Source organism: Ruegeria sp. SAZD011 (assembly GCF_059612545.1).
This window is the reverse complement of record NZ_JBXWQU010000031.1, coordinates 165171-220538: the sequence shown is the minus strand read 5'-3', so window position 1 is coordinate 220538 and position 55368 is coordinate 165171. Positions and strand designations below refer to the sequence as shown.

At 64.9% G+C, this 55368-nt stretch carries 55 protein-coding genes and 1 pseudogene (2 of these 56 running past the window's edge); 29 read left to right on the top strand and 27 right to left on the bottom strand.

Annotated elements, in window-relative coordinates; genetic code table 11:
- Positions 1-464, bottom strand: the 5' portion of a protein-coding gene (locus AC2FLM_RS17105) for a MarR family winged helix-turn-helix transcriptional regulator (protein WP_234218850.1). 16 nt of this gene lie to the left of the window's left edge; the window shows 464 of its 480 coding nt (coding positions 1-464); the start codon lies at positions 462-464; the stop codon falls past the left edge of the window.
- 177 nt (positions 465-641) lie between these two features.
- Between AC2FLM_RS17105 and AC2FLM_RS17100 the strand changes: the two genes are divergently transcribed.
- Positions 642-1073, top strand: a complete 432-nt coding sequence (locus AC2FLM_RS17100; RefSeq protein ID WP_496859261.1) for an acyl-CoA thioesterase — start codon at positions 642-644, stop codon at positions 1071-1073.
- Positions 1074-1075: 2 nt separating this feature from the next.
- Here AC2FLM_RS17100 and AC2FLM_RS17095 read toward each other — a convergent pair whose 3' ends face one another.
- The 4 genes from AC2FLM_RS17095 to AC2FLM_RS17080 form a co-directional block, all read right to left on the bottom strand.
- Entirely contained in the window at positions 1076-2389 is a 1314-nt protein-coding gene (locus AC2FLM_RS17095; RefSeq protein ID WP_234144936.1) for a TRAP transporter large permease, read from the bottom strand.
- Positions 2386-2880 (bottom strand): TRAP transporter small permease, encoded by a 495-nt coding sequence (locus AC2FLM_RS17090; RefSeq protein ID WP_496859260.1) that lies wholly within the window; start codon positions 2878-2880, stop codon positions 2386-2388. The genes AC2FLM_RS17095 and AC2FLM_RS17090 overlap by 4 nt, the downstream gene beginning before the upstream one ends.
- A 56-nt stretch (positions 2881-2936) precedes the next feature.
- Positions 2937-3953, bottom strand: a complete 1017-nt coding sequence (locus AC2FLM_RS17085) for a TRAP transporter substrate-binding protein (protein WP_496859259.1) — start codon at positions 3951-3953, stop codon at positions 2937-2939.
- 113 nt (positions 3954-4066) lie between these two features.
- Positions 4067-4525 (bottom strand): MarR family winged helix-turn-helix transcriptional regulator, encoded by a 459-nt coding sequence (locus tag AC2FLM_RS17080; protein ID WP_234166846.1) that lies wholly within the window; start codon positions 4523-4525, stop codon positions 4067-4069.
- Positions 4526-4592: 67 nt separating this feature from the next.
- Between AC2FLM_RS17080 and AC2FLM_RS17075 the strand changes: the two genes are divergently transcribed.
- The 10 genes from AC2FLM_RS17075 (at position 4593) to AC2FLM_RS17030 (ending at position 15464) form a co-directional block, all read left to right on the top strand.
- Positions 4593-5519, top strand: a complete 927-nt coding sequence (locus tag AC2FLM_RS17075) for a PDR/VanB family oxidoreductase (RefSeq protein WP_496859258.1) — start codon at positions 4593-4595, stop codon at positions 5517-5519.
- Positions 5520-5530: 11 nt separating this feature from the next.
- A complete protein-coding gene (locus tag AC2FLM_RS17070; RefSeq protein WP_496859257.1) occupies positions 5531-6856 on the top strand; it encodes an aromatic ring-hydroxylating dioxygenase subunit alpha in 1326 nt (441 codons plus the stop codon).
- Between the two features lie 17 nt (positions 6857-6873).
- Entirely contained in the window at positions 6874-7350 is a 477-nt protein-coding gene (locus tag AC2FLM_RS17065) for an aromatic-ring-hydroxylating dioxygenase subunit beta (protein WP_496859256.1), read from the top strand.
- A complete protein-coding gene (locus AC2FLM_RS17060; protein ID WP_496859255.1) occupies positions 7347-8960 on the top strand; it encodes an AMP-binding protein in 1614 nt (537 codons plus the stop codon). The genes AC2FLM_RS17065 and AC2FLM_RS17060 overlap by 4 nt, the downstream gene beginning before the upstream one ends.
- The gene (locus AC2FLM_RS17055) at positions 8960-10135 is read left to right on the top strand and encodes a thiolase family protein (protein ID WP_496859254.1); all 1176 of its coding nucleotides are present in this window, start codon (positions 8960-8962) and stop codon (positions 10133-10135) included. The genes AC2FLM_RS17060 and AC2FLM_RS17055 overlap by 1 nt, the downstream gene beginning before the upstream one ends.
- Positions 10132-11388 (top strand): SDR family NAD(P)-dependent oxidoreductase, encoded by a 1257-nt coding sequence (locus AC2FLM_RS17050; protein ID WP_496859253.1) that lies wholly within the window; start codon positions 10132-10134, stop codon positions 11386-11388. Before AC2FLM_RS17055 ends, AC2FLM_RS17050 begins: the two co-directional genes overlap by 4 nt.
- Positions 11385-12161 (top strand): cyclase family protein, encoded by a 777-nt coding sequence (locus tag AC2FLM_RS17045; RefSeq protein WP_496859252.1) that lies wholly within the window; start codon positions 11385-11387, stop codon positions 12159-12161. The genes AC2FLM_RS17050 and AC2FLM_RS17045 overlap by 4 nt, the downstream gene beginning before the upstream one ends.
- Positions 12158-12880: an SDR family NAD(P)-dependent oxidoreductase gene (locus AC2FLM_RS17040; RefSeq protein ID WP_496859251.1), complete on the top strand. Its 723-nt coding sequence runs from the start codon at positions 12158-12160 to the stop codon at positions 12878-12880. Before AC2FLM_RS17045 ends, AC2FLM_RS17040 begins: the two co-directional genes overlap by 4 nt.
- Before the next feature lie 57 nt (positions 12881-12937).
- Entirely contained in the window at positions 12938-13870 is a 933-nt protein-coding gene (locus AC2FLM_RS17035) for a glycosyltransferase family 2 protein (RefSeq protein ID WP_496859250.1), read from the top strand.
- A 190-nt stretch (positions 13871-14060) separates the two neighbouring features.
- Entirely contained in the window at positions 14061-15464 is a 1404-nt protein-coding gene (locus tag AC2FLM_RS17030; protein WP_496859249.1) for a DEAD/DEAH box helicase, read from the top strand.
- 225 nt (positions 15465-15689) lie between these two features.
- On the opposite strand, the gene AC2FLM_RS17025 is transcribed toward AC2FLM_RS17030, so the two are convergent.
- From AC2FLM_RS17025 to AC2FLM_RS17015, 3 genes are read right to left on the bottom strand one after another with little or no spacing between them, the layout of a single operon-like run.
- Positions 15690-16592 carry an EamA family transporter gene (locus AC2FLM_RS17025; protein ID WP_234218875.1) on the bottom strand — a complete coding sequence of 301 codons (903 nt, stop codon included), beginning with the start codon at positions 16590-16592 and terminating at the stop codon, positions 15690-15692.
- A 20-nt stretch (positions 16593-16612) separates the two neighbouring features.
- On the bottom strand, positions 16613-17515 hold the full coding sequence (locus tag AC2FLM_RS17020) for a fatty acid desaturase (protein WP_496859248.1): 903 nt from the start codon (positions 17513-17515) through the stop codon (positions 16613-16615).
- Entirely contained in the window at positions 17508-17711 is a 204-nt protein-coding gene (locus tag AC2FLM_RS17015) for a DUF2061 domain-containing protein (protein WP_234137913.1), read from the bottom strand. Before AC2FLM_RS17015 ends, AC2FLM_RS17020 begins: the two co-directional genes overlap by 8 nt.
- A gap of 104 nt (positions 17712-17815) precedes the next feature.
- Between AC2FLM_RS17015 and AC2FLM_RS17010 the strand changes: the two genes are divergently transcribed.
- The 3 genes from AC2FLM_RS17010 to AC2FLM_RS17000 all read left to right on the top strand — a co-directional run bounded on the left by AC2FLM_RS17010 (position 17816) and on the right by AC2FLM_RS17000 (position 19586).
- Positions 17816-18679 (top strand): helix-turn-helix domain-containing protein, encoded by an 864-nt coding sequence (locus AC2FLM_RS17010; protein ID WP_234144923.1) that lies wholly within the window; start codon positions 17816-17818, stop codon positions 18677-18679.
- Positions 18680-18764: 85 nt separating this feature from the next.
- Positions 18765-18947: a hypothetical protein gene (locus tag AC2FLM_RS17005; RefSeq protein ID WP_234144922.1), complete on the top strand. Its 183-nt coding sequence runs from the start codon at positions 18765-18767 to the stop codon at positions 18945-18947.
- A 72-nt stretch (positions 18948-19019) separates the two neighbouring features.
- A complete protein-coding gene (locus AC2FLM_RS17000; RefSeq protein ID WP_234184002.1) occupies positions 19020-19586 on the top strand; it encodes a hemerythrin domain-containing protein in 567 nt (188 codons plus the stop codon).
- Positions 19587-19735: 149 nt separating this feature from the next.
- Here the strand turns inward: AC2FLM_RS17000 and AC2FLM_RS16995 are convergent, their stop codons facing one another.
- Genes AC2FLM_RS16995 through bcoG form a run of 4 tightly spaced genes read right to left on the bottom strand, consistent with a single transcriptional unit; the run spans position 19736 to position 23451 of the window.
- Positions 19736-20497 (bottom strand): SDR family oxidoreductase, encoded by a 762-nt coding sequence (locus AC2FLM_RS16995; RefSeq protein ID WP_496859247.1) that lies wholly within the window; start codon positions 20495-20497, stop codon positions 19736-19738.
- Positions 20494-21957, bottom strand: a complete 1464-nt coding sequence (locus tag AC2FLM_RS16990) for a carnitine 3-dehydrogenase (protein WP_496859246.1) — start codon at positions 21955-21957, stop codon at positions 20494-20496. Before AC2FLM_RS16990 ends, AC2FLM_RS16995 begins: the two co-directional genes overlap by 4 nt.
- Positions 21958-21991: 34 nt before the next feature.
- Complete coding sequence (locus AC2FLM_RS16985; protein ID WP_496859245.1) at positions 21992-22537, bottom strand: lipocalin family protein; 546 nt, start codon at positions 22535-22537, stop codon at positions 21992-21994.
- Positions 22534-23451: a 3-dehydrocarnitine:acetyl-CoA trimethylamine transferase BcoG gene (gene bcoG, locus AC2FLM_RS16980; protein WP_234137907.1), complete on the bottom strand. Its 918-nt coding sequence runs from the start codon at positions 23449-23451 to the stop codon at positions 22534-22536. The genes AC2FLM_RS16985 and bcoG overlap by 4 nt, the downstream gene beginning before the upstream one ends.
- A gap of 133 nt (positions 23452-23584) precedes the next feature.
- Here bcoG and AC2FLM_RS16975 point away from each other — a divergent pair, with 133 nt between their 5' ends.
- Complete coding sequence (locus tag AC2FLM_RS16975; RefSeq protein WP_496859244.1) at positions 23585-24571, top strand: GlxA family transcriptional regulator; 987 nt, start codon at positions 23585-23587, stop codon at positions 24569-24571.
- A gap of 82 nt (positions 24572-24653) precedes the next feature.
- Here the strand turns inward: AC2FLM_RS16975 and AC2FLM_RS16970 are convergent, their stop codons facing one another.
- Positions 24654-25700 (bottom strand): aldo/keto reductase, encoded by a 1047-nt coding sequence (locus AC2FLM_RS16970; protein ID WP_496859243.1) that lies wholly within the window; start codon positions 25698-25700, stop codon positions 24654-24656.
- A gap of 114 nt (positions 25701-25814) precedes the next feature.
- Here AC2FLM_RS16970 and AC2FLM_RS16965 point away from each other — a divergent pair, with 114 nt between their 5' ends.
- Positions 25815-26213, top strand: coding sequence for a rhodanese-like domain-containing protein (locus AC2FLM_RS16965; RefSeq protein WP_496859242.1), 399 nt, complete (start codon positions 25815-25817; stop codon positions 26211-26213).
- Between the two features lie 204 nt (positions 26214-26417).
- Positions 26418-27710, top strand: a complete 1293-nt coding sequence (locus AC2FLM_RS16960; protein ID WP_496859241.1) for an O-acetylhomoserine aminocarboxypropyltransferase/cysteine synthase family protein — start codon at positions 26418-26420, stop codon at positions 27708-27710.
- Between the two features lie 34 nt (positions 27711-27744).
- Here AC2FLM_RS16960 and AC2FLM_RS16955 read toward each other — a convergent pair whose 3' ends face one another.
- Both AC2FLM_RS16955 and AC2FLM_RS16950 read right to left on the bottom strand, forming a co-directional pair.
- Complete coding sequence (locus AC2FLM_RS16955; protein ID WP_496859240.1) at positions 27745-28962, bottom strand: MFS transporter; 1218 nt, start codon at positions 28960-28962, stop codon at positions 27745-27747.
- Between the two features lie 95 nt (positions 28963-29057).
- Entirely contained in the window at positions 29058-29756 is a 699-nt protein-coding gene (locus AC2FLM_RS16950; protein ID WP_496859239.1) for an SIMPL domain-containing protein, read from the bottom strand.
- 167 nt (positions 29757-29923) lie between these two features.
- On the opposite strand from AC2FLM_RS16950, the gene AC2FLM_RS16945 reads away from it, so the two are divergent.
- Positions 29924-32209, top strand: coding sequence for a hypothetical protein (locus AC2FLM_RS16945; RefSeq protein ID WP_496859238.1), 2286 nt, complete (start codon positions 29924-29926; stop codon positions 32207-32209).
- A gap of 121 nt (positions 32210-32330) precedes the next feature.
- On the opposite strand, the gene hppD is transcribed toward AC2FLM_RS16945, so the two are convergent.
- Positions 32331-33431: a 4-hydroxyphenylpyruvate dioxygenase gene (gene hppD, locus AC2FLM_RS16940; RefSeq protein WP_496859237.1), complete on the bottom strand. Its 1101-nt coding sequence runs from the start codon at positions 33429-33431 to the stop codon at positions 32331-32333.
- 144 nt (positions 33432-33575) lie between these two features.
- Between hppD and AC2FLM_RS16935 the strand changes: the two genes are divergently transcribed.
- Both AC2FLM_RS16935 and AC2FLM_RS16930 read left to right on the top strand, forming a co-directional pair.
- Positions 33576-34031, top strand: coding sequence for an Lrp/AsnC family transcriptional regulator (locus AC2FLM_RS16935; RefSeq protein WP_164129369.1), 456 nt, complete (start codon positions 33576-33578; stop codon positions 34029-34031).
- A gap of 19 nt (positions 34032-34050) precedes the next feature.
- Entirely contained in the window at positions 34051-35931 is a 1881-nt protein-coding gene (locus tag AC2FLM_RS16930; protein ID WP_496859236.1) for a monovalent cation:proton antiporter-2 (CPA2) family protein, read from the top strand.
- A 27-nt stretch (positions 35932-35958) separates the two neighbouring features.
- Here AC2FLM_RS16930 and cobT read toward each other — a convergent pair whose 3' ends face one another.
- The gene (cobT, locus tag AC2FLM_RS16925) at positions 35959-36969 is read right to left on the bottom strand and encodes a nicotinate-nucleotide--dimethylbenzimidazole phosphoribosyltransferase (RefSeq protein WP_496859235.1); all 1011 of its coding nucleotides are present in this window, start codon (positions 36967-36969) and stop codon (positions 35959-35961) included.
- Positions 36970-37047: 78 nt separating this feature from the next.
- Between cobT and cobS the strand changes: the two genes are divergently transcribed.
- The gene (gene cobS / locus AC2FLM_RS16920) at positions 37048-37812 is read left to right on the top strand and encodes an adenosylcobinamide-GDP ribazoletransferase (RefSeq protein ID WP_496859234.1); all 765 of its coding nucleotides are present in this window, start codon (positions 37048-37050) and stop codon (positions 37810-37812) included.
- Positions 37813-37823: 11 nt separating this feature from the next.
- On the opposite strand, the gene AC2FLM_RS16915 is transcribed toward cobS, so the two are convergent.
- The 6 genes and pseudogenes from AC2FLM_RS16915 to AC2FLM_RS16890 all read right to left on the bottom strand — a co-directional run bounded on the left by AC2FLM_RS16915 (position 37824) and on the right by AC2FLM_RS16890 (position 43735).
- Positions 37824-38597, bottom strand: coding sequence for an ion channel (locus AC2FLM_RS16915; RefSeq protein ID WP_234169756.1), 774 nt, complete (start codon positions 38595-38597; stop codon positions 37824-37826).
- Between the two features lie 115 nt (positions 38598-38712).
- Positions 38713-39222: a CarD family transcriptional regulator gene (locus AC2FLM_RS16910; protein WP_234144906.1), complete on the bottom strand. Its 510-nt coding sequence runs from the start codon at positions 39220-39222 to the stop codon at positions 38713-38715.
- Positions 39223-39514: 292 nt separating this feature from the next.
- Positions 39515-39853: a ferredoxin FdxA gene (gene fdxA / locus AC2FLM_RS16905; RefSeq protein WP_496859233.1), complete on the bottom strand. Its 339-nt coding sequence runs from the start codon at positions 39851-39853 to the stop codon at positions 39515-39517.
- Positions 39854-40000: 147 nt separating this feature from the next.
- Positions 40001-40291, bottom strand: a pseudogene (locus tag AC2FLM_RS16900) (RNA-binding S4 domain-containing protein); the annotation flags it as partial.
- 6 nt (positions 40292-40297) lie between these two features.
- Entirely contained in the window at positions 40298-43132 is a 2835-nt protein-coding gene (locus AC2FLM_RS16895) for a helicase-related protein (RefSeq protein ID WP_496859232.1), read from the bottom strand.
- Between the two features lie 33 nt (positions 43133-43165).
- A complete protein-coding gene (locus tag AC2FLM_RS16890; protein WP_496859231.1) occupies positions 43166-43735 on the bottom strand; it encodes a tetratricopeptide repeat protein in 570 nt (189 codons plus the stop codon).
- Positions 43736-43814: 79 nt separating this feature from the next.
- On the opposite strand from AC2FLM_RS16890, the gene AC2FLM_RS16885 reads away from it, so the two are divergent.
- The 4 genes from AC2FLM_RS16885 to AC2FLM_RS16870 all read left to right on the top strand — a co-directional run bounded on the left by AC2FLM_RS16885 (position 43815) and on the right by AC2FLM_RS16870 (position 47793).
- Positions 43815-44105, top strand: a complete 291-nt coding sequence (locus AC2FLM_RS16885; RefSeq protein ID WP_496859230.1) for an SCP2 sterol-binding domain-containing protein — start codon at positions 43815-43817, stop codon at positions 44103-44105.
- Positions 44105-45067 (top strand): alpha/beta hydrolase, encoded by a 963-nt coding sequence (locus AC2FLM_RS16880; RefSeq protein ID WP_496859229.1) that lies wholly within the window; start codon positions 44105-44107, stop codon positions 45065-45067. The genes AC2FLM_RS16885 and AC2FLM_RS16880 overlap by 1 nt, the downstream gene beginning before the upstream one ends.
- Before the next feature lie 135 nt (positions 45068-45202).
- A complete protein-coding gene (locus tag AC2FLM_RS16875; protein ID WP_496859228.1) occupies positions 45203-47023 on the top strand; it encodes a M3 family oligoendopeptidase in 1821 nt (606 codons plus the stop codon).
- Positions 47020-47793, top strand: a complete 774-nt coding sequence (locus tag AC2FLM_RS16870; protein WP_496859227.1) for an HNH endonuclease — start codon at positions 47020-47022, stop codon at positions 47791-47793. The genes AC2FLM_RS16875 and AC2FLM_RS16870 overlap by 4 nt, the downstream gene beginning before the upstream one ends.
- 79 nt (positions 47794-47872) lie before the next feature.
- On the opposite strand, the gene AC2FLM_RS16865 is transcribed toward AC2FLM_RS16870, so the two are convergent.
- The gene (locus AC2FLM_RS16865) at positions 47873-48790 is read right to left on the bottom strand and encodes a LytTR family DNA-binding domain-containing protein (RefSeq protein ID WP_496859226.1); all 918 of its coding nucleotides are present in this window, start codon (positions 48788-48790) and stop codon (positions 47873-47875) included.
- A gap of 435 nt (positions 48791-49225) precedes the next feature.
- Between AC2FLM_RS16865 and AC2FLM_RS16860 the strand changes: the two genes are divergently transcribed.
- From AC2FLM_RS16860 to AC2FLM_RS16850, 3 genes are read left to right on the top strand one after another with little or no spacing between them, the layout of a single operon-like run.
- Complete coding sequence (locus AC2FLM_RS16860; RefSeq protein ID WP_496859225.1) at positions 49226-52054, top strand: Hint domain-containing protein; 2829 nt, start codon at positions 49226-49228, stop codon at positions 52052-52054.
- Complete coding sequence (locus tag AC2FLM_RS16855) at positions 52048-52614, top strand: hypothetical protein (RefSeq protein ID WP_496859224.1); 567 nt, start codon at positions 52048-52050, stop codon at positions 52612-52614. Before AC2FLM_RS16860 ends, AC2FLM_RS16855 begins: the two co-directional genes overlap by 7 nt.
- Complete coding sequence (locus AC2FLM_RS16850; RefSeq protein ID WP_496859223.1) at positions 52608-52991, top strand: hypothetical protein; 384 nt, start codon at positions 52608-52610, stop codon at positions 52989-52991. Before AC2FLM_RS16855 ends, AC2FLM_RS16850 begins: the two co-directional genes overlap by 7 nt.
- A 41-nt stretch (positions 52992-53032) precedes the next feature.
- Here the strand turns inward: AC2FLM_RS16850 and AC2FLM_RS16845 are convergent, their stop codons facing one another.
- Together AC2FLM_RS16845 and AC2FLM_RS16840 are read right to left on the bottom strand one after the other, a co-directional pair.
- Positions 53033-53422, bottom strand: coding sequence for a VOC family protein (locus tag AC2FLM_RS16845; protein ID WP_496859222.1), 390 nt, complete (start codon positions 53420-53422; stop codon positions 53033-53035).
- Positions 53423-53611: 189 nt separating this feature from the next.
- The gene (locus AC2FLM_RS16840) at positions 53612-53881 is read right to left on the bottom strand and encodes a DksA/TraR family C4-type zinc finger protein (RefSeq protein ID WP_234144895.1); all 270 of its coding nucleotides are present in this window, start codon (positions 53879-53881) and stop codon (positions 53612-53614) included.
- Positions 53882-54020: 139 nt separating this feature from the next.
- On the opposite strand from AC2FLM_RS16840, the gene AC2FLM_RS16835 reads away from it, so the two are divergent.
- Complete coding sequence (locus AC2FLM_RS16835; RefSeq protein ID WP_496859221.1) at positions 54021-55199, top strand: dipeptidase; 1179 nt, start codon at positions 54021-54023, stop codon at positions 55197-55199.
- Positions 55200-55331: 132 nt separating this feature from the next.
- On the opposite strand, the gene rpoH is transcribed toward AC2FLM_RS16835, so the two are convergent.
- Positions 55332-55368 carry the end of an RNA polymerase sigma factor RpoH gene (gene rpoH / locus AC2FLM_RS16830; RefSeq protein WP_234137885.1) on the bottom strand. Its footprint extends 860 nt past the window's final position, so 37 of the gene's 897 nt are visible here — the last part of the coding sequence; its start codon lies off the right edge, out of view — the gene reads right to left on this strand; its stop codon occupies positions 55332-55334.

Sequence of the window (55368 nt, the reverse complement as noted above, 5' to 3'; positions counted from 1 at the left end):
CGGATATTGGTGAGCATCTTGTTCAATGTCGCCAGCAAGGCATGGCGCTCCGCCGAGGAGATGCCCTTGAACATCCGGTCATGGCTGGCCCGCATATGCGGCCAGAGACGGTCATAGACAGCCCGCCCTTCAGGTGTCAGGTAGACGCGGCTGGACCTCTGATCGTCGCTATCCACCTCGCGACGCACCAGCCCATCGGCCTGCAAACCATCCAGCGCCCGTGACAAGGTTGATTGCTCGACCACAGCGTAGATGCCAAGCGTTCCGATGGGCAAACCATCCTTGGCCGACAGGATCGCCAGCGCCCGCATCTTGGCGGTGCTCAGCCCCAGCGCCGTCATCTCCTTACGAAGGTTGGCGTTATACCGCCCCATGATCCGGTTCATGAGGTATGGCGCATAGCCTTCAAGGCCGATTTCGGCCAAGTCCCTGAGATATTCGTTCTGATCGGTCGATTCGGCCATTCGGGTCTTTCGGTCGTTTCTACCGCCCAGAATTTCCGAAATTATATGCAAATGCAAGTAACTTGATCCCCATGGCGACGCAAGCCACCGGTTTTCCAGCTTCGGGCTTGTCAAATCCGCCCGACCCGGCAATCACGGGCGGGAACAACAGGACCAAAGAGAGGGCGAACCCGAGACATGGACAAGATCTTCATCACAGAGCGCGAACTACGTTTCGGCGACTGCGACATTTCAGGGACCGCCTATTTCCCCTCCTACCTCGACATTCTCAACAGCGTGAACGAGGAGTTCTGGGCCGTCATGGGCTTTCCGTGGCACCACATCATCTGGAACGAGCGGTGGGGCACGCCGACGGTTCACCTGAGCTGCGATTTCTCGAAACCTTCGTTCTTTGGCGAGACGCTGCGGTTCGAACTTGGGGTGGTCAAGGTGGGTCGTTCGTCTGTCACCGTCCGCCACCGGATCAGTTGCGGTGAGGAAATCCGCTGGTCCTCGACCCAGGTTCTGGCCGCCAGCGATCTGGACAAACACACCTCGATCCCATGGCCGGATGCGATGCGCGAGGCGCTGGAGGCGCGCATCGCTACTGCCGATGAACTCGGGTTCTGATCCTACATCTGCCCGGGCAGGTAGAGCGCCAGCGCCGGCACCGCCAGCAACAGCGCCAGGCGGATGATGTCGACCATCCAGAACGGGGTCACCCCGCGAAAGATGGTGCCGGTGGTCACGTCGCCGACCACGCCCTTGAGCACGAAGACATTCAGCCCCACGGGCGGGGTGATCAGGCTGATCTCGGTCACAACCACCACGACGATGCCGAACCAGATCGGGTCATAGCCCAGCCCGGTCACCAGCGGAAAGAAGATCGGCACGGTGAGCAGCAGCATCGACAGCGATTCAAACACGCAACCGAGCGCAATATAGATCGCCAGGATCACCGCCATCACCTGCCACGGGCGCAGCTCGTAAGTGGTGATGAGATCGCTCAGCGCTGTTGGAAGCCCGGCGATATTGACGAAGTTGGAGAATATCCAGGCGCCGATCAGCACCGCGAACAGGCTGGCCGCCGTGATCGAGGTTTCCAGCAGCACCTCAAGCGTATCCTTGAGCGTGAGCCGGCGCCGCGCCAGCGCGATCAGGAAGGCACCCATCGCCCCCATCCCTGCCGCCTCGGTCGGGGAAAAGTTGATGTTGAGCGGCGGCACGTCGAACAGGCCGTAAAGCCCGCCGATCACCAGGAAGAACAACAGCATGACCGCCCAGACCTCGCGCAGGGCGGCCAACCGCCCGCGCAGCGGCACCCGCTCGCCCGCGGGGCCCGCCGCCGGATTGCGCCAGACCGTCCAGCGCACCGCGCAGAGGTACAGCAGGATGCCCAGCATCCCCGGCACGATACCGGCGACAAACAGCTTGCCGATCGAGGTCTCGGTCAACAGCCCATAGATCACCAGAATGACCGAGGGCGGGATCAGGATGCCCAGCGTCCCCCCCGCCGCGATCGAGGCGGTGGACAGCGAGTCGGAATAGCCGAACCGCCGCATCTCGGGCATGGCCACCTTGGCCATGGTGGCGGCCGTGGCCAGCGACGAGCCGGAAATGGCGGCGAATCCGCCACAGGCCACGATGGTCGCCATCGCCAGACCGCCGCGCAGATGGCCCAGAAAGGCGTTCGAGGCGGCGTAAAGCTCGCGGCTGATGCCGCCCTTGTTCACGAACAGGCCCATCAGGATGAACAGCGGCACCACCGACAGGCCATAGTCCTGACTGGTGTCGATGATCAGCCGCGCCACCATCGAGATCGAGGCGCGAAAGCTGGTCTCGGTCATGAAGCCGACCATGCCGACAAAGCCCATGGCAAAGGCGATGGGAACACGCAGCAGGATCAGCCCCAGAACCGCGGCAAAACCAATCAGGGAGGCCGTCATGAGGCGCCTCCCGCCAGGCGTGGCGCGACCAGCAGCAGCACACCCCGCACCACCAGCACCACCGCCGTGATCAGGGTCAGCAAGGCAATGAACCAGCCCACATAATGCAGCGGCAAGCGCAGATATTCCATCACATCCCCATAGGATCGCGACCGTTCGGCCAGGTCATAGACCCGGCTGGCGGGCCAGAATAGGATGATGCCGCAGAACAGGCAGACCGCCGCGTCGCGCCAGCGCGACAGGCGCAGGCGGTGGAACGGGCCGTCCAGCAGATCGACACTGACATGGGCGTTCCGGCCCGACAGCACCGGCATCACCGAAAACACCATGACCGCCATCAACAACCGCGTCAGATCGGCGGCCACCTCGATGGGCGCGTTGAAGATCGAGCGCAGCAGCACATCGGCAAAGGTCATCACCATAAGCACGAACAGCGCCGCCGAGGCCAGCAGCCCCGGCAGCCAGACCGAAAGAGAAAGAACGCGTTTCATCATGATGTCATATTATCAGACCCGGCGCCGCACCCGCGCGGCGCCGGTCCTGCCGCTCAGTTGGCGGCCATTTCGGCCTTGACCATGTCATAGGCGGCCTGGGCATCGACGCCCGCGGCCTCAAGCTCGGCCAGCACCTTGGCGGTCACCTCGGCGGCGATGGCGGCGAATGCCGCCTGATCCTCGGCCGAGGCCTCGACGATCTTGGCGCCCTCGGTACCGCGCGTCGCCTCATAGGCGATCATGTCGGACTTGTCCCATGCGGCGCCCGCCATGCGGCTGGCCGGTTCGCCGAACACCTTTTCATCCAGCGCCGCCTGCACGTCGGCGGGCAGGCTGTCAAAGGTCTCCTGGCTCATGATGATGGCGAATGAGCCGCGATAAAGCCCGCCGGGCATGTCATAGAGGTTCTTGGCCACTTCGTTGAGCTTGAAGCCCACCCGTTCGCCCACGTTCATTGCCACCGCGTCGGCGGCACCCGATTCCAGCGTCTCATAGACCTTGGGCGCGGGCACGTTGATGCCAACAAGGCCCAGCGCGGCGCCCACATCCCCGGCGACACCGCCGCCGATCCGGGTTTTCAACCCGTTCAGGTCGGCCAGCGTGGCCACGTCCTTGCTGGTGTGGATCTGGCCCGGCCCATGGGTGTTGAGCGCCACCAGCTTGACGCCGCGATGCTCGCCCAGCTTGCCCAGATGCTGGGTATGCACGCGCCAATAGGCGACCGAGGCGGCCTCGGCATTGCCCTCGTATCCCGGCAGTTCGATCAGCTTGGTGCCGATGAACCGGCCCGGCTGGTAGCCATGAAAGATGATCGCCATGTCGGCGGCGCCGTCCTGGATCAGGTCCATCTGTGCCGGCGGCGGCGCCAGGCCAAAGACCAGCTCGCCGCTGACCTGCCCGTCGGTCGCGTCTTCCATCATCCCGATCAGCCCGGCGAAAATCTCGGTATTGATCCCGTGAGTGGGCGGCAGCCAGGTGGAAATGCGCAAGGTGGTATCGGCGGCCCAGGCGGCGGCGCCGGTGCTGGCGGCCAGGATCGCGGCGGCGGCCAGCCGTGCAAAATGCTTCATGTCTTCCTCCCTCGTGAATCGGTGCGCCAGAGCATCCGGGCACCCGTTCACCGGCCAGCATCACACCCAGCTTTGCCTCTTGTCAAGAAATATGAAATTGCATGTATCCCGGATCATGCCCCCTCGGCCGGGCGGTCCAGCACATCCAGCAAGGTGCGCAAAACCCCCTTGATCCGGGCGGCATCGGTATCGGCCAGCGCCGAGAGCAGCCGCGCCTCATGCGCGCGCGCCGAGGCGACCAGCGACTCGGCCAGCGCGCGGCCGTCATCGGTCAGCCGCACCCGCACGCGGCGCTTGTCCTTTGCATCGGCCACCCGTGTTACCAACCCGCGCGCGTCCATCTGATCAACGATCCGGGTCATCCTCGACTGTTCCATCAGCGACAGTTTGGCCAGCCGGGTGATCATCATCGCGTCATTGTCCACCAGACAGGCCAGCACCCGCCATTCGGGCACCCGCAGCCCCTGCGCGCGGATATGGTCGTGAAACTGGGCGCTGGCCTCCTCGCTGGAGGCGGCCAGAAGGTACAGCAGATAGCCGGAAACAAAGGTGTCGTCGCGCGTTTCGGTCATGGGTCCTGAATTTGTCTTGACTCGATTTATATGATTTTTCATATTTCCGACAGGGAGGCGCCGAAACATGCTTTTGCTGAGAATTGCGCAGAAACAGGCCGTGACCAAGCGGATTTCGGCCTTTACCCTGGTCGCGGCCGAAGGTGACCCCCTGCCCGACCATAGTGCCGGCGCCCATATCGAGGTGCAGACAGCAGCCGGGCCGCGCGCCTATTCGCTGATCGACTGGCCCGAGCGGCAGCCCGGCGCCTGGCAGATCGCGGTTCAGCGCGAAGACGAGGGCGATGGTGGCAGCCGCGCCATGCATGCCCTTTCCGAGGGCGACACGATCACGGCGACCGCCCCCAAAAACGATTTCGAACTGCATCCCGGTGACAAGCCTGTCGCCCTGCTGGCAGGTGGGATCGGGGTGACGCCGCTGATCTCGATGGCCACGGAACTGGCAGCGTCGGGGCGCGTGTTCACCTTTCATCATGCGGGCCGCAGCGCGGGCGACATGGCCTATGTCGACCGCCTGGCCGCTGCTTTTGGCGACCGCTACCATCCCCATTACGACGATACCGCGCCCTTGGACCTGAACACGCTGATGGCGGGTCTGACCGATCACGCCCTCTATATCTGCGGACCGAAAGGCATGATCGACGCCGCACGCACCGCCGCCGAGGCGGCGGGTATCGCCGAGATCCATGTGGAGCTGTTCACCAATGCCGCGCTCAGCGCGGGCGACAGCGCCTTCGAGATCGAGATTGCCTCGTCAGGCCAGGTCATCACCGTGGCGCCCGACCAGACCATCATCGAGGCGCTCGAGGCCGCGGGCCTCGACCCGCTTTATGATTGCCAACGCGGCGATTGCGGCATCTGCCAGACCGACGTGATCGCGGGCACCCCCGATCACCGCGACGTGGTGCTCAGCCAGGCCGAACGCGACAGCGGCAAGGTCATGCAAATCTGTGTCAGCCGGGCGCTCAGCGCGCGCCTTGTGCTGGATCTGTAAGGGAGGAAGGCATGAACGCGGACGATATCAGGGCCATGATCCAGCCCGGCCAGGTCCATCGCGATGTCTATATCAGCGATGCGGTCTATCGGCTGGAAATGCGCCACCTTTTCACCAATGCCTGGGTCTTTGTCGGCCATGACAGCCAGACCCCGAACAAGGGCGATTACATCACCACCCAGGTGGGCGACCAGCCGGTGATCATGGTGCGCCACACCGATGGCGAGGTGAAGGTTCTCTATAACCGCTGCCCGCACAAGGGCACCAAGATCGCCATCGACCGGGCCGGCAATACCGGCAAGTTCTTTCGCTGCCCCTATCACGCCTGGAGCTTCAAGACCGATGGTTGCCTGCTCGCCATCCCGCTGAAGAAGGGATACGAGGGCACCGGCCTGGCCGAGTCGCAGAACGGCAAGGGGATGCAGGCGGTGGGTGCGGTGCACAACTATCGCGGCTTTGTCTTTGCCCGGCTGGCCGAAGAGGGGATCGGGTTCGACGAATTCTTTGGCGGCTCGCTCAGTTCCATCGACAACATGGTCGACCGCGCGCCTGAAGGCCGCGTGGAAATCTCCGGCCCGCCGCTGCGCTACATGCACAAGTGCAACTGGAAAATGCTGGTCGAAAACCAGACCGACACCTGCCATCCGATGGTCGCGCATGAAAGCTCGGCCGGGACAGCAGTCAAGATCTATGAGCAGATGGGCAACCCCGAACCGCGCCCGCCCGCGATGCAGATCATCGCGCCGTTCATGAGCCCTTATGAGTTCTTCGAGGACATGGGCATCCGCACCTGGCCCAATGGCCACGGCCATACCGGCGTCAACATGTCGATCCATTCGAACTATGACGCCATCCCCGGCTATTTCGAGGCCATGGTCGAGAGCTACGGCGAGGAGCGCGCCAAGGCGATCCTGGACGAGAACCGGCACAACACCGTCTATTTCCCCAATATCATGATCAAGGCGCCGCTGACGCAGCTGCGCAACTTCATTCCGCTGGGGGCGGACCGGACGCTGGTGGAAAGCTATGTCTACCGGCTGGTCGGCGCGCCCGAGCAGCTGACCGCCATGTCTGCCATGTATAACCGGATGATCAACGCCCCCACTTCGATCGTGGGCCATGACGATCTGGAGATGTACGAGCGCGCGCAGGAGGGGCTGCATGCCGAGGGCATGCAATGGGTCGATATCCGGCGGTTGCATACAGGGCCTGAGGATTTCGAGACCGAAGCGGTCGAAAACGGCACCACCGAACGGCAGATGCGCAACCAGTTCCACGCCTGGGCCAAGTTCATGACCATGTCCATGGAGGACGCCCCCGGCGTCGCCGCCGAATGAGCGAGGGGAGCGGAACCATGACCACCCGCGACGACGTGATCGACTTCATTTATGCCGAAACCCGGATGCTGGACGAGGGTCGTTATACCGAATGGCTCGACCTGTGGCTGCCCGATGCCATCTACTGGATGCCGCTCGACTACAAGCAGGCCGATCCGGTCAATGCGACCTCGTTCCTTTACGAGGACAATTTCATGCTGCGCCTCAGGGTCGAGCGGCTGAATGGCGAGCGGACATTCTCGCAGAAACCCAAATCGCGCTGCAACCACGTGATCCAACGGCCCTTTGTCGATGTGTTCGACCCCGAGGCGGGCAAGTTCCAGACCGTGACCAACATGCATTATGTCGAGACGCGGCTGGACGAACAGCAGCTTTTGGCGCTGACCGTGACCCATGACCTGGCACTGGTGGACGGCGCATTCCGCATCGCGGGCAAGAAGGTGGAGCTGCTCAATTGCGACGCCGCCTTTGGCAATATCCAGCTGCTGCCGTGAGTACCGAGACGGTTTATGCCGCCATCGCGGCCACGGCGGCACGCTGGCCGGACCGCCCGCTGCTTGACGTGCTGCCCGGCACGGCGGCGGCCTATGGCATCGCGGCTGGGCCAGTCAGCTATGGCACCTTCCTTGCACGCGTGGATGCGCGGGCCGAGGCGCTGGAACGGGCGGGCTATGGCGCGGGGATGCGGGTGGCGGCGCTGTTGGAAAACCGGCCCGTGTTCTTCGAGCTGTTCGCCGCTCTCAACCGCATCGGCGCGTCTATCGTGCCGATCAACCCCGACCTGCGGGCGGCGGAACTGGAATACCTGATCGGCCATGCGCAACCGGCGCTGATCGTCGCCCTGCCCGCCCGCGCGGACGAGCTGCGCGCGGCGGCCATGGCGGCAGGCGTCACAGCCCCGGTCATCGGGGCCGGGGACGCCCCGCCCCCACCCCGCGCAAATGCCGCCGTGACCGAGCCGCGTGAGGGCGAGGCGCGCGAGGCGGCACTGCTTTATACCTCGGGCACCACCGGCAACCCAAAGGGCTGCGTGCTGCCCAATGCCTATTTCCTGCTGGCGGGGCGGTGGTATGCCGATCTGGGCGGGGTCGCCTCGCTGACCGAAAAGGGTGAGCGGATGATCACGCCCCTGCCGATCTTTCACATGAACGCCATGGCCTATTCCTTCATGGCGATGGTCACCGTGGGCGGCTGCCTGATCGCGCTTGACCGGTTCCACCCGTCCAGCTGGTGGGCCGATGTGGCCAAGGCGCGCGCCACCTGCCTGCATTACCTGGGCGTCATGCCCTCGATCCTGATGTCCCTGCCCGAGGGACCACAGGACCGCGCCCATCAGGTGCGCTTCGGCTTTGGCGCGGGCATCGACCCGAAATTGCAGGCCGGGTTCGAGGCGCGGTTCGGCTTTCCGCTGATCGAGGCCTGGGCGATGACCGAAACCGGCGCCGGCGCGGTGATCGCCGCCCATACAGATGACCGGCTGATCGGCCAATCCTGTCTGGGCCGGGCCGAAGGCTGGGTTGCCGCCCGCGTGGTCACCGATACCGGGCAGGACGCCGCCCCGGACGAGCCGGGCGAACTCCTCGTCCGCAATGCCGGTCCCGATCCGCGCTACGGCTTTTTCTCGCATTACGACAAGAACCCCGAGGCCACCGCCGAGGCCTGGGAAGGCGGCTGGTTCCACACCGGCGATATCGTGCGCCGCGACGCGCAGGGCCGGTTCTTCTTCGTGGACCGCAAGAAGAACGTGATCCGCCGCTCGGGCGAAAATATCGCGGCGGTCGAGGTGGAAAGCGTGCTGATGCGCCACCCGTCCATCCGCGCGGCGGGCGTGGCCGCCGTGCCCGACCCGATGCGCGGGGACGAGGTGTTCGCCTGCCTGCGCGTCGATGCCCCCTCGCCCGATCTTGCCCATCAGATTGCCCAATGGGCGCTGACTCAGATGGCCTATTACAAGGTGCCCGGCTATATTGCCTTTGTGGACAACCTGCCGATGACCCCGACCCAGAAGATCCAGCGCAAGGCGCTGAAGGAGATGGCCGAGGCGCTGCTGGCGGATCCGGCCACGGTGACGCTGACCCATCTCAAGAAACGGCAGGTGGCGTGATGGCGCGGCCTGCCAGCTATGACGGCGTGGCGCTGGTGGCGCCCTTCTCGACGCCCTATCAGCGTTATTCCATCGACACCGCCCATCACTGGATCGCCACCGCCCTGCGCGGGTCATTGCGGGCGGCGGGGCTGAAGCCCGGCGATCTCGATGGGTTCCAGGTCGCGTCCTTCACGCTGTTCCCCGATACCGCAGTGGGGCTGACCCAGCATCTGGGCCTCTGCCCGCGCTGGCTGGACCATATCCCGATGGGCGGCGCCTCGGCGGGCGTGGCCCTGCGCCGGGCGGCGCGCGCTGTGCAGGCGGGTGACGCCGAAATCATCGCCTGCGTGGCGGGCGACACCAACCATATCGACAGTTTCCGGCAACTCCTGTCGAGCTTCTCGCGCTTTGCCATGGATGCCAGCTATCCCTATGGCTACGGCGGCCCGAATGCGAGCTTTGCCCTGCTCACCGACCGCTACATGACCGAATACGGTGCCACGCGCGAGGATTTCGGGCGGCTCTGCGTGGCCCAGCGTGCCAATGCGCTGAAAAACCCCAACGCGGTGATGAAGAAACCGCTGACGATGGAGCAATACCTGGGTGCCCGCCCCATCGCCGACCCGATCGCGCTGTTTGACTGCGTGATGCCCTGCGCGGGGGCCGAAGCGTTTCTGATCATGTCCGAGGATCGGGCGCGGGCGCTGAACCTGCCCTATGCCCGGCTGGCGGCCGCGATCGAGCGGCACAATGCCCATGCCGACGACCCGATCCAGCTGCGCGGCGGCTGGACGATGGATGTGGATGTGCTCTGGGATCAGGCCGGGATGGCACCGCAGGACATGGATCTGGTGCAGACCTATGACGACTATCCGGTGATTTCGATGATGCAGATCGAGGATCTGGGGTTTTGCGCCAAGGGCGAGGCCCCTGCGTTTCTGCGCGACAAGGATCTGACCGTTTCGGGCGACTTCCCGCATAACACCTCGGGCGGGCAGCTTTCTGGCGGTCAGGCCGGGGCAGCGGGTGGCTTCATCGGCATGGTCGAGGCGATCCGCCAGGTCACCGGACAGGCGGGCGGCACGCAGGTGCCGGGCGCGGAACGGGCGCTGGTGTCGGGCTTTGGGCTGATCAATTTCGACCGTGGCCTCTGTTCCAGCGCCGCTGTCCTCACGACCGGAGCGCGCGCATGACCCATCCCCTATCCCCACCGCCCAGGAAAGACCCGCAGAAACGCTCGGTCTCGCCGACGCGCCCGCCCGAGGTTCGCTCGCGCGCCGCCCTCCACCTGACCGCCGCCGCCGCCGAGGGGCGGTTTGCCCTGCAACGCTGCGCCGACTGCGGCAAGGTGCAATACCCGCCGCGCGATGCCTGTTCCGCCTGCCTGAGCACAGACCTGCCATGGCAGGACATGGCGCCAGGCGGTACGCTGATCGCCGAGACCACGGTGCAGACTTCGCCGCGCCTTTACTTCCGCGAGCGGATGCCATGGCGCGCAGGCACCGTGCAGCTCGATGCCGGGCCCACCGTGCTCGCCCATATCCATGGCGATGTGGCGCGCCACGCCCGCGTGCGCGTCACCGCCCGGCTCGACCAGTCGGGACAGGGCGTGCTGGTCGCCCTGCCCGAAACCGACACCCCGAACATGGAGGACGACCCGCTGATGCGTGCCCTCTCTGCCGACCCCAAACACCGCCGCGTGCTGATCACCGATGCCCGCAGTGCCCAAGCGCCAGCGCTGGTCCGCGCCCTGCAAAAGGCGGGCGCGGCGATCATCTTCGCCGGTGAGCCGGAAAGCTGGCGACCCTATCCGCAGCGTTCTGAACTTGAGGCGCTGGGGGTCCAGATCCTGCCGATGGACGTGACCGACACCGCATCGGTGCAGAAACTGGCGGGCGAGATCGGTGGCAAGACCGACATCCTGATCAACACCGCCCGGTTCCTGCGTCCCGGCGGCGTGCTGGATCGAGGCGATACCGGCTTTGCCCGCGACGAACTGGAGGTGAATTTCCTCGGCCTGATGCGGCTGGCCCAGGCCTTTGGTCCGGCCATGTGCGCGCGCGCCTCGGACGGCGTGAATGCCGCCGCCGCCTGGGTCAACCTGCTGAGTGTCGGCGCGCTGAGTAATGCCCGCCCCTTCGGCGCCTATTCCGCCAGCCAGGCGGGGGCCTATTCCCTCAGCCAGTCGCTGCGCGCCGAATTCCGGCCCTCGGGCCTGAGAGTGATGAACGTGTTCTTCGGCCCCACCGAAGAGGATGACTGGTACCAGCCGCTGCCGCCGCCGCGCGTCACCGCCTCCGCCTTGGCCCGCTCTGTCGTGGACGGGCTGCAACGGGGATTGGAAGACGTCTGGTGCGGCGACATCGCCCAGGACCTGCGCGACCGTTTTCGCCGCGACCCCAAGGTGCTGGAACGCGAAATGACGCTGGGAGGAGAAGGCGCATGAGCACTCTGGCCAATCTTGCCACCCGCATCGCCAGCGGAGAGATCCGGGTTGTCGACCTGACCCACACGCTCGACCCCGATTTCCCGGTCATCATCCTGCCGCCCGAATTCGGCCAATGCGCCCGCTTTCGGATGGAAGAGATCAGCGCCTATGACCATCGCGGCCCGGCGTGGAAATGGCACAATATCTCGATGTCCGAACACACCGGCACCCATTTCGACGCGCCCGCGCACTGGATCTCGGGCCGTGACCTGCCGCACGCGGCGGTGGACGAGATCGACCCGGCCGATTTCATCGGCCCGGTCTGCGTGATCGACTGTTCTCAAGGTGCCGCGCAGGACGAAGATTTCGAACTGACCGTTCCCCTGATCGAAGGCTGGGAGGCCGCCCATGGCCGCATCCCCGCCGGGGCCTGGGTGCTGATGCGCACCGACTGGTCGAAACGGCGCGGTGCCGCATACCTCAACATGCGCGAGGACGGACCGCATTCGCCCGGACCGACGCCAGAAGCGATCCGCTTCCTGATCGACCAGCGCGACATTCGCGGCTTTGGCGTCGAAACCGTGGGCACCGATGCCGGTCAGGGCAGCCATTATACCCCGCCCTATCCGGCGCATTACTATCTGCATGGCGCGGGGCGGTTCGGGCTGCAATGCCTGTCGGATCTTGATCAGTTACCGCCCACCGGCGCGGTGCTGATCGCAGCGCCCCTCAAGATCAAGAACGGCACCGGCAGCCCGCTCAGGGTACTGGCGCTGGTGGAGGAGACATGACCCATACCGCCGTCATCACCGGGGGCAACAAGGGCATCGGCGCCGATCTGGCGCAGGCGCTCCTGGCGCGCGACTACACGGTCGTGTCGATCTCGCGCCACGCGCCCGAGGTCAGCCACCCACGCCTCCACTCGGTCGAGGCCGATCTCCTGGACCCGCAGGCGGTGGCCGAAGCCGCCGCTGAAGTCGCGACCAACCACGAGGTTACCCACCTGATCCACAATGCGGGCCTGATCTGGCCCAACCTGATCGAAGAGGCCGAGCCCTCGGACATCACCGGGCTGGCGCAACTGCATCTGGGGTCCGCCCTGACCCTGCTCAAGGCGTTTCTGCCCGCGATGAAGACGCGCCAGTTCGGGCGGGTGATGTTCAACGGCTCACGCGCCGCCCTTGGCGCACCCACACGCACCGCCTATGGCGCCACCAAGGCCGGCATGATCGGCATGGCGCGCACCTGGGCGCTGGAGCTGGCCCCCCATGGCATCACCGTCAACGTGGTGGCGCCCGGCCCGATCCTGACTGACAATTTCTGGGGCATCGTGGAAAAGGACAGCCCCCAGCAAGAGGCGCTGGCCAAGCGTATCCCCATGGGCCGCCTGGGCCGCGTCGATGACGTCACCCGCGCCTTTCTGTTCTTTTGCGATCCCGAAAACAGCTTTGTCACCGGTCAGACGCTCTATGTCTGCGGCGGGGCCAGTATCGGCTCGCTGCAAATCTGAGGCTGCCCGCGCTTTCCCGCCTTGCCAAGGCTCACCCCACGGGTCACCAATAGCCCCATGAACACATTACCGACCTGGGGCGTAGTGGCCACCGTCAAGGCACCCGAGCAAGAGATCCTCCGCTTTGCCGCCTGGCATCTGGAACAGGGCGCGCATCGGCTGTTCCTCTATCTCGACGATCCCGACCCGGCGGTGTTCTCGCGGCTCAAGGCACACCCGCGCATCCGGGTCTTTGCCTGCGACGAGAGTTACTGGCAGCGGCGCAAACTGACCCGCCCTGTCAAGCACCAGGCCCGCCAGACGATGAATGCCCGCCATGCCTATAACCGTGCCGATGTGGACTGGCTGGCCCATATCGACGTGGATGAATTCATCTGGTCCGAAACGCCTATTGCGACGATCCTGTCGGGCCTACCCGCCGACACGCTCTGCGCCCGGATGCGCCCGATCGAGGCTCTTGCGGGCGAGGATGCGTTCTACAAGGCGTTCATCCCCGGCGGCCCGGCCCGAGACGGCATCGTGCGCCGCCTCTACCCGACTTTTGGCGCCTTTGTAAAAGGTGGTTTCATGAGCCATGTGGCCGGCAAGGTCTTTGCCCGCACCGGCATGGAAAAGGTCGATTTCCGCATTCACAACATCTTTCGCAACAAGGTAATGAACCCGCACCAGGTGGAGTTGGACACGGTCGACCTTTGCCACCGGCACGGCGCCGATTGGGATCACTGGATCGCCGCCTATCGCTATCGCATCGCCAAAGGGTCCTATCGCCCTGACCTGGCCCCCAATGTCCCGCGTGAGGCGGGCGGACTGAGCATGCACGAACTGCTGAGCGGTATCGAGGAAGAGGAAGGCGAAGCCGGTTTGCGCGCCTTCTTCGACGAGTTGAACGCAACCACCCCCGAAGGCCGGGCGCGGTTGCGGGCCGAGGGCATGCTCAAGCACCGTCCGCTCGACCTCGATGCGGCGCTGCTCAAACAGTTTCCCCTTTGACAGCAACCTGTTTCCGGAATGGAAACAAAGACGCTCGAAGCCGGTGCTGCATGCGCAACATTTGACGCTGGCCGGGCTTTTTGATATGCCCCGCCCAGCCGTTACGCGAAAGACGCGCAATCAGGTCGCACGGACCCGGCGATACGACAGACGTGCGGGCCCGAATAGTGTCCGCAAACATCGGACACCCATGACAAAATTTTCTGAACTGAACCTCAATCCCAAAGTACTCAAGGCCATCGACGAGGCCGGCTATGAAACGCCGACTCCGATCCAGGCAGGCGCTATCCCGCCCGCCCTCGAGGGTCGCGACGTGTTGGGCATCGCCCAGACCGGCACCGGCAAGACCGCCAGTTTCACGCTGCCGATGATCACGCTGCTGGCCCGTGGACGCGCCCGGGCGCGGATGCCGCGCAGCCTGGTCCTGTGTCCGACACGGGAACTGGCCGCGCAGGTGGCCGAGAATTTCGACACCTATACCAAGCACCTGAAACTGACCAAGGCGCTGCTCATTGGCGGTGTCAGCTTCAAGGAGCAGGATGCGCTGATCGACCGGGGCGTCGACGTGCTGATCGCCACGCCGGGCCGGTTGCTCGATCATTTCGAACGCGGCAAGCTCTTGCTCACCGGCGTGCAGATCATGGTGGTGGACGAGGCCGACCGGATGCTCGACATGGGATTCATCCCCGATATCGAGCGTATCTTCAGCCTGACCCCCTTTACCCGGCAGACGCTGTTCTTCTCGGCCACCATGGCGCCCGAGATCGAGCGGATCACCAATACCTTCCTCAGCGCGCCCGCACGGATCGAGGTCGCCCGCCAGGCCACGGCATCCGAAACCATCGAACAGGGCGTGGTGCTGTTCAAGGGCTCGCGCCGCGACCGCGAAGCGAGCGAAAAACGCGCCGTTCTGCGGGCGCTGATCGACGCCGAGGGCGAGAAATGCACCAACGCGATCATCTTCTGCAACCGCAAGACGGATGTGGATATCGTCGCGAAATCGCTGCAAAAATACGGCTATGATGCGGCGCCGATCCACGGCGACCTGGATCAGAGCCAGCGCACCCGGACGCTGGACGGGTTCCGCGAAGGCAAACTGCGCCTGCTGGTGGCCTCGGACGTGGCCGCACGCGGGCTGGATGTGCCCTCGGTGAGCCATGTGTTCAACTTCGACGTGCCGGGCCACCCCGAGGATTACGTGCACCGGATCGGCCGCACCGGCCGCGCGGGCCGCGACGGCAAGGCGATCACGCTCTGCATCCCGCGTGACGAAAAGGCGCTCGATGCCATCGAGAAGCTGATCCAGAAGGAGATCCCGCGTCTCGAAAACCCGGCCAAGACCGAGGAAAGGGCCGAGGCGAAACCCCGCCGCGAGGAAAAACCGGTCAAGGCCGACAAATCCCGCCGCAGCGAAGCCGAAAAACCGAGACGCAGCGAGACCGACAAGCCCGAAACCGACAAGCGCGAGCCGCGCAGCCGCAAGGGCGACGACCGCCGCGACCGCAAGGAAGACCGCGGCGCCAAAGTGGTTGGGATGGGAGATCACCTGCCCAGCTTCATCGCGCTCAGCTTCGAGGAGCGGCGCGCCAGCTGAGCGGGCGCAAGGGGGCGCTGCCCCCGTCCTGCGGACTCCCCCGGAGTATTTTTGGCGAAATGAAGAGGCTTGGACAGATCAGGCTTCTTTCTGGTCAGAAATACTCCGGAGCGCGAGGCAGCGCCTCGCAAAAGACCGCCGCGCGGCACGCGCGGCCCGGCCCAACGCCGGACGGGGCTCTCGCAGAGAGCACCAGGCCGGGGGCGGGAGCGCCCCGCTCTCGGGTCAGATCGCCAGCACCAATGCCAGGATCGACAGGCCGAGCAGCGCGATGCCCGCAATCTCGCGCCCAGTGATCCTTTCCCGGAAAAACAGGGTCGAGGCCATCAGGCTGAAGATCAGCTCCACCTGCCCCAGCGCCTTGACATAGGCCGCGTTCTGAAGCGTGAAGGCGAGAAACCAGCAGAACGACCCGCCCAGGCTGGTGAGCCCGACAAAGGCGCCGGTGTTCCGCGTGGCCCAGACGGCGGCCAGCTGCGCCCGGTCGCGCCACCAGAGCCAGAGCGCCATCGACACCAGCTGGAACGAGACCACCGCGGCCAGCGTCACCAGTGCCCGGAACCAGGGCGTGAGATCGCCCAGTTCCAGCGAGGCCGCCCGGTAGCTCACCGCCGAAAAGGCAAACAGAACGCCCGAGCCCAGCCCCAGTTGCGAGGCACGGTTGGTCAGATGCCGCCACCAGGCGCCAGATCCTCCGGGCGTTTTCGACAAGAGCAGCACCGCTGCCAGCCCCAGCAAGATGGCACCCAGCGCGCCGAAGGACACGCCCTCTCCCAGAATGACAAAGCCGACGATCGCGGTCTGGATCACCTCGGTCTTCTTGAAGGTGATGCCGACGGCAAAGTTGCGTTGCTTGAACAGTGCCACCACGCAGATGGTGGCAAGGATCTGGGCGGTGCCGCCGATGGCGACAAACAGCCAGAACCGTGGTCCCAGCTCCGGCAGATCAAAACCACCGGCGGTGGTGGCAATCAAGAGCCCCGCCAGTGCCAGCGGCGCGGAATAGAGGAAGCGGGCAAAGGTGGCGCCGGAGGCCGACAGTTTCACCGTCGCCAGCGATTTTTGCAGCATGAACCGCACGGTCTGAAACAGCGCGGCGGCGAGGGTGACAGGGATCCAGAGGCTCATGCGCCTCTTGTGGCCTCAAATCAGGGCTTTGGCCAGAGCGGATGCGGCACCGGATCCTTGGCGCGCCAGAAATAGCGGCGGAACACCTCGGCATAAGAGGCGTAGCTGTAGCCCTCGTTGCAACTGAGATACCGCTCCTTGCCCGCCCGATAGAGCGCGGGCAGCGCATACCAGGGGGCGCCCGGGTTCATGTGATGCACCACGTGGTAATTGTTGTTGAGGAAAAGGAACGCCAACAGCCCCCGATCCTCGATCACCACGGTGCGGGCGCGCGATTTCTCATGCGCGCGATGTTCCAGAAAGGTGCGGATCTTGAGCAGGCCCAGCCCGATATAGGCTGAGAGCGCAAAGGCCCAAATGGGCATCGGTGACAGGGTTACCACCCAGAGCACCACCGCCATGCCGGGCAGGTGCAGCGCCCAGGCCAAGAGGATCGCGCGGTCGCCGCGCAGCGCGCCGCGCGCCTCGTCACGCAGGAAACAGGCGGTTCCGATCAGCGGCCCCAGCACCATGCGCCCCGCCAGCGTGTTGTTCAGCGCATAGAGGCGCCGCTGCCAGCCCGGCAGGCGCGACCAGATGGCGGGGTCGAGATAGTTGCTCTCGGGGTCGTCATAGGGGTCGGTCAGGTTCGCATCCAGGTGATGGGCCAGGTGCAGGTCGCGGAACCGGTTGTAGGGGATGCACAGCGTCAGCGGCAGCGCCATCAGCGCCTCGTTCAGCCAGCGATAGCGGAACGGGTGACCATGCAGCGCCTCATGCGTCAGCGAGGAATGCAGCGCCGCAACCAGCCCCATCGCCGGAATGGCGAGCCAGAGCGACAGCCCGGCCAGCCCGAAGATCACCAAGAGCCAGGCGGCATAGCAGGCGAGGATCAGCGCGAAAGTGCCCCATTCGGCGCGCTCGGGCAGGCGCGGCTCAGACATGGCGGCCCCAGCGGATGCCGGCCCAGACACGTTCGTAGACCAGGTAGAGGGTGAAACCCAGTGCCGTGTTCACCAGTGCCAGCGTACCGCCCAACGCCACCGATCCGGTCGCCACCAGCCCCACCAGCGTCATGGTGACCAGCCCCAGCAGGTTCCAGACCACTGCCTTGACCACCGATCTCTGCCGCGTGTCCATATGTCCTCCATTGTCATGTTCACGAATTTGTTATCCGGCGGCGCGCAGCGTGAGAATTCTGAATATGATTAACAAAATTCATCGAATGTGATATTTATAAACACATGTTGGATAGAATGGACAAACGAGATCGCGCCGCCCAGTTCCGCCAGCGCCTGATCCGCGCGATGGAACTGCGCCAGATCACGCAAAGCGCATTGGCTCGCGATGTGGGGGTGGACCGGTCCACGATTTCGCAACTGCTGACCGATAGCGGTGCGCGGCTGCCCAATGGGCATGTGGTGGGCGCCTGTGCCTCGGCGCTTGGGGTATCTACGGATTGGCTGCTGGGCTTGTCGGACCGACCGGAAAGCGCGGCGGAACTGCTGGCCAGTTCGCTGACAATGACCGAGGCGCCGCGCGCGCTGGTCGACGAGCGCATCTATGAATGGCACCGCGAGGCGGCAGGCTACAAGATCCGTTATGTGCCCGCCGCCCTGCCCGACATGCTCAAGACCCGCGCGGTGCTGGAATGGGAATATGCGCCGCATCTGGGCCGGACGGCCGATCAGGCCATCGGCGCGTCCGAGGACCGGCTGGCCTGGATGCGCAGCGCCCAGTCGGATTACGAGATCGCCATGCCCCTGTTCGAGCTGGAGAGCTTTGCCCAGGGCGCGGGCTATTACCGAGGCCTCGACCCGGCGGTGCGGCGAGAACAGATCGACCATCTGCTGGCGCTTTGCGAACAGCTCTATCCCCGGCTGCGCATCTATCTCTACGACGCCAAGCGGCTTTATTCGGCGCCGATGACCATATTCGGCCCTCTGCTCTGCGTGTTCTACGCGGGCAGCCACTACATGGCCTTTCGCGACCGCGACCGGATCGAGGTCTTTACCCGCCAGTTCGACACGCTGGTGCGCGAGGCGGATCTGACCGCGCGCGACCTGCCAGCCCATCTGCGTCGGCTCAGGGCGGCGATTCCGGGCTGAACCGCAGGCGTGTCCTGCGCAGGACCGGGTTTTGTGCTATACTGATCGTCCGAGGTAATCGTAACCGCTTATGGAGGAGCCCCGAATGGACACCATCCAGACCGCAGAATATGCCCGTGCGCTCTATGCCGCGCATGGTGACAAGGCCGAGGCCGAAGCAGCACAGAAAGAGCAGCACTGCAAGGCCCTGGGCAATCAGGACGAGGCGCAGAGCTGGCAGGCGGTACGCCGTGCGATCCGCCAGATGCGCGGCGCCAACCAGAGCTAGACCTGATTATTTCTCGGTCGCGAATCCGTCGAAAGGCTACCGGCTTTCGGCAGATGGTCTATATCGGCCGACATGAACAGTTTTCATTTCGATAACAGGACAGGCCTCCCCGAGGCGCTGCGGGTGCTGCTTGAGGCGCATCCGCGCGAGAGTTGGCAGGCCGATCCCAACTTTCACGGTCTGGTCAGTTTCTGGCTGGAGCGCCATATGATGTTCCGCCAGATCATGGCGCATATGCAGGCCGAGACGCGCGCCTTCCTGGATGCCGAGCGGGACGCGGCACGGTTCGCGCAGGGCATCGCGCGCTATGGCGGCATGTTCGTGAACCAGTTGCATGGGCATCACCAGATCGAGGACCAGCACTATTTTCCCCTGCTCAGGACCAAGGACCGCCGTATCGAGACGGGGTTCGACCTGTTGGACGCGGACCACCATGCGCTGGACGGGCTGCTGAACCGGTTCGTGGAACAGGCCAATGGGGCGATCCAGGCGGCCAATGGCCCAGACGCCCGCACCAGCGCCGGGGCGCTGCTGACTGGGTTGGGTGATCTGGAGCGGATGATCGGCCGCCATCTTGAGGATGAAGAGGACCTGATCGTACCGATCATCCTGAAACACGGCGCCGACACTCTGGGGTAGCCATGGAAACCGTGGTTGGGGACCAACATGTGGTCCTTGTACCCGATGGCCTCTCCGCAAGGCGCGACGGTCGCACGATTTCAAAGAAATCGTGTCCACAAGGTTTGTGCCAAACCTTGTCCCCGCGCGGTTGCGCCGGTGCGCCCCGGTCAGACCTTGGGGTCGGGGTTCACCGTATGGCCATCGACCGCAATCACCTGCCCCGACACCAGCCGCGCCGCGTCAGACCCCAGAAACACCGCCATGTTGGCGATGTCCGCCGCTTCGACGAAGCGGCCCATCGAGGTGCCCGAGGCGTAACCCGCATAGACCTGATCGCGGGTCATGCCCTTGGCGGCCGCCTCGCGCGCCAGCACGCCCTCCATCCGCGGTCCTTCGACCGAACCGGGACAGATCACGTTGCAGCGGACCCCGTGCGGGCCCAGTTCCATTGCCAGCGTCTTGGCCAGGCCGATCACCCCCCATTTCGCCGCCGCATAGGGCCCGCGATAGGGAAAACCGTATTGCCCGGCGGTGGAAGAGGTGATGACGATGCTGCCCGCGCCCTGCCGTTTCAGCAACGGGGCGGCGTATTTGGCACATAGAAATGCACCGTCGAGATTGACGGCGATACAGGCGCGCCAGCCGTCGAGCGGCATATCCTCGACAAGCGCGGTAGGCCCGGCGATCCCCGCATTGGAACAGAGCGTATCAAGCCCGCCCCAGTCGGCCTCGATGTCGGCAAAGAGCGCCGCGACCGAGGCCTCATCCGCCACATCGACCACACTCTGCCGCCAGTGGGCGGGACAGGCGGCCAGCGCCGCCTGGTCCACATCCGCGATCCAGACCTGCGCCCCCGCCGCGTCAAAGGCCTCGGCCATGGCGCGGCCGATGCCGCCGGCACCAGCGGTGATCAGAACGCGCGCGCTCATGCCGGTTTCCGGATCGCGCTGCCCGCGCCTTCGGGGTACGGCAGGCCCGCCTGCGCCTCTGCGATGCGGGCCATGGCGGCCTCGATCGCGGGCGAAGGCGCGCAGGGTTTGCGGGTTTCCAGGCTCACATGCAGCAGGAAGCTCTCACCGGTGGCCAAGAGCTTGTCGCCCTCGTACATGCGATGGAACAGGTGCAGCTTCTTGCCCTGCCCCAGCAACATCTGGGTTTCGACCCGGATCCGCGCGCCTGCGTGAGTCTCGTCCAGATGGCGGATATGGGTTTCTGCGGTGAAATAGCTGCCGCCATTGGCGATGTAGTCGGCGTCGCAGCCGAGGATCTCCATGAACCGGTCGGTGGAATTGGCAAAGGCCTCCAGGTATTTCGACTCGGTCATGTGGCCGTTGTAATCGGTCCAGTCGAGCGGCACCGCGCGCGACAAGGTCAGGATCGGCTGGCTCAGGTCGGCGGTCTCCAGATCGGGCAGCGCCTTGGGCTTCAACGCCGCGTCATGCGTGTTCAGCACCGCACCCGCACCCCAGTTCTGCGCCTTGAGCGCCCGCATCATGCCGACAAGGTTGTTGTCGCGGATGCGTTCCAGTTCGCGGATCGTATGGTGCCCCGATTGCGCATCCGACTGGCCCGCGATCAGGTCGACCAGCTCATCGGTGAATTCGGGCACATCCATCAGCTTGGTCCAGGGCCAGCTGAGGCAGGGGCCGAACTGCGCCATGAAATGCTTCATCCCCGCCTCGCCGCCCGCCACGCGATAGGTCTCGAACAGGCCCATCTGCGCCCAGCGGATGCCGAACCCCATGCGGATCGCCTCATCGATCTCTTCGGTGGTGGCGATGCCGTCCTTGACCAGCCACAGCGCCTCGCGCCAGACGGCCTCCAGAAAGCGGTCGGCGATATGGGCGTCGATCTCCTTGCGCACATGCAGCGGGAACTGACCCAGTCCGCGCATGATCTCCTTGGCGCGCTCGATCATCTCGGGGCTGTTTTCCGGCGTCGTCACCAATTCGATCAGCGGCAGCAGGTAGACCGGGTTGAACGGGTGCGTCACCACGATCTGACCGGGGCGCAGCGCGCCCTCCTGCAATTCGCTAGGCTTGAAGCCAGAGGTCGAGGAGCCAAGGATCGCATCCGGATCGCAGGCCTCCTGGATCGAACGATAGACCTTGAGCTTGAGGTCCAGCCGCTCGGGCACGCTCTCCTGGATCCACGCGGCCCCTGCCACCGCCTCAGCCAGATCGGTGTGAAAGCTGAGCTTGCCCTCGGGCGGCAGCGGCATGTCGCTGAGACCGGGCAGCGAACGGCGGGCATTGGCCAGCACCTCGCCGATCTTGCGTTCGGCTTGCGGGTCGGGGTCGAACACCCGAACATCCCAGCCGTTGAGCAGAAAGCGCGCGGCCCAGCCGCCGCCGATCACGCCGCCACCGATGATTGCAGCCGTTGTCATGACGGCCTCTCCTTCTTTGTCCATGTTCCGTGTTTCAACGCGGGTCTTGCGCCACGTCGATCAGTTTGCTCGTGTCATAGCCACTGGCGGTCAGCGCCGCCTCGGCCCGGGCGCGCATGTCGGCGCCGATCCGGGGCTCGCGCGCCAGGATCCAACCCGTCTTGCCGCGCGGGGTGCCGATGGCGGCAACGGTGTAGCCCTCGTCGATATAGAGAACCCAGTAGTCGCCGCGCGCAAAGGGCAGCCAGGGCACGAAGGTGACCGACAGCTTGCCCGGCCCCTCGACCCGCGCCACACCTTCAGCCGTGGTCACCGGCCCGTCGAGCGCGCCCTTGCGGCAGGTGTTGATCACAGTCACCTTCCCGTCGTCGCGCAGGGCATAATCGGCGGTGACACCGACGCAGCCCTCTTCGAACCGGTTGGGAAAGCGCGCGATCTCGTACCAGCGGCCAAGATAGCGGTCGATGTCCAGCGCCGGCACCGCGTTGATCTCGACCGAGCGGTCGCGATAGGTCTCGGCCCCTGCCACAGACGCGGCAAGGGCGAAGACAGCCGCAAACGCCGCCGCCAGCCGGGTCACTTCGCCACCGGTGCGCGTTTCACCAGGCCCAGCTTTTCGCGCACCTCCTGCGGCCCGATCACCCGCGCGCCCATGTTCGACACGATGCCCGCGGCCCGTTCAACCAGTTGCCAGTTCTCGGCCAGCACGCCCTTGTCGAGCCAGAGGTTATCCTCGAGCCCGACGCGCACGTTGCCCCCCGCCAGCACCGACGCCGCGGCATAGGCCATCTGGTTGCGCCCCAAAGAGAAGGCGCTGAAGGTCCAGTCGTCGGGCACGTTGTTGACCATCGCCATGAAGGTATTGAGGTCATCGGGCGCGCCCCATGGCACACCCATGCAGAGCTGCACCAGAGCCGGCCCGTCCAGCACGCCATCCTTGACCAGTTGCTTGGCATACCACAGGTGGCCGGTGTCAAACGCCTCGATCTCGGGCTTGACGCCCAGTTCGGTCATCATCCGGCCCATGGCGGTCAGCATACCGGGCGTGTTGGTCATCACGTAATCGGCCTCGGCAAAGTTCATGGTGCCGCAGTCGAGCGTGCAGATCTCGGGCAGGCATTCGGCCACATGCGCCACGCGCTCGGTGGCGCCGACCATGTCGGTGCCCTTTTCACGCAGCGGCAGCGGGTTTTCGACATCGCCGAATATCATGTCACCACCCATGCCGGCGGTCAGGTTCAGCACCACATCGACCTCGGCATCGCGGATACGGTCGGTCACCTCGCGATACAGGTCCAGCCGGCGCGAAGGCGCCCCCGTCTCGGGGTCGCGCACATGGCAATGCACCACCGCCGCCCCCGCCTTGGCCGCCGCAATCGCGCTCTCGGCGATCTGCTTGGGGCTGCGCGGCACATGCGGGCTGCGATCCTGGGTGCCGCCCGAGCCGGTGACGGCGCAGGTGATGAAGACCTCGCGGTTCATTTCCAGAGGCATGTCGGTTTTCCCTTGTTTTTACCGGTTTCTCCCCGGGGTTGTCCCCAGATTTGTCCCCGGATTCCGATTTGCGTTGTGTGCGACTCTGGCGCAGCCTTGCGGCGACCACTTGCCAGAATGCGAATCGAACTTGATGAAATCCGCAAAAAACATTCTCCAGCCGGAACACCGCGCGCTGAAATGCGCGCTTCTGGTGCTGGACGATTGCAACACGCTCAGTTTTGCCGCCGCGGTGGATCCGATGCGCGCCGCCAACCGGCTGGCCGACCGCCATGCCTTCGACTGGGACTATGTCACCGCAACCGACGCGCCCGCACGGCTGACCTGCGGGTTGATGGTGCCCGGCCTGCCGCTGGCGCGGCTCGAAACCTGCGATCTGCTGATCGTGGTGGCAGGGTTCCAGTTGGCACGCCACGCCACGCCCAGCCTGCTCGCCGGGCTGCGCCGGATCGCGGCGAGCGGCGCCACGCTGGCCGGGATCGACGGCGGCCCGTGGCTCTTGGCCGAGGCCGGCCTGCTCGACGGTCACGCCGCCACCACTCATTGGGAGGATCTGGACAATTTCGCCAGCCGGTTCCCGGCGATCGACGTGCGCCACGACCGCTTTGCCGTCTCGGGCACACGGCTCACCTCGGGCGGGGCGATGCCCGCGATCGAGATGATGCTGCATATCATCGCCGCGCGCCACGGCGCGGGCTTTGCCGCGCGGGTGGCCGGGCTGTTCCTTTACGAGGGCGCGCCTCAGCCCGGCACCCCGCAGCGCCGCACCGGCGCCCCGCACCGCCACAACAAGCTGACCGCGCGGGCCAATGCGCTGATGGAGGCGGCACTGGACGAGCCGCTGTCGCTGACCGAAATCGCCGAGACCCTGGGCACCAGCCCGCGCACGCTGCAACAACAGTTCCGCCTGAGGCTGGGGACCACGCCACAGGATCACTACCTGCAACTGCGCCTGGCCGAGGCACGACGGCTGGTGACCGACACCGACATGCCGCTGATGGAAGTGGCACAGGCCACCGGCTTTACCTCGCAATCGAGCTTTGCCCGCGCCTTTCGCACCCAACACGGCCAATCCGCGCGCGATCTGCGACAGGCCCGCGCCCAGCCCGCCGCACCCTGATCTTCATTCCGCAACAAATACTCCGGGGGAGCCTACAAAATTCGACGAATTTTGTAGGCCGGGGGCAGCGCCCCCGCCCCGCTCAATAGGGCATCGGATGCGCCTTGTGGGCGCGCGCGATCTCGTCCAGAATCTCATCCGACAGGGTCAGATCGGCACCGGCCAGCACATGATCGAGTTGCGCCAGGGTGGTGGCCCCAAAGATCGCTGACATCATGAAGGGCCGGGTCCGACACCAGGCCAGCGCCATATGCACCGGGTCGATCCCGTGCCGGCGGGCAATGTCCAGATAGGCGTCGACCGCATCGAACACCCGCTCGGATTTGCGTCCGCCCATCTCAGGCACCAGCGACATGCGCGAGCCCTCGGGCACCGCACCGCGCTGATACTTGCCGGTCAGGAACCCCGCCGCAAGCGGTGAAAAGGCCATCAGCCCCACATCCTCGTTCACGCTCAGCTCGGCCATGTCGGTATCGTAGAGGCGGCAAAGCAGCGAGTATTCGTTCTGTACCGATGCGACCCGCGGCCCGTGCCCGGCCTCGGCCAGCCGCAGCCATTGCGCGGTCCCCCAGGCGCTTTCGTTCGACAGACCAAAGGCGCGGATGGTGCCGCGATCGACCTCGCGTTGCAGCGCCTCAAGGCAATCGGTCATGTTCTCCAGCACCGAACCCGCATCCTGCCCCGACGGGTCATAGCGCCAGTTCTGCCGAAACATGTAGCTGCCGCGATTGGGCCAGTGGAATTGATAAAGGTCGATATGATCGGTCCCCAGCCGTTTCAGCGAGCCCTCGACCGCCGCGGCAATGGTCTGACCCGAGATCGGCGCACCATCGCGGAAATGTGCCATACCCGCGCCGGAATGCTTGGTCGCAAGTACAAAGTCGCCGCGCCGGGCCGGGTTGGCCCGGTTCCAACTGCCGATGATCTCTTCGCTGCGGCCGACGGTTTCCTTGCGGACCGGGTTCACCGGATACATCTCGGCGGTATCGACAAAGGTGATCCCGGCGGCCAGGGCGCGCTCGATCTGGGCATGGCTGTCGGCCTCGCTTGTCTGGCTGCCAAAGGTCATGGTGCCCAGGCACAGCGTACTTACCTCGATGCCGGTGCGGCCCAGCGGTCTCGTTTTCATGTCTCGGCTCCCTCTTGTCCGCGCCAGACCCTAGCGGAGGGACACACGGCGGCAACCCCTCTTGAGCTTTGTCACCATTTGCGCCAGCCTGAGCGACAATCGGAGGGGCAGATAATGGCACAGAAGATCACAAAGGGAATCAAGACCTTGCTGGCAGAGGCCAACGCGCGGGTCGCAACCCTGCCGGTGGCCGAGGCCAAGGCGCTCTATGACGATCCGGATCATGTGTTCGTCGATCTGCGCGATATTCGCGAAGTGCAGCGCAGCGGCATGATCCCGGGTGCCTTTTCCTGCCCGCGTGGTATGCTGGAATTCTGGATCGACCCGGACAGCCCCTATCACAAACCCGTCTTCAACCAGGACAAGACTTACGTGTTCTACTGCGCGAGCGCCTGGCGTTCGGCGCTGGCGGCCCAGGCCGCGCAGGGGATGGGCCTTGCCCCGGTCATGCATCTCGAAGGCGGTTTCACCGAATGGGTGAAACAGGACGGCCCCGTCGCCGAAAAGACCTGAGCGCACGGCAACGATCCAAAGTGTCGAAAGACACTTTGACCAAGCGCCTGTTCCAGGCGCTTGCACAGGATTTTCCAAAATCCTGTGGACAAGGATTTCAGGAAATCCTTGGTCCCGCTCCCGCCGCATGCGGGCCAATGTTGTCTGGCGCGCGCGCATCGCTTAGAGATCGCTGCAAGACTTTTCCAAAGGGAGACCCCACCCATGTCCGATACCCCCAGCTACGGCTTCGACACCTTGCAGATCCACGCCGGCAGCAGGCCCGACCCGGCCACCGGCGCGCGGCAGACGCCGATCTATCAGACCACGGCCTATGTGTTCCGCGATGCCGATCACGCCGCAGCCCTCTTCAACCTGCAAGAGGTGGGTTACATCTATTCCCGCCTGACCAACCCCACCGTGGCCGTATTGCAGGAACGTATCGCCACGCTCGAGGGTGGTGTCGGTGCGGTCTGCTGTTCCTCGGGCCACGCGGCGCAGATCATGGCGCTGTTCCCGCTGATGCAGCCGGGCTGCAACGTGGTGGCCTCGACCCGGCTTTATGGCGGCACCGTGACCCAGTTCAGCCAGACCATCAAACGGTTCGGCTGGTCGGCCAAGTTCGTCGATTTCGACGATCTCGACGCGCTGCGCGAGGCCATCGATGACAATACCCGCGCGGTATTCGGCGAATCTATCGCCAATCCGGGCGGCTATGTGACCGATATCCGCGCGGTGGCCGATGTAGCCGATGCCGCCGGCGTGCCGCTGATCATCGACAATACCAGCGCCACCCCCTATCTGTGCCGCCCGTTCGAACATGGCGCCTCGCTGGTGGTGCATTCCACCACCAAATACCTGACCGGCAACGGCACCGTCACCGGCGGCTGCGTTGTCGATTCCGGCCGTTTCGACTGGTCGGCCAGTGACAAGTTCCCCTCGCTCAGCGCGCCGGAACCGGCCTATCACGGGCTCAAGTTCCACGAGACTTTTGGCCCGCTCGCCTATACCTTCCACGGCATTGCCATCGGGCTGCGCGACCTCGGGATGACGATGAACCCGCAGGCCGCCCATTACACGCTGATGGGGATCGAGACGCTGAGCCTGCGCATGCAACGCCATGTCGAGAACGCAAAGAAGGTCGCCGCCTGGCTCGAGGCCGATCCGCGCGTCGATTATGTCACCTATGCCGGCCTGCCCTCCTCGCCCTATGCCGAACGGGCAGAGCGCTGCTATCCCAAGGGCGCTGGCGGGCTCTTCACCTTTGCGGTCAAGGGCGGCTACGAGGCCTGCGTCAAGCTGGTCAATGCGCTCGAGATCTTCAGCCATGTGGCCAACCTGGGCGACGCGCGCTCGCTGATCATCCATTCGGCCTCGACCACACACCGCCAGCTGACACCCGAGCAGCAGGAAGCGGCGGGCGCCGGGCCGAACGTGGTGCGCGTCTCGATCGGGATCGAGGATGCCGACGATCTGATCGCCGATCTGGATCAGGCGCTGGCCAAGGCCACCGACTGACCGGAAGCGGGGCGGCCCTCAGCGGCCGCCCTTTTCATTCCAGCCGCAGCCGCGCCAGAGCATAGGCCAGCAGCGCCAGGCAGCACAGGCCCGCCAACAGGAAGGGCGCGCGCAGCGCAAGTTCGCGGCTCATCTGCTGTTCGGCCAGCGCCACCACCGCGCCGCCTGCCAGCGCCCCCAGCGGCATCGAGCCCCAGCCGAAGAAACGATAGATGCTATTCACGCGGCCCAGCATGGCGGGCGGGATGCGCCGTTGCCGCCAGGATACGGTGATCACGTTCCACAGCATCGCCGCCGCCATGATCGCCGTCAGCGCCAGACCCATCATCCAGCCGCTGTTCGACAGGCCGATGCTGGCATAGCCCACGCCCCAGACAGCGATCGACAGGAACAGGCAGGCTTGCGTGCCGATCAGTCGCATGGCGCGCGGCGCCAGCAGGCTACCGCAGATCGCGCCCACCGCGCCCGCCGACAGCACCAGCCCGTACTGCGAGGGCCCGAGGCCCAGCACCTCTTGCGCGAAGAGGACCTGCACTGTGATCGTGGCCATGGCGATGAAATTGGCCAGTCCCAGCACCACCGCCAGCCGCAACAGAAGCGCGTCGCCGCGCATGAAGGCGATACCCTCGGCCAATGCCTGACGGAACCGCGCCCGGCTGGGCACCTGCGGTGGCAGCGAGATCAGCCAGACCAGACCGGCGGCCAGCACCAGAACCGCCACATCCAGGCCAAAGGGCACCGCGATCCCGGCCGAGATCAGCACGCCGGCCAGCGGCGGGCCGATGAACTGGCCCGTCAACTGCTCGGTGCTCCAGAGCTGGCCATTTGCGGCCTCCAGATCCTGCGCATCAACCAGCGCTGGCAGGATGGTCTGGGCGGCATTGTCGCGCAGCACCTCGGCCGAACCCAGCAGAAAGGCCAGCCCCGCCAGCGCCCAGATCGCGCCCGGCGCCGGTTCCCCCAAGGCCAAAAGCAGGATGGACAGCACGATGCCCGCCCGCATCAGATCGGCCCGCGCGATCAGCTTGCGCCGGTCGCTGCGGTCGATGATCACGCCCGCAGGCAGGGCAAAGAGCAGCCAGGGCAGCCGCGCCGCCGCCGCCACGGCGGCAATCGCCACCGCATCCCGCGTCATCAGCGCCGCCAGCCAGGGCAGCGCAAGCACCAGCACCCCGTCACCCAGATTGGTCAGGGCGCCCGCGGTGAAGAGCAGTCGAAAGTTGCGATTTCGGATTACCAGCGGCGCGGCCATCACAGTCTCCGAGTCAGGTTCGGGACAGAGTGGCGCGACCCTGCGCCATGGTCAATGCAGGGTCGATGCGGGCGGCAGGCCGCCCGCAAAGCGGCTCATTGCCGGATCTCGAACACCATGGTGACGCTGCCGCTCAGCCCGATTTCACCACCGGCAACCGGCACATCCATGGACTCGGCCATGGCCGCCATACGCATCATCGGGCGCGGCTGCGGGTCATGGGACTGTTCCGAGATCGACACCACCCGGCCCAGTTCGACCCCCGCCGCCTCGGCCAGTTGCCGGGCGCGGTCCTGCGCATCCGCCACCGCCTTGGCGCGCGCCTGGTCGCGCAGCGGCTTGGGGTCCTTGACGCCGAATTCCAGCCCGTTGAACGTGTTGGCCCCGTCGCTGACCACCGCGTCCAGGATACCGCCCAGCGCCGCCAGGTCACGCACCCGCACCGTCACCCGGTTCGAGGCCTGAAAGCCGGTGATCTTCGGCGGCTCGCTGCTCGAGGCGCGGTTGGACCAGACCGGCGACAGCGACAGGTCGCTGGTCTGCATGTCGCGCGCCTCGATACCCATCTCGGCCAGCCGGTCAAAGACCTGCTGCACCGCTTCCGACGTGGCCAGCAGCGCCGCGCGCGCCTCTTTGGCCTCGTGGGTGACGCCCAGGGTGATCACCGCCATGTCGGGCACCGTTTCCACGGTGCCGATCCCCGTCACGGTGATATGGCCGGGTTGCTCATCCGCGCGGGCCAGCCCGACGGCCGCGAAAAGCAAGGCCGCCACCAGAAAAATCAATGTTCTCATTTATGTTCTCCTGCTATCCTCGCCATCAAAGATGGGGTGGCGGCATGTCGCGCGACAAGGGGAAAACCGGAGTAATTCTTTCCCTCGGCAAATCTCTGCTTTAATGTCGCGCCGTGGCGCTCGCCAGTGGGGGCCCCAAGCCATTCAGGAACGGTTAGACAGGTCACATGAAACCCGCCTTTGCGCTGTCGCTTTCCTTCGAGGGGATCACGCTCTTGCATCGCGCCGCCGGTGGCTGGCGAAAGGTGGGCGCGGTCGCGCTGGACGCACCCGATCTGGCGGCGGCGCTGCGCGGCTTGCGCAAGGATGCGTTGCGGCTGGAACCGGATCTGCAGTGCAAGCTGATCCTGCCCAACGAGCAGATCCGCTATCTGTCCGTCGAGACCGGCCCGTTCAAGGGCGAAACCCGCCATGCCCTGATCGAACAGGAGGTCGCCGCCGCCACCCCCTATGAGCTGGACGAACTGACCTATGACACCTCGCCCGACGGCGAGGTGACCCATGTGGCCGCCGTTGCCCGCGAGACGCTGGACGAGGCCGAGGCCTTTGCCACCGAACACGGGTTCAACCCGGTCAGCTTTGTCGCGGTTCCGGGCGACAATTCCTTTTTGGGCGAACCTTTCTTCGGCCCCGCCAGCACCACCCGCGACTTGGTTGGTGACGAGGCGGTAGAGCCTGACGGCATCGCGGTTGTGGTGATCGGCCCGGCAGTGTTTCCCGATACCGAGCCTCCTGCCCCGCCCACCGTCGAAGCACCCGCCGCTCCGGCGATCAGCTTTTCCAGCCGACGCGCCAAACCGGACACCGAACCGGCCGAGACCGAGACCGCAACCACACCGCCCGTCGTTGCCACGCCAACGCACCCCCCTGATCAAGAGGCTCCGCCGCCCTTCGAAACCGATGTGCCCCCCGTGCCGCCGGCCGAAAGCGCGCCGATGCCGCCCGATGCCGAAACCGCGGTCGAGACCGGTTTCACCTCGCACCGTGCCCCTCCGTCGGATGCACCACGCCCGGTGACCGAAGAGATGCCGGTCACCGCCTTTGCCGCTGCCGAGCGCCCCGACCAAGTGCCCCGGACAGAGGCCGAGCGGCTGACCATCTTCGGCGCGCGCAGCGGCGGTATCGGTGGCAAGCCGCGCTATCTTGGCGTGATCCTGACGGTGGGCCTGCTGCTGTTTCTCGCAGCCGTCGCCGCCTTTGCATCACTGTTTACCGAAGGTGGCCTGACCGGGCTGTTCCGCGATCCCGATCCGTTGGCCACCCCACCCGCCGCCGCGATCGAAGCGCCAACGGCCGGGACAGCATCCGACGCCACGCCGGAACAGGCCGTCCCGCAGGCACCGGCCTCGATCGACGAGGACCCCGAGGATCTGGTCGCTCCGCAGGACGCGCCCGAACTGCCCGGCCTGAGCGGCACTGACAGTGCCGTACTCGAGGCGCTGCGCGTCGAGCCGCAACAGGTCGAGGATCTGGATTACGAACCCGAACCCAGCGGCACCGAAGCCGTGGAGCTTGCTCTGTCCGAGGCGCCGGAACCGCCCGAGGTTCCCGGGCTGATCGGATTGAACGATCTCTTTGTCGCCTCCATCGACCGCACCGACCTGTTTCAGGATGCGGTTGCCTTGCCGCCTGTCGCAGGGTTCGACACCGATGCCGCGCCCGATGGCAGCGCCCCCTCGGCCACCCCCGGCCAAAGCTTCGATCTGGACCCGCGCGGTCTGGTAGAGGCGACGCCCGATGGCACGGTCAACCCCGATGGGGTCCTGGTCTATGCGGGCCGGCCGTCCAAGGTGCCACCGGCCCCGCCGGTCCGGTTCGAAGCCCCACCCGAGGTAGACGTGGCCCAGCAGCGACTGGCCAGCGTGCGCCCCAAACTCCGCCCCGGCGATCTGGTGGAACAGTCCGAGCGGTCGCAATTCGGGGGCCGCTCGCTGAGCGAACTGGCCGGCCTGCGGCCCAAGGCACGTCCCGCATCGCTGCAAGAGCAACTGGCCGCCCTGCAGGACGAAGCCGCCGAGGATGGCGCCCAGGCCGTCAGCCCGCTGGCAGTGGCCACGGCCCGCAAACCTCGCCTGCGTCCCGAGAAACTGGCCGCCGCCGCCGCCGCATCCAGCAGCAATCTCGGCTCGACCGCCGGGTTGAACCGCAGCGCCGACGCCGATGACAGCGGCAGTTTCGCCGCCGCCACCGTGAAACCCAAGGCGCCCTCGCCCACGTCGGTCGCACGTCAGGCCACGCTCGACAACGCGATCAACCTGCGCAACCTGAACCTGATCGGCGTCTACGGCACGCCCGCCAATCGCCGCGCGCTGGTCCGCCTGCCCTCGGGCCGCTACAAGAAGGTCAAGGTCGGCGACAGTATCGACGGTGGCCGCATCACCGCCATCGGCGACAGCGAATTGCGCTATCAGAAGGGCTCGCGCAACCTGACCCTGCGCATCCCCAGCGGCTGAGACCAGGAAAGGCGAAGCCTTCCGGCCCCGCCCTTCATTTCGCTCAAAATACTCCGGGGGGAGAGGACAAAATTCGTCGAATTTTGTCATCGGGGGGCAGAGCCCCCCTTTCCCCGCTACCTTATTCGGCGGCTTCGATCTCGCCGCTTTCGATCTGTTCGCGCTCGATGCTTTCGAACAGTGCCTTGAAGTTGCCCTCACCGAAGCCATCGTCACCCTTGCGCTGGATGAATTCGAAAAAGATCGGCCCGATCACGGTCTTCGAGAAGATTTGCAGCAGGATCTTGGTTTCACCGCCATCCACCACGCCTTCGCCGTCGATCAGGATGCCGTGTTCCATCATCCGGTCCTTGGGCTCGTCATGGCCCGTAACCCGGTCATAGGACATGTCGTAATAGGCCTCGTTCGGGCCGGGCATGAATTTCAGCCCCTTGGCCGCGATGGCATCCACCGAGTCGTAGATGTCGTCGGTGCCCACAGCGATGTGCTGGATGCCTTCGCCATTGTATTTCTTCAGGTAGCTCACGATCTGGCCGGTCTCGCCGCGGTCTTCATTGATCGGGATACGGATGCGGCCACAGGGCGAGGTCAGCGCCCGGCTGTAAAGCCCGGTGAACTTGCCCTGGATGTCAAAGAAGCGGATTTCGCGGAAGTTGAACAGGTCGCCGTAGAACTTGAACCACTTGTCCATGTTGCCCTTGAAGACATTGTGGGTCAGGTGATCGAGATAGAAGAACCCGTCGCCGCGCGGCTTCGACTGCTTCAGCCACTCGAACTCGGTATTATAGGGCGAGGTGTCGTAATACTGATCGATGAAATAGAGCAGCGAGCCGCCGATGCCCTTGATCGCGGGCACGTTCATGGTCTTGTCGTCGCCCTCATAGGGTTCGGCGCCCATCTTGACCGCATGATCGAAGGCCGCCTGCGCATCCACCACGCGCCAGCCCATCGAGGGGGCGCAGGGACCATGCAATTCGATGAATTTTTCAGCAAACGTGCCCTTTTCGGCGTTCAGGATATAGGTGACATCCCCCTGCTGCCACAGCTCGATACCGGGCTTGTCCTTGTGGCGGGCGACCATGTTGAACCCCATCTGCGCGAACAGGTCGCGCAGCACCTGCGGCTCGGGATGGGCGAATTCGACAAATTCGAACCCGTCGGTACCGGCGGGGTTTTCGGGGGTGATTTCGGATTTCGGGGCGTTATGCGGGAAAGGACCCATGGTGCGTCTCCTGATGCGGCGAAACATTTGCTGAGTCGAGAATACGACTTCAGCCACGCTGATTCTGCGCATTGTTTTTGGCCTTCCATCGTTTACGCGCGCGAAATTCGCACTAAAATCAAAGAAAACGAGGAAAACGCGCACATGTTGGATTCGATGGATCTGCGCCTGCTCGATGCCCTGCAAAAGGACGCGCATCTGACAGCCCAGCAGCTGGGCGAGATGCTGCACCTGTCCAGCAGCCAGGCGGGCCGCCGGCGCCAGCGGCTGGAGGCCGAGGGCTACATCACCGGCTATGCCGCAAAGCTCGACCCGCTGAAACTGGGCCTGCATGTCCAGGGCTTCATCCAGGTGCATCTTGGCACGCATGGGCCGGAACAATCGGCCAAATTCGCCCGGATGGTGAATTCCCGCCCGGAGATCACAAGCGCATGGACGATGACCGGCGAAGCGGATTATCTGCTGCATGTCTATTGCGCCGATTTGCCTGCTCTGAATCGGCTGCTGCACGAGGTGATCCTGCCGCATCCGGCGGTGGCCCGGGTGCAGAGCCAGATCGTGATGGACCAGTTGAAGCGCGACGCACCACTGCCGACCTGAGGCGGCACAAGGGAGAGAGATGGAAAGCTTTCTGTATCAGGCGACGATCTACCTGGCGGCGGCCGTCATCGCCGTGCCGTTGGCGGCCCGTCTGGGCCTTGGCTCGGTTCTGGGCTATCTGGCGGCGGGGCTGATCATCGGGCCGGTTCTGGGGCTGGTCGGCGCCGAAACCGCCGATCTGCAACATGTGGCCGAATTCGGCGTTGTCATGATGCTGTTCCTGATCGGGCTGGAGCTGGAGCCGCGCGCGCTCTGGGACATGCGAGACAAGCTGCTGGGGCTCGGCGGGCTTCAGGTCGGGGTCTCGACGCTGGCGATCATGGTGATCGCGATGGTGGCGGGCCAACCCTGGAGCGTGGCGCTGGCCGTGGGCCTGACCTTGTCGCTCAGCTCGACTGCCATCGTGTTGCAGACGCTGTCGGAAAAGGGGCTGATGCAGACCAATGGCGGGCGGGCGACCTTCTCGGTCCTGTTGACGCAGGATATCGCGGTTATCCCGATCCTCGCCTTTCTACCGCTGCTGGCCAGCGCGCCGGTGGCGCATTTCGCAGGCGACGGGTCGATCAACCGCGCGCATCAAACGGGCTCGGGGCACGAGGCCAGCCTGTCGCTGGTCGAGGGGCTGCCCGGCTGGGCGGTGACACTGGTCACCATCGGCGCCGTCGTCTTCGTGGTGCTGGCGGGCATCTACCTGACCCGGCCCCTGTTCCGCTTCATCCATGCCAGCCGCCTGCGCGAGATGTATACCGCGCTGGCGCTGATGATCGTGGTGGGTATTTCGTTCCTGATGACGCTGGTGGGCCTGTCGCCCGCGCTTGGTGCCTTTCTGGCCGGCGTGGTGCTGGCCAACTCGGAATTCCGGCACGAGATGGAAAGCGATCTGGAACCGTTCAAGGGCCTGCTGCTGGGCCTGTTCTTCATCACCGTGGGCGCCGGGATCGATGTCGGCTTCTTCCTGGCCGATCCGCTCGATCTGATCGGGCTGGCGCTGCTGGTGATCCTGTTCAAGGGGGTCATCCTCTATATCGTTGGGCGCGCGTTCAAGCTCAAGGGCCGCGACCGCTGGCTGTTCACGCTGGGGCTGGCGCAGGCGGGCGAGTTCGGCTTTGTCCTGCTGGCCTTTTCCACCCAGCAGAACGTGATCCCGGCGCATCTGTCACAGAAACTGCTGATGATCATCGCACTGACCATGATGATCACGCCGCTTCTGTTCATCCTTTACGACCTGTTGTCACGCAACATGCGCGAGCATGCCCCGACCCATGCGCCCGACACAATCGACGAACAGGGGCCGGTGATCATCGCGGGCATTGGTCGGTTTGGCCAGATCGTCAACCGGCTGGTCACCGCCAGCGGGTTCAAGACCATCGTGCTGGACCACGACATGGAGACGATCCAGCTGATGCGGCGCTTTGGCGTCAAGGGGTTTCTGGGCGACCCGACCCGGCCCGAGTTGCTCAAGGCGGCGGGACTGGCCAAGGCGCAGGTGCTGGTGGCGGCGCTGGATGATGACAATCAGGTCACCAAGCTTGTGGCTTATGCCCGGCGCCAGCGCCCCGACCTGCATATCATCGCCCGCGCGCGCGACCGCAACCATGTCTATGAGCTTTACCGCGCCGGGGCCGACGACATCGTGCGCGAGATGTTCGACAGTTCGGTCCGCGCCGGGCGCTATGTACTGGAGAATGTCGGCCTCAGCGAATACGAGGCAGCACAGGCAGCGCAGACCTTTTATCAGCACGACCGCAAGGCGGTGCGTGATCTGGCAGAGGTCTGGGACCCGAACATACCCACCGCCGAGAACACAGCCTATGTGGAGCGCTCGCAGGCGCTGCAAAAGGACCTTGAGACAGCGCTGATGGAGTTGAGCGAGGAACTGGCAGAGCGACGCTCTGCCTGATCCACGCAAGGGTCGGCAGAGCGGCGTTCAGCCGTCGGAAACGCCGGCCTCGGCAAAGGTGGCCATGCCGGAATGGCAGTCCACGGCGCTTTTCAGGATATTGATCGCCAGCGCCCCGCCCGAGCCCTCGCCCAGCCGCAGCCCCAGCGAAAGCAGCGCCTCTTTGCCCAGCTTCTCCAGAAGCGCCTTATGCGCGCCCTCGCCGCTCTGATGTCCCGCGACGGTGTGATCCAGCGCATGCGCCGCAACCGCCGCAAGCGTCGCTGCCGCCGCCGTGCAGATGAACCCGTCCAGGATCACCGGAATGCGCAGCTGACGCGCGGCGGCGATGGCGCCCGCCATGGCGGCGATCTCGCGCCCGCCCAGGCAACGCAACACCTCCAGCCCGTCGCGGCTGGCATGCAGGGCAACGCCCTCGGCCACGACGCGGGTCTTGTTGGCCAGCCCGACATCGTCAACCCCGGTACCGCGCCCGGTCCAGTCGCCCGCCGCGCCCCCGAACAGCGCATGCGCGATGGCCGCCGCCGGGGTGGTGTTGCCGATGCCCATCTCGCCCACCACCAGCAGATCCGCCGCCGGATCGACGGCGGCCCAGCCGCATTGCAGCGCGGCCAGCAGTTCCGCCTCGTCCATCGCCGGACCTTGGGTGAAATCCTGCGTCGGGCGGTCCAGCTCCAGCGCATGCACATCCATGCGCGCCCCGGCAGCGCGCGCGAGCTGGTTGATGGCCGCACCGCCATGTTCGAAATTCATCACCATCTGCACCGTGACCTCGGCCGGAAAGGCCGAAACGCCCTGTGCCGTCACCCCGTGATTGCCGGCAAAGACGATGACCTGCGGCGCCTCGATCCGGGGCCGGGCATCGCCGCGCCAGCCCGCATACCAGATCGCCAGATCCTCGAGCCGCCCCAGCGCACCGGGCGGTTTGGTCAATTGACCGTTGCGCTCTTCGGCGCCAGCGCGGGCGGCGGTATCGGGACCGGGCGCCGAGGTCAGCAGGTCGCGGAACTGGGCGAGATCGGTAAGCGCTGGCAGCATGGAAAGCCTCTTTGCATCTTGGGTCCGCCCGTGTTTAACCAATGCACCCGACACGACAAGACCTTGAAAGGCGGAGAGATGCGCAAAAACGACATTGCGGCCATTTCACCCCGGGATCCTTTGCTGGCGCTGGTGTTGCTGACCCGCCTGCCGCTGCCCGCCCTGCCCGAACCCGCCTTTGCCCGGCAGGCCGCTGCCGTCTGGGCCTTTCCGCTGGCGGGGCTGGTGGTTGGAGGGCTGGCCTGGGTCACCGGCGCGCTGGCACTTGCCGCCGGGCTGGCGCCGGTCGCTGTGGCCGGGCTGATGCTGGTGGTGCTGGTGATGACCACCGGCGCCATGCACGAGGACGGGTTGGCCGATACCGCCGACGGGCTCTGGGGCGGCTTCACGCCCGAGCGGCGGCTGGAGATCATGAAGGACAGCCATATCGGCACCTATGGCGTGCTGGCGCTGATCCTGTCACAGGGGTTGCGACTGGCGGCGCTGGCGGCACTGGTCGCGGGAGGTGCGTTTGGCGCGGCGGTGGCGGCGGCGGTCTGGTCGCGGGCGCTGATGCCGGTGCTGATGCGGGTCCTGCCCAATGCGCGCGGCGCGGGCCTCAGCCAGTCGGTGGGGCGCCCGACGCCACAAGCGGTGGTGCTCGGCCTTGGGCTGGCGGCGGTACTGGCGCTCTTGCTGGTCGGCTGGGCGGTGCTGATCCCGGCGCTGCTGGCGGCGCTGGCGGTGACGGGTCTTGCGGCACTGGCGCGTGCCAAGATCGGCGGCCAGACCGGTGACATTCTGGGCGCCGCGCAGCAACTGGCCGAGATCACTTGCCTGCTGGCGCTGTCAGCCGCGCTTTAGACATCCCCGCCCTACCCGGCCCCACCCGTCTCGATATTCAGCAAACCGCCGCAATGCTTGCAATGCACCGCATCCGGGTCATGCCGGAACAGGCCGCAATCCGGACAGCGATAGCGCACCTTCTGCGGGGAAAAGATCGCCTGCGCCAGACGCACGAACAGCGCCACGCCCACCACCATGACAAAGACCGAAAACAGCTTGCCCGCCGGGGTCGGCAGGGTGATGTCGCCGAACCCGGTGGTGGTCAGCGTCGCCATGGTGAAATAGAGCGCGTCGATATAGGGGGTCTCGCGGCTGCCCGGCGGGATGAAGAAAACCAGCACCGCCATCGTGGTCAGAAAGATGAAGACCAAGAGATTGACCGCCGCCACAATGGCATCCTCATGGGTGCGGAAGAATTGACTGTCACGCCTGAGGTCGTGCAGCAGATGATAGGAGTGGATCAGCCGCAGCCCGCGCAGGATGCGCAGAAAGGCGAGGCTCTGGGTCAGGAACGGATCCAGCAGCAGCGACAGGATCACGATGATATCGGCAATGGTATAGATGCGGGTCAGAAACTCGCGCTTTTGCCTGGCAATCCACAATCGCGCGCTGAAGTCGCACAGGATGACGAGCCCGATCACCACGCTCAGCGCGGTCAACAGCCGGCCATGCGGCAGATGCGCGGTCGCGATGAAAAAGAGGATGGTCGACAGGTCGAACAGGATCAGCCCATAGCGGAACCTAACCGACCCCGGTTCCCGCCCGACATAGAGTTTGCGGACCGCTGCCTTGACCGTATGCATCTGCCCTCTCTGTCCTGACCGATCTGTCGTCAGCCTAGTACCCTACGCCTGCAAATGCCGCGCAAAAAAACGGGCCGCCCCCAAGGGGACGGCCCGCAAAATGTCGCATCCGGCGTCAGGCCGCGCGCGAGGTCAGCACATCGTCGACCTGCTTGGCGGCGGCCATCTCATCGGCGCCCGACACGGCAGCAACTTCACGCGTCAGACGCTCCAGCGCCGCCTCGTAGAGCTGACGTTCGGAATAGGACTGCTCGCGCTGGTCGTCGGTGCGGTGCAGGTCGCGGACCACCTCGGCGATCGAGATCAGGTCGCCCGAGTTGATCTTTTGCTCGTATTCCTGCGCCCGGCGCGACCACATCGCGCGCTTGACCTTGGCCTTGCCCTTGAGCGTTTTCATCGCCTGGCTGATCACGTCCGGCGAGCTGAGCGAGCGCAGGCCGGATTCAGTGATCTTGTTGGTGGGCACCCGCAGGGTCATCTTGTCCTTTTCAAAGGAAATCACGAACAGCTCGAGCTTGAACCCGGCGACTTCCTGCTCTTCGATCGAAATGATCTGGCCGACGCCATGCGCCGGGTAGACCACATAATCGTTCGGGCGGAACTCGAGCTTTTTCGACTTGGTCATTCAGGTCTTTCCTTGGTTGCTGACCGGGATCGCCGCGACAAAAAAATCGACACTCGGGAACCCCAGCCCCCGCGAGTCGCTAAGTTTCATCACAAACGCTATTGCCCAAAAGCGAGCCAGCTTTTGGCGCTCATCCCGATCATTGGCATCATGTACAAAGGGAATATACCATAAAATTAGCCCCCCGGAAAGGGAGAGACATCACAAAGGCCCATTCACCCTTTGCGATCAGGGCTTTGGCGCGATCCGGTGTGTCCCGAACCGGGATTCGCACGCGAATCGGCGCGATGTGTCAGCCACCTTCGCCGGGCGCCTCGGAGAAATACTTCTCCATCTTGCCGGACTCGCCGTCACGCTCTTCGGCGTCGGGCAGCGGGTCTTTCTTGGTCACGATGACCGGCCAAATCTCGGAATACTTGCGGTTGAACTCCACCCATTGCTCCATCCCCGGCTCGGTATCGGGGCGGATCGCGTCAGCGGGGCATTCGGGTTCGCACACGCCGCAATCGATGCATTCGTCGGGATGGATGACCAGCGTGTTCTCGCCCTCGTAGAAACAGTCCACCGGACATACCTCGACACAGTCGGTGTATTTGCAGGCGATGCAGTTTTCGGTGACGACATAGGTCATGAGCTGAATTCCACTGGTTCGTTGCCCGACTAGCTAAATCAGAGTGGCGTGTTCTTCAAGGGAGGATCGCCCCTGGCGGTGTCCGGAAAGGCCGGGCATCCCGCCGCAGGCGGGTGAGACGCGACAGCGTTCCGGTCAGGCTTCGGCGGGAGGAGCATCGTTCCGCTCCGCGTCCAGATCGGTATACAGCGTTTGCGCCTCGGGCGCCGGGCCACGCCGTGTACCCAGCGCCTCGACCCGGATCACCCGAACCTGGCGGCCCTGGCCAAAGGTCAGCACATCCCCCGGCCCCACCGCATGCGCCGGTTTCGAGACGCGATTGCCATTGACACGGATACGCCCCGATCCGGCCGCCTCGGCCGCCAGCCCGCGCGTCTTGAAGAAACGCGCGTGCCAGAGCCATTTGTCGATGCGCAGCCGGGTCGGCGCCTCTGTCATGACCGCTCAGTTGCCCTCTTTCAGCCCCATCAGCGCGGCGGCAAAGGGGTTGTCGGGGTCGATCGCCTTTTCCTTCTTCGGCGGGCGCGAGGAATAGGTCTTGGCGCCCTGCTGGCCGGGTTTGCCACCCTTGCCGCCCTGGGGCTTGCCATCGCGGCGGCGTCCGCCCTCTTGCGGTTTGCCACCGCGCGGGCGGTCCTTGGCGCGGCCTTCGCCCTGCCCCGGTTGACCCCGGCCCTCGCGGCGCGGGCCACGGCCCTGCTGCTGGCGGGCGGCACGGGCCCAGGTGAAGGTGAAGAAGACCTCAAGCTCGGGTTCGGCCTCTGTTGCCTCTCCGGCGGCCTCTGACGATTCTGCGGTTTCCGCTGTCTCTGCGGGGGCCTCGGCCGCTGGCGCGACCTCGGTGGCGCTAGCCGCCTCAGGTGTGGGTTCGCTTTCGGCAGCGGCCGCGACAGGCGCCGGTTTCACCTTGGTCCGCTCACCGCGCTCGGCCTTGTAGCCCAGCCCCTGCATCAGGTCGGCAAACTGTTCCAGCGTCATGCCGGTGATCGACAGCATGTCCGCCGTCGCCTCGAACCCGGCGCGGCTGTCCTTGGCACGCAGCATGTCGGCCAGACGCTCCAGCATGTCGATGCGGATCGCCCGCTCGCCCGAGATGCGATAGCCGCACATCGTATCGACGCCCGGTTCGGCATCCTTGACCGACGGCACCGTCACCAGCCCCGGCGGCGGCGCCTCGGGGAATTCCGACAGGCCCCGGGCCAGCGACCACAGCACCAGCCGCAGACGGGTCGGCGCCGGTTTCAGCAGGAGCGGCATGAAGATGGTGAACTGGCCAAAGCGGATGCCATGCTTGCGCAGGGCGCCACGCGCTTCCTGATCCAGATCCTTGACCTCTTGCGCCACATCGGCGCGCGGCAGGATGCCGAAATTCTCGACCATGCGGAAGGCAAAGCCGCGTGCCAGTCCGCTCAGCGCCTCGTCGCGCGACAGCGCGAGCAACGGCTCGAACAGGGCCGCGACCTTGCGGTCGATAAAATGCTGCAGGCGGCGCTGCACCTTCTGTTCGACATCGGGGCCTGCGGCCTCGTCAACAAAGACCTCGACCTGCGGCTTCAGCGGATCGGCGCCGACGGTGAGCTTGCCCACCGCATATTCGCCCCACATCAGACCGCCCTGTTCGGTAAAGTCGATCTCGGTATCGGGTGCGTTATAGAACCGGTCGGCGCGCAGATGGAACTGCGGCGCCAGCGCCTGCAACGACGCCGATTTCAGCGCCTTTGCCTCGGCCCCCTGCGCGGACTTGTCCGGCATGAAGCGGAATCCCTCGAGACGGCCGACGAATTCACCTTCGACCGTCACTTCACCCTTGTCGTTCACTTCGGCCAAAAGGGCCTCCTTCTGCTTGAGCCGGCGCAGCAGCACGCTGGTGCGCCGGTCCACAAATCTCTGTGTCAGACGTTCATGGAGGGCGTCCGACACCCTGTCTTCTACAGCGCGGGTTTCGCCGCGCCAATGGCTTTCGTCACGAACCCAGCCGTTCCGCTGCGCGACATATGTCCACGTGCGGATATATGCCAGCCGTTTGGACAGAGTATCTATGTCCCCATGGGTGCGGTCGATGCGACGGATTTGCCGGGCCATGAAATCGTCGGGAATATGCCCGCCCTCGTGCAGATGACCAAAGATGACCTGCAAGAGGCCAGCATGTTCCGCATGGCTGATACCGCGGAAATCCGGAATACGGCAGACATCCCAGAGCAGCCGGACCGAAGCGCCATCGCTGGCGCGGGCAATGACCTCGGCCTCGCCCGCCAGCGATTTCAGCGCCATCAGGTCGTCGGCCTCGCGCGCCTTGAGCAGGTGTTCGCCGCTGGGCGCCTCTTCCAGTGCGGAAATCAGCGCATCGACCGAGTTGAAGCGCAACGTGCTGTTGCGCCAGTTCAGTTTCTTGAGCGGGGTGAAGCGGTGCTCCATGATCGCCTGCGCCATGCCCTCGTCAAGCGGCCGCGCCTCGCCGGTCACACCAAAGGTACCGCTGGCCATGCCACGCCCGGCCCGGCCCGCGATCTGGCCCAGCTCGTTGGGCGCCAGAGGACGCATGCGGCGGCCGTCGAACTTGCTGAGCGCGGAAAAGGCCACGTGGTCGATATCCAGGTTCAACCCCATGCCGATGGCATCGGTGGCGACCAGGTAATCGACCTCGCCATTCTGATAGAGATCCACCTGCGCGTTGCGGGTACGCGGGGACAGCGCCCCCATCACCACGGCAGCACCCCCTTTTTGGCGGCGGATCAACTCGGCGATGGCATAGACGTTTTCGACCGAAAACCCGACGATGGCGCTGCGCGGTGGCATCCGGGTGATCTTTTTCGAGCCGGTATAGACCAACTGGCTCATCCGCTCGCGGCGGACGAACTGCGCCTCGGGCACCAGCGCCGCGATGGGTCCGCGCATGGTGTCGGAGCCCAGAAACAGCGTTTCGTGCAGCCCGCGCGCCCTGAGCAAGCGGTCAGTAAAGACATGGCCGCGTTCGGGATCGGCGCAGAGCTGGATTTCATCCACGGCAACGCAATCGGCGCCCAGCCCCTCGGGCATCGCCTCGACCGTGCAGACCCAATACTGGGTGCGCGGCGGCACGATTCGCTCTTCGCCGGTGACCAGCGCCACCACCGAGGGGCCGCGCAGCGCCACGATCTTGTCATAGACCTCGCGCGCAAGCAGGCGCAGCGGCAGGCCGATCACCCCCGTACGATGGCCCAGCATCCGTTCGATCGCGTAATGCGTCTTGCCTGTGTTGGTCGGGCCGAGGACGGCCACGATCCGCGTTGATCCGCTCACCTGTCTGCCCCCTGCCCGGCCCGGTGCGGCGCGTCAGAGCGCCTGGCCCTCGATCCGGGATTTCAGTCGAGTCACGGCACTGGTTACTTCCTCGTGATGCGGATGTATAGCCAGCGCCCGGGTATAGACGGCATAGGCCGTTTCAGGCCGCTCAAGCGCCTCGAAGATCAACCCAAGCCCAAAGATCGCATCATACTGGTTCGGGTTGAGCGCAAGCGCGCGCTCCAGATCGGCCACGGCGGCGCCATAGAGGTCGGCGGCGAAATAGGCCGAAGCGCGGGCATGCCACCCCTCGGCGAAATCGGGCGCATGATCGGTCAAAGCCGTCAGATGTTCGATGGCGGCGGGGATATCCTGCGCCTCGAGCGCGTCGCGACCGCGCTTGAGCAGGAAATCGGCCGAGGCAGAGCCCGATTGCTTCCAAAGCGCCTGCAATTCGCGGTCGATCTGGCGCGCGCGCACGGGATCGGCCCCGACCAGTTCCTCCAGCAGGACGGCTTCGTCATTCGGCTCGACCTCCTGCGCCGACACCCCCCCGGAAATGGCGGATATCAGCCAGAGTGCCGCAACGATATCTTTGAGCTTTACAGGCAATGCGATCATAACAGTCCTTACTTTAGCGCGCTAAACGGCGTTGTCCACGAGGGCTGCGTCACGCCCCAAACAAAGACCGAGGAACACAATGAGCGACACTCTTGAACAGGCCGCCGCCGAGCTGAACGAAAAGCTGTCTGGCGCCGGTTTCGATGCCACCGCCAAATTCGCCATCGCCGATATGGGTGCGATCGTGCTGGATGGCTCGGGCGCCCGGGTCAGCGACGAAGAGGCCGATGTGACCCTGTCGGCGGATGCCGATACCTTTCAGCAGATCCTGTCGGGCGAGCTGAATCCCACCGGCGCGTTCATGTCCGGCAAGCTGACCATCGACGGCGATATGGGCGTGGCGATGAAACTGGCCTCGGTGCTGGCCTGATGACCCTGACGCCGGCCCCCTTGTTCGAAGATGTGGCCGGCGGCCCCGCCGGTGGCGCGGCCCATTGGATGCAGACCTCGGACGGTCTGCGCATCCGCGCCGGTCACTGGCGCCCCGAGGGCGAAGCGCGTGGCACCGTGCTGATGTTTCCCGGGCGCACCGAATATATCGAGAAATACGGCGATGCGGCGCGGGCCTTTGTGGCGCGCGGCTTTGCCATGCTGGCGGTGGATTGGCGCGGTCAGGGTCTGGCCGACAGGCTGCTGGAGGACCGCCGCCTGGGGCATGTGGTGAATTTCACCGACTTCCAGCGCGACGTGGCTGCGGCGGTGGAACTGGCCACCACACTCGAACTGCCGAAGCCCTGGTTCATGGTCGGCCATTCCATGGGCGGCGCCATCGGGCTGCGCGCGGTGATGGAGGGGCTGCCGGTCGCAGCCTGCGCCTTTACCGGGCCGATGTGGGGCATTTTCTTTACCCCGGTGATGAAGCCGCTGAGCTGGATAACCGCCAACCTCGCTCCGGCCATCGGCATGGGGCACAAGCATCCCGCCACCACCACGTTGGAGCCCTATGTGCAGGCGCAGGACTTCGAGGGCAATGCGCTGACCCGCGACCCGGCGATGTACGAGATGATGCGCGATCAGCTGGCCGCGCACCCGGAACTGGCGCTTGGCGCTCCCACCAATATCTGGCTGCGCGAGGCGCTGGCGGAATGCCGCGCACTGGAGAACCGCCCCTCGCCCGACCTGCCCTGCCTGACCTTCCTGGGCACCCACGAGCAGATCGTCGACCGCAAGGCGGTGCGCGCCCGCATGGCACGCTGGCCGCGTGGCGAACTGGTCGAGATCCCGGACGGTGAACACGAGGTGCTGATGGAGGCGCCAGAAGTGCGCGACCCGGTCTATGACCGGATGGCCGCCCTGTTCTCGGCCCCCGACCAGCTGCAACGCAGCGCCTGACCGCGCGCTGGCACGCCCGAGAAAATTCGTCGAATTTTCTCGCCGCCTGCCGCAAGCGCACACTCGCGGTCTTGCCGGTTGCGGTGGGCGGCTGCGCTCCTTAAGTGTGGGGCAACCAGCAAAGACGAGGCCCCCATGTTCCACCTGCCCTTTCCCCTTCGCGACGCCAATGCCGGTTCCGGTTCCAAGGATCTCGGCAATCTGCCCGAATGGGACCTGAGCGATCTTTATACCGGCGAGGACGCGCCGGAGTTGAAGCATGACCTCGACTGGCTGGAAACCGAATGCGCCGCATTCGCCGCCGATTACGAGGGCAAGCTGGCCGATCTGGATGCGGGCGCCCTGCTGACCTGCGTGCAGCGCAACGAGAAGATCAGCGCCGTCGCCGGCCGCATCATGTCCTTTGCGGGCTTGCGCTATTACCAGCTGACCATCGACGCGGGCCGGGCCAAGTTCATGTCCGACTGCCAGGAAAAGATCACCAATTTCACCACGCCGCTGGTGTTCTTTACGCTGGAACTGAACCGGATCGAGGATGACGCTTTGGCCGCCCGCTTTGCAGAAAACGCAGAATTGGCCCGCTATGCGCCCGTGTTCCGCCGCATCCGTGCAATGAAACCCTATCAGCTGAGCGATGAACTGGAACGGTTCCTGCACGACCTCGGCGTGGTGGGCGACGCCTGGGAGCGGCTGTTCGACGAGACCATCGCCGGACTGACCTTTGACATCGACGGCGAAGAGCTGAACATCGAGGGCACGCTGAACCTGCTGACCGAGCAGGACCGGAGCAAGCGTGAGGCCGCCGCCCACGAACTGGCCCGCGTCTTTGGCGAGAACATCAAGACCTTCGCCCGCGTGCACAACACCGCCGCCAAGGAAAAGGAAGTCATCGACCGCTGGCGCAAGATGCCCAGCGCCCAGACCGGCCGTCACCTCAGCAACGACGTGGAACCCGAAGTGGTCGAGGCCCTGCGCGAGGCGGTGGTTGCCGCCTATCCCAAGCTCAGCCACCGCTATTACGAGCTGAAACGCAAATGGTTGGGGCTGGACCGCATGCAGGTCTGGGACCGCAACGCGCCGCTGCCGATGGAGGATACCCGCACCATCCCCTGGGCGCAGGCTGAGCGCATGGTGATGGAGGCCTATGACGCCTTTGACCCGCGCATGGGGGAAATCGCCGCGCCCTTCTTCTCGAAGGGGTGGATCGACGCAGCCGTGAAGCCCGGCAAGGCGCCGGGCGCCTTTGCCCATCCCACCGTGACCGAAGTGCACCCCTATGTGATGCTCAACTATCTGGGCAAACCGCGCGACGTGATGACGCTGGCGCATGAGCTGGGTCATGGCGTGCATCAGGTGCTGGCCGCCGGTCAGGGCGAAATGCTGTCCTCGACCCCGCTGACGCTGGCCGAGACCGCCAGCGTGTTCGGCGAGATGCTGACCTTCCGCAAGATGCTGGAAAAGGCCGAGACCCAGGAACAGCGCAAGGTGCTGCTGGCCGGCAAGGTCGAGGACATGATCAACACGGTGGTGCGCCAGATCGCGTTTTATGACTTTGAATGCAAGCTGCACGCCGCCCGCCGCCAGGGGGAGCTCACGCCCGAGGATATCGGCGAGTTGTGGATGAGTGTGCAGGGCGAAAGCCTTGGGCCTGCGTTTGATTTCATGGAGGGCTATGAGAGTTTCTGGGCCTATATCCCGCATTTCGTGCACTCGCCCTTTTACGTCTATGCCTATGCGTTCGGCGACGGGCTGGTGAATGCGCTCTACTCGGTCTATGCCGAGGGCGCCGAAGGGTTCGAGGAAAAATACTTCGACATGCTGAAGGCGGGCGGTTCGAAACACCATAGGGAGCTTCTGGCGCCGTTTGGCCTCGATGCCAGCGACCCCAAGTTCTGGGACAAGGGCCTGAGCATGATCTCGGACATGATCGACGAACTGGAGGCGATGGAAGGGTGAACCGGGAAGCAATCGAATATGGTTTGCGACGCTTCAACACGCGCGAAACAAGCGATCCGAAACTATACGCTATCAACTTCAGGAACAGTCTAATTTTTCTCGTTCCCGAAGATCGACCTGAACAGATGGCACCGCTTGCTTGGACCATTTCTGCGACCGTAGATGGATGGGAAGAGACAACTCGATCAATGAATTCGGGTAACGCTCGAGCGCGAGCTGAAGCCGCCGGTCTCGAGCGGATTGAAGCAGGGCACCCGAAGCACCCATCACTGTCTGAACACGCCGAAGCAAAGGTAATGGCGCTCACCAACGCTCATCTTCACGGCAGTCAGATAGGGTTTTCGCATCATAATTCGCATCCGAGACAACCGGAAGAGAACTCGTTCTATCTCTTAAAGAGATCGGAACTGGAAGCCACATCCGAAGACTTGCGCGAGCTGGCACGCTTTCAAAGCCAGATCGCTGCGTCACTCGCAAGCTCGTCTCAACAGCGGCGCGCCCGTCTTGCGTTGGCCCCGAAACAACCAAGATCGGTGCTCAGGAAAACGGTGGCATACTTGCGCAATCCCGATGTCGTGGCCGAACGTCTCTTTCTGGCCAATGGTATCTGCGACGCCTGTCAAAAAACCGCGCCATTCATTCGTGCCAAAGAGAATACTCCCTATTTGGAAGTTCATCATATTGTCCCTCTCTCCGAGAACGGCTTGGACACGGTAGAGAACACTCAGGCACTCTGCCCGAATTGCCACCGACGTGCACACTACGGTTAACTGCAGGATCAAGATCGGCGGTTTCCGCTCGCGTACCCTAGCTCAAACATGCATATCTTTCTGACGCCCGCGCCGCGGCTCAATGCTGCGCCTCGTCCTGGCGTGGTGCGCGCAGCCGCCGCTGCTTGCCATATGCCTCGCGAAAGGCGCGGGCGCGGCGTCTGGCACCGGGAATGGCGGTCTGATCCTTGAGGATAAGCCGCAAGCCGCCATCGCGCTTGGGCCTCACCTGCTGGATATGGTCGAAGGCCACCCAGTAGGATTTGTGCACCTGCATCCCCGCCGCCGGATCAAGCGCCCTGACCAGCGCCCCAAAGCTCTCGCGCACATGGGTCTTGCGGCCGTCATGGTGAACAAAGACATAGTGTTCGTCGGCCTCGACCAGCTTGATCGCATCCGCCGGAACCGTCTCTCCATCCAGGATCACAAGTGGCCCCTGCGCGCGCGGTGCCGCGGCGTCCGAAGGACGCGGGGCGCCATCGCGCCTCTCTGCATCGGCGGGCAGTTGCCGCGTCAGGCGGGCGCGGGCCTTCGGCAGCACCAGCGCGGCGAACAGGAACTCGAAACCCAGATGGATCGCGTAGGCCAGCAGCACGGCGCGGGACACCGAGGCCGCATCCCACATGCCGGGATCGAATGATCCGCTCACGGACCAAAGCAACGTGAAATCGCTGAGCAGATTGGTGGTCAGGCCGATGAGCGACACCGGCAAAGCGATTGCATGTCTCATCACCCGCGCCAGCCAGACCAGCGTCAGGCTCAGATAGAGCAGCGCCACCCACAGAGCGGCCGCCAGACCCAGGCCCAGCATCAGCGTCTGGGGAAACGTCGTCGGCAGGTTCAGGAGCGAGATATTCAGGACGCGGACAATGGTGGCCGAGAACAGCACGATGAACACACCGACCGGACATGTCATCAGCGTCACCGCATCCCGGTGCGCCAGCGAGATGCTGTCACCGTTCAGGAAATGAAGGGTCAGCGGTTTCTGCGGACTCATGGTCGACCTGAGCGAAACCGGGTCGCGACAGGCACATGCCCCGACCGGTTCCTCTGTTGTGTCTGTTGCGTTGCGTGCTCGTTACCTCACTGATCCGCTTAGATAATCATCCGCCGATGACATGCCAGTCACGTTCGTTTGAGACGATTCCGCCCAGCCGACACCCACTGTCAGAACCGTTCCACCGTTCCCGATAATGAACGGTGACCGCACCACGTTTCATGACACGAAATGCTGTCGTTTCCACCACTCGTGACAACAGCGCTGCCGTCACCACGGTCGCTGCCTAATGTTCCCGCAGGCGCACTGGGTGGGGGCTCAGACCGCGTCAGCGACGTCAGTGCCGATGGTTCCGAATGCGATGCCGCCTCATGCGGGTGGTGGTTGTGTCCCGATCGGCACTGGCTCGCTGGGGGGCAAACAGGGATCACGAACATGCAAGACTCCATCTGGCTTTACCTCGGCGCAGCCATGCCCGGCCGGGGGGCAGAGACCGTGCCGACCCGTCTGGGCGGCACGCTGTTCGAACCCGCCGGATATGTGCCGGTGTCGACAAACGCCGCGCCCCGGGCCGGCGACGCGACGGTGGCATTGACCTATCGCGCGCCCGATGGCGGCCCGGTGACAGCAGACATCACGGGCGTGCTGTCATCCGCCGTACAGGTAACCTTTGCAGATGGCCGGTTCCAGACCGTCACAGGGGGCACCCTGATACCCTTGTCGAACGGCGACCTGTTCTATGCGGTTGCGGCGGATGACAGCGACGCTATCGCGCCATTCCGGACGCTTGACGGAGCAATGCGGCCCATCGCGACCCTGCGACTGACCGGCAGGCAGCTATACTCCGAGACCGACCTGAACGCCCTGAGCTTTCCACAGGACTTTTCCGCGATCGATCCAAACGGAGTACTTTCGGACGGAACCGTATCGGGCACCGGCGCGGCGGACCTGATCGATGGCAGGTATCTCGGCGACAGCGATGGCGATCTGGTCGACAATCTCGATGCCAGCGGCCTGAATGGTGAACTGCCCGAAAGCGATGATGACCGGATCGACGCGCAGGGCGGCAACGACACGGTCGAGGCCGGGCGTGGCCACGACACAGTGCTGGGCGGCGATGGAGACGACTCGCTCGACGGCGGCGCCGGCGCCGACAGCCTGTCGGGCGGGTCGGGCGCGGATACGTTGGACGGCGGCATCGGCGCCGACCCTTTGTCACCGGTCTATCAACAGGTCACCTCGGTCAACCAGGTCTTGGATGGCGTGAACAGCCGAGCGGATTTCGGGGTGACGACAAACTCTGACACGGGGAATGTAACCTTCATCTCGTCCGGTGCGATCAGCAACGGCTTTTTTCTCGGCAACACTTTCAATATCTCCGGGATCGGATCACGGGAAACTCACTCCCATGTCGCCTCATCGCAGGCTGCCGGCGCGCGGATCGTGCTGAATCGGCTGGAAAGCCCGGAAGGGCTGACAATTTCGGTCGACGGCGCTGTGCTCGACCTGAACGCGGCCGTCGCATCCGGAGATGTCGAATTCGATGGCGCGGGCGTCTATGTCATCAGCGCGTCGGGCATGATCGTCAGCACGAGCAACTCCATCGCGGTCACCGGCAATACCGAGTTGACCTTGACCTTCAAGGTACCGCTCAGCCGCATCGACCTCATGCTGGTCAAGACGAATTTCTCGGACGACGGCGTCGTCTATGCGCTGTCCTTCGACACCAACCCGATTGTCGCGCCGCGCCTTTCCACCGCAAACGACACGCTCGATGGCGGCCTGGGCAATGACCTTCTCGTTGGTAATGATGGCGACGACTCGCTGATCGGCGGCGGCGAGGACGACACGCTCGATGGCGGCTCGGGCGCTGACACCCTGGATGGTGGCGATGGCAACGACCTTCTGCTTGGCCAGGCTGACGGCGACTTGCTGATAGGCGGTCGGGGAAACGACACGCTCGATGGCGGTTCCGGCGCGGACACCCTGGACGGTGGCGCGGACAACGATTCGGTGCTTGGCGGTATCGGCAATGACCTTCTGCTTGGCCAGGCTGGCGACGACACGCTGAGCGGCGGCGATGGCAACGATTCGGTCCTGGGCGGCGTCGGCAATGACTCCCTGCGCGGCGGTGCCGGGGACAACACCCTGTCCGGAGGGGACGGCAACGACACGCTGCTTGGCGATTCTGGCAGGGATTCGCTCGTGGGCGGTGCCGGGGACGACACGCTGGCCGGTGGCGGTGGGGCAGATACCCTGGTTGGCGGCGCCGGCAATGACAGCATCTTCGATGGCGGCGGGGACGATCTTGTGTTCGGCTCCGAGGGTAACGATCTCTTCTTCATTGGGCGGGGTCACAATACGATCGGGGATTTCGGCTTTGGCAGCGGCCCCATCGATGATGGCGACCAGACCAACAACGATTTCGTCAATCTGAGCGCGTTCTACAATCAGGCCAACTATGACGCCGCCGTTTCGAGCGGCCAGATCGACCCGAGTGTGATCCGCAACCCGCTGGAATGGCTGCGCGCGGATCACGCGGATGATGGTGTGCTCAACGACACCGCCGCGGGATGGGCCGCAAATGACAGCCTGACGCTGAACAATGGCGGCGCGACGGTTGAGACCGGCCAGCTGACTTTCGACACCACCAACGTGACCTGTTTCTGCCGGGGCACGCTGATCGCCACCGCCGCGGGCGAGATCCCGGTCGAGGATCTGAGCCCGGGTGCGCGGGTGATCACCCGCGACCGCGGCTATCAGCGCATCCGCTGGATCGGCAGCACCGCACGCGATGCGCATCCCAACATCGCCCCGATCCGCATTCGCGCGGGCGTGCTGAAGAACACCCGCGACCTGCGGGTCTCGCCCAATCACCGGGTTCTGATGATGGGGCCGATGGTCGAGTTCTTTCTGGGCCAATCCGAGGTTCTGGTTCCCGCCAAGTTCCTGGTCGGCGGCAAGGGCATCACCCAGGACCCACCGGGCGAGGTGCAGTATTTCCACATGCTGTTCGATCAGCACGAACTGATCCTGTCCGAAGGCGCCTGGAGCGAGAGCTTTCATCCCGGTCAGGTCGGCTGGTCGACCCTTTGCGACGCGACCCGGGCAGAGATCCTCACCCTGTTTCCCGACCTGGACCGGGCAACCGGAGCGTCGGGGATGTCGACCGCCCGCTATGTCGCCGACCGGCGCGAGGCGCTTGTCCTTCTGCAGACGCTTCAGGGGCACGGACTGTCGAACAAGGAGATCGTACCATGCTGAGACAACAGGACAGGCTTCATGCACCGGGCCCGCGCCGTCTTGCTGACGGCACAGGCAATCCACAGGCAGATCAGCATGGCGACCGGCTTCCTTCCGGGGCAGCCCCGCTTCTTGCCGTTGGCAGCGGAGTGGCGGGGGCCTGCGTCGCAGTGGTTGCGCTTGTTCTGGGCGAGGGGATCGGGGTGGCGCTCGTACTCTACCTTGCAGTTTCACTGATGCTGTTCGTCTGCGGGCTGGCTCTGGCCCTGGTCGCGGGCGGGAAACAGCCCCCTCCAGACCCGCAAGCACCGGTCGAGTGCGACGCAACGGATACGGCGCGAGCGGCGTATGTGCGCAACCGGCGGCGCCGTATCCTGATCGGGTTCGCGATGCTTGCCGTCCTCGCCGCATTCACGCTGACCGAAAGTGCGGTCATCCGGCAGGGGACCGTATTCCTGAGCGCCGGGCTTTTCCTGCGCCGAACATGGGTCGGTCGCACGCACAAGCCATCCAGATTGGTCGTTGCCCCCGATTGCGAATCCCACACGGCGATGCCCGAGGCGGGCAAGACCGCATGGTGATGGATATCCATCGCGAACGCGCAGCCATTCTCGGGACCAGCCGCGACGAGAACGCGGCCCGCGTGTCCGCCCGCGTCAGACTTCGGTTCAGCCTCGCCGGACAACAATCTCCCGAGACAAGCGCGATCGTGGTCAGCGTCGCGGTCACCGCCGGGCAGAACCAGCCCTGGCGCCGAACCCGTCGCGAGATCCTGGCCAGCGCCTGGCATTGGCTTGAGCGCTATTTCGATGGTGCCAGCCTGGAGAGTGGAGACGGGAACCTGTTTTCCGACATCTTCGAGGAAAAGCCGTGGCAGAAGGGGTCCGGCCTGACGCCAACGCAGGAACGCAGCCTGCAACGCGACTTGCGCCGGATCACGCGGGAACACGCGTACTGACGGGTGATGCGGCACGACAGCAGGTGCCGTGCCGCACGGGGTCAGCCTGAGAACCCACCGTGCACGATCTCCAGCTTGTTGCCCCAGGGGTCGCGCAGATAGGCGGCAAAGACCCCAGGCATCGGATAAGCCTCGCGCGGACCGGGCGCACCTTCGTCGGTCGCGCCTGCCGCCAGCCCGGCGGCATGACCGGCCGACACCGCGTCGCGGCTGGGGGCAGCAAACGCGACATGCGCGCCATTGCCCGCGCTGGCCGCTCCGCCGTCAAAGGGCGACAGCAACAGGAACGCAACGCGCTCTCTGCCATAGGCCGCGAACCCCTCACCCGAGGCAAGACAGCTGATGCCGAGGGTCGACAACAGTTCGGTGTAAAAGGTCTGCGCTGCCGCAACGTCGGGCACGCCAAGGCTCAGGTGGTCGATTGTGGTCATGATTGTCCTCACAAGGTTGTCCAGGGTGATCGGTCGGACGGCGCGGCCGATGTTTGACCGGGTCCGCCGAGCGGCGGCTTATGACAAGCCGACTCCGCCCCCTTCGATTGCCTCAGACCGTTCCGTGTTGGAATGCCAGCGCGTCCGGAGTTTCTGCCGGATCGTCCGCCGTTGCCGGGTGTACCCGGATCACTTCAGCTGGCTGTCTTTCGACCCACGCCGGTTGATGCCCCCGCGCAGCTTGACGGCGCCGTCGCGCTCCTGCTGACAGTCCAGGCACAGCTTCACCCCCGGTATCGCCTGCCGTCGTGCCTCGGGGATCTCCTCTTCGCATTCGGCACAATGGGTCAGGCTCTCGCCCACCGGTGCGCGGCGCGCCTGCATCCGCGCCAGCTCGTCCGAGATCGATGCCTCGATCTGTTCGCTCACCGCGCCGTCGCGGGCCCAGCCTCCGGCCATGATCGCTCCTCCCTTGGGACCATCATCCTAGCGCGGCCACGTGACGATGCAACTCTGCCCGGCTAGACGCAGGGTCAGTCTTTGCCCTGACATATTCGACGCTTAGGCTGGCGCCAGATCGCATCAGGGAGAGTTGATCATGCGGAAGGTTCTGAAATGGGCGGTGCGACTGCTGGTGCTGGCGGCGATTGCCGGGGCGGTCGTGTTCTTCGGCTTTCTGCCTGCATATGTCGAGGACACGTCCAACAACGTGATCGACCATGCCCCCTATCCGGTCAGCGACCGCGCCGCTGCCTTGCACAGGGACCTGATCGTGGGCGACTGGCATGCCGATCCGCTGCTCTGGAGCCGCGATCTGAGCCAGCGCGGCACCCGCGGCCAGGTCGATGTGCCCCGCCTGATCGAGGGCAACGTGGCGCTACAAGTGTTTACCGCAGTTACCAAATCGCCGGCCGGGCAGAACTATGACAGCAACTCGGCCGAGGCGTTCGACAACATCACCCTGCTGGCGGTGGGCCAGCTCTGGCCGCTGCGCACCTGGACCAGCCTGCGCGAACGGGCGATCTGGCAGGCGGAAAAACTGCACAAGGTCGAGGCCGCCGCCGGTGGGCGCCTCAAGATCATCAAGACCGCCGCCGATCTGGAAGAAGTGCTCGCTGCCAAGGCGCGCGGCGCGGCGGTTGTGGGCGGCATCCTGGGGATCGAGGGGGCGCATCCGCTCGAGGGCGATCTTGCCAATCTCGACCCGATCTTTGACGCCGGGCACCGGGTCTACGGGCTGCAACATTTCTTCGACAACGAGCTGGGCGGCTCGCTGCATGGCGAAGCCGACACCGGCCTGACCGAATTCGGCCGCGCCGTAGTGGCCGAACTGGCCCGCCGTCCGGTGGTGATCGACCTGGCCCATTCCAGCCAGCAGGTGGCGCGCGACGTGCTGGCGATGACCGACATGCCGCTGGTGGTCAGCCATGGCGGGCTGCACGGCCATTGCCCGGTGAAACGCAACTATCCCGACGAGCTGATGCGCGAGATTGCCGCCACCGGCGGGGTGATCGGCATGGGCTACTGGGCCGAGGTCGCCTGTGACGACATCACCCCTACCGGTATCGCCAAGATGATCGTCAAGGCGATCGAGACGGTGGGCGCCGATCACGTCTCGCTGGGCTCCGATTATGACGGTTCGGTGGAAACCGCATTTGACACCTCGGAACTGGCCGCACTTACCTCGGCGCTGCTGGATGCGGGCGTGAGCGAAGAGCAGATCCGCAAGGTGATGGGCGACAACATGGTCCGCGTCCTGCGCGCCCGGCTGCGGTAATTCCTGACGGGCGCGCGGGCCCGGTCGCCGCAGCGCATGGCGATCTCGCGCCTTCTTTGAAATGCGCGCAACAAGAAGGGCCCCGCCGGGCCCCTCTCTTCATTCCGCCATAAATATTCACCTGCGGGCCGGTCAGGCCGGGATCAGCATGCCTTTTTCGCGGGCCAGC

Bases quoted from the DNA above. Each gene is read 5' to 3' on its own strand.
- AC2FLM_RS17050 (WP_496859253.1), top strand. From the start codon at position 10,132: ATGACCCATCCCCTATCCCCACCGCCCAGGAAAGACCCGCAGAAACGC.
- AC2FLM_RS16975 (WP_496859244.1), top strand. From the start codon at position 23,585: ATGAAATCCGCAAAAAACATTCTCCAGCCGGAACACCGCGCGCTGAAA.
- AC2FLM_RS16890 (WP_496859231.1), bottom strand. From the start codon at position 43,735: ATGATCGCATTGCCTGTAAAGCTCAAAGATATCGTTGCGGCACTCTGG.
- hppD (WP_496859237.1), bottom strand. From the start codon at position 33,431: ATGGGTCCTTTCCCGCATAACGCCCCGAAATCCGAAATCACCCCCGAA.
- AC2FLM_RS17080 (WP_234166846.1), bottom strand. From the start codon at position 4,525: ATGACCGAAACGCGCGACGACACCTTTGTTTCCGGCTATCTGCTGTAC.
- AC2FLM_RS16835 (WP_496859221.1), top strand. From the start codon at position 54,021: ATGCGGAAGGTTCTGAAATGGGCGGTGCGACTGCTGGTGCTGGCGGCG.
- AC2FLM_RS17055 (WP_496859254.1), top strand. From the start codon at position 8,960: ATGGCGCGGCCTGCCAGCTATGACGGCGTGGCGCTGGTGGCGCCCTTC.
- AC2FLM_RS16955 (WP_496859240.1), bottom strand. From the start codon at position 28,962: ATGGCCGCGCCGCTGGTAATCCGAAATCGCAACTTTCGACTGCTCTTC.
- AC2FLM_RS16840 (WP_234144895.1), bottom strand. From the start codon at position 53,881: ATGGCCGGAGGCTGGGCCCGCGACGGCGCGGTGAGCGAACAGATCGAG.
- AC2FLM_RS17085 (WP_496859259.1), bottom strand. From the start codon at position 3,953: ATGAAGCATTTTGCACGGCTGGCCGCCGCCGCGATCCTGGCCGCCAGC.
- bcoG (WP_234137907.1), bottom strand. From the start codon at position 23,451: ATGCCTCTGGAAATGAACCGCGAGGTCTTCATCACCTGCGCCGTCACC.
- AC2FLM_RS17090 (WP_496859260.1), bottom strand. From the start codon at position 2,880: ATGAAACGCGTTCTTTCTCTTTCGGTCTGGCTGCCGGGGCTGCTGGCC.
- AC2FLM_RS16930 (WP_496859236.1), top strand. From the start codon at position 34,051: ATGGAAAGCTTTCTGTATCAGGCGACGATCTACCTGGCGGCGGCCGTC.
- AC2FLM_RS17030 (WP_496859249.1), top strand. From the start codon at position 14,061: ATGACAAAATTTTCTGAACTGAACCTCAATCCCAAAGTACTCAAGGCC.
- AC2FLM_RS16915 (WP_234169756.1), bottom strand. From the start codon at position 38,597: ATGCATACGGTCAAGGCAGCGGTCCGCAAACTCTATGTCGGGCGGGAA.
- AC2FLM_RS16885 (WP_496859230.1), top strand. From the start codon at position 43,815: ATGAGCGACACTCTTGAACAGGCCGCCGCCGAGCTGAACGAAAAGCTG.
- AC2FLM_RS16970 (WP_496859243.1), bottom strand. From the start codon at position 25,700: ATGAAAACGAGACCGCTGGGCCGCACCGGCATCGAGGTAAGTACGCTG.
- AC2FLM_RS16855 (WP_496859224.1), top strand. From the start codon at position 52,048: ATGCTGAGACAACAGGACAGGCTTCATGCACCGGGCCCGCGCCGTCTT.
- AC2FLM_RS17010 (WP_234144923.1), top strand. From the start codon at position 17,816: ATGTTGGATAGAATGGACAAACGAGATCGCGCCGCCCAGTTCCGCCAG.
- AC2FLM_RS16865 (WP_496859226.1), bottom strand. From the start codon at position 48,790: ATGAGTCCGCAGAAACCGCTGACCCTTCATTTCCTGAACGGTGACAGC.
- AC2FLM_RS17065 (WP_496859256.1), top strand. From the start codon at position 6,874: ATGACCACCCGCGACGACGTGATCGACTTCATTTATGCCGAAACCCGG.
- AC2FLM_RS17035 (WP_496859250.1), top strand. From the start codon at position 12,938: ATGAACACATTACCGACCTGGGGCGTAGTGGCCACCGTCAAGGCACCC.
- AC2FLM_RS17095 (WP_234144936.1), bottom strand. From the start codon at position 2,389: ATGACGGCCTCCCTGATTGGTTTTGCCGCGGTTCTGGGGCTGATCCTG.
- cobS (WP_496859234.1), top strand. From the start codon at position 37,048: ATGCGCAAAAACGACATTGCGGCCATTTCACCCCGGGATCCTTTGCTG.
- AC2FLM_RS16965 (WP_496859242.1), top strand. From the start codon at position 25,815: ATGGCACAGAAGATCACAAAGGGAATCAAGACCTTGCTGGCAGAGGCC.
- AC2FLM_RS16910 (WP_234144906.1), bottom strand. From the start codon at position 39,222: ATGACCAAGTCGAAAAAGCTCGAGTTCCGCCCGAACGATTATGTGGTC.
- AC2FLM_RS16845 (WP_496859222.1), bottom strand. From the start codon at position 53,422: ATGACCACAATCGACCACCTGAGCCTTGGCGTGCCCGACGTTGCGGCA.
- AC2FLM_RS17040 (WP_496859251.1), top strand. From the start codon at position 12,158: ATGACCCATACCGCCGTCATCACCGGGGGCAACAAGGGCATCGGCGCC.
- AC2FLM_RS16860 (WP_496859225.1), top strand. From the start codon at position 49,226: ATGCAAGACTCCATCTGGCTTTACCTCGGCGCAGCCATGCCCGGCCGG.
- AC2FLM_RS17045 (WP_496859252.1), top strand. From the start codon at position 11,385: ATGAGCACTCTGGCCAATCTTGCCACCCGCATCGCCAGCGGAGAGATC.
- cobT (WP_496859235.1), bottom strand. From the start codon at position 36,969: ATGCTGCCAGCGCTTACCGATCTCGCCCAGTTCCGCGACCTGCTGACC.
- AC2FLM_RS16945 (WP_496859238.1), top strand. From the start codon at position 29,924: ATGAAACCCGCCTTTGCGCTGTCGCTTTCCTTCGAGGGGATCACGCTC.
- AC2FLM_RS16880 (WP_496859229.1), top strand. From the start codon at position 44,105: ATGACCCTGACGCCGGCCCCCTTGTTCGAAGATGTGGCCGGCGGCCCC.
- AC2FLM_RS17100 (WP_496859261.1), top strand. From the start codon at position 642: ATGGACAAGATCTTCATCACAGAGCGCGAACTACGTTTCGGCGACTGC.
- AC2FLM_RS16950 (WP_496859239.1), bottom strand. From the start codon at position 29,756: ATGAGAACATTGATTTTTCTGGTGGCGGCCTTGCTTTTCGCGGCCGTC.
- AC2FLM_RS16960 (WP_496859241.1), top strand. From the start codon at position 26,418: ATGTCCGATACCCCCAGCTACGGCTTCGACACCTTGCAGATCCACGCC.
- AC2FLM_RS16850 (WP_496859223.1), top strand. From the start codon at position 52,608: ATGGTGATGGATATCCATCGCGAACGCGCAGCCATTCTCGGGACCAGC.
- AC2FLM_RS17015 (WP_234137913.1), bottom strand. From the start codon at position 17,711: ATGGACACGCGGCAGAGATCGGTGGTCAAGGCAGTGGTCTGGAACCTG.
- AC2FLM_RS16995 (WP_496859247.1), bottom strand. From the start codon at position 20,497: ATGAGCGCGCGCGTTCTGATCACCGCTGGTGCCGGCGGCATCGGCCGC.
- AC2FLM_RS17025 (WP_234218875.1), bottom strand. From the start codon at position 16,592: ATGAGCCTCTGGATCCCTGTCACCCTCGCCGCCGCGCTGTTTCAGACC.
- AC2FLM_RS17005 (WP_234144922.1), top strand. From the start codon at position 18,765: ATGGACACCATCCAGACCGCAGAATATGCCCGTGCGCTCTATGCCGCG.
- AC2FLM_RS17075 (WP_496859258.1), top strand. From the start codon at position 4,593: ATGCTTTTGCTGAGAATTGCGCAGAAACAGGCCGTGACCAAGCGGATT.
- AC2FLM_RS17000 (WP_234184002.1), top strand. From the start codon at position 19,020: ATGAACAGTTTTCATTTCGATAACAGGACAGGCCTCCCCGAGGCGCTG.
- fdxA (WP_496859233.1), bottom strand. From the start codon at position 39,853: ATGACCTATGTCGTCACCGAAAACTGCATCGCCTGCAAATACACCGAC.
- AC2FLM_RS16935 (WP_164129369.1), top strand. From the start codon at position 33,576: ATGTTGGATTCGATGGATCTGCGCCTGCTCGATGCCCTGCAAAAGGAC.
- AC2FLM_RS16875 (WP_496859228.1), top strand. From the start codon at position 45,203: ATGTTCCACCTGCCCTTTCCCCTTCGCGACGCCAATGCCGGTTCCGGT.
- AC2FLM_RS17020 (WP_496859248.1), bottom strand. From the start codon at position 17,515: ATGTCTGAGCCGCGCCTGCCCGAGCGCGCCGAATGGGGCACTTTCGCG.
- AC2FLM_RS16990 (WP_496859246.1), bottom strand. From the start codon at position 21,957: ATGACAACGGCTGCAATCATCGGTGGCGGCGTGATCGGCGGCGGCTGG.
- AC2FLM_RS17070 (WP_496859257.1), top strand. From the start codon at position 5,531: ATGAACGCGGACGATATCAGGGCCATGATCCAGCCCGGCCAGGTCCAT.